The sequence below is a fragment of the Butyricicoccus sp. OF10-2 genome (genome assembly GCF_003481925.1).
Classification (GTDB): domain Bacteria; phylum Bacillota; class Clostridia; order Oscillospirales; family Butyricicoccaceae; genus Agathobaculum; species Agathobaculum butyriciproducens.
The window spans coordinates 1-57,671 of sequence record NZ_QUMC01000018.1 but is presented as its reverse complement, the minus strand read 5'-3'; the positions used below and the strand labels follow the sequence as shown (position 1 = coordinate 57,671).

Here is a 57,671-nt window from a genome sequence, read left to right as displayed (position 1 = left end):
TTCTTTTCTGGACTTTTTGAATAAATTCCATTACACTATATGTAGCATTACGCTAAATTAGAATACGGGTATTAACAGGAGTGTATGAATGAGCAAACTGATTCCCGATTATGTATTTGATTCGATTTACGATATTACGCCGGAGGTGCTGACTGCCCACGGCGTACGCGGCGTGCTGGTCGATCTGGACGGCACAATGGCGTCCCACAAGGCTGCTTTGCCGCCCGATACGCTGCACCTCTTTGTCGATCGGCTGAAGGATGCCGGCATTGCTGTGCTGGTGTTCTCCAACAACCATCCCGAGCGGGTAGGGAAGTTCTGCGAGCCGCTCGGTGTGGGCTATATCAGCCATGCCGGAAAGCCGTTTTCGCGCGGCTTCCGCAAGGCGGCAAACCGGCTTGGCCTGTCCATGCGCGAGATTGCCGTCATCGGCGACCAGATTTTCACCGACGTGTTCGGCGGCAACCGCGCGGGCGCGCTGACCTGCTATGTCGAAACGCTCGACCGTCGGTTCTTCTGGATCAATGTGCGCTATCAGCTTGAGCGCGGTTTTATCGTGCGCGGACGGCGCAGAATGGAGGCGAGAGCACATCATGGCTGAGCCGAAATTCGGTCCTGCGGGCAACTCGGAGTCGTTTGCCGCCGCAGGCTTCAAGAAAAGCGAGGATGCGCCTGCATGGCTCGCACAGATGGGACTGACCGCGTTTGAGTATCAGTGCGGACGCGGCGTACGCTGCGGCGAGGAGACCGCACTCAAAATCGGTGCGGCAGCTGAGCAGCACGGCATTCAGATGAGCATTCATGCGCCGTATTTCATCAATCTCTCGTCCGAGGAGAGTGAGCGCATGGAGAAAAACGTCGGCTATGTGCTGGAGACCGCGCGGCTGGCTGTGCCGCTTGGCGCAACACGCATGGTCGTGCACTGCGGCGGTCAGGGCAAGCTGACCCGTGACCGCGCTATGCGCAACTCGCACGAAAACGTAAAAAATATTCTGCGTGCGCTGGATGAGGCCCACCTGACCGGCTGCACGGTCTGTCTGGAAACCATGGGCAAAAAGAGCGTGCTCGGCACCGCCGAGGAGGTCTGCGAGCTGGTGGCTGCCGATGACCGCCTGCTGCCGTGCATCGACTTCGGTCATCTCAACTGCCGCACGGGCGGCCATATGAACACCCGAGAGGAAGTGAGAGCGCTGTTCGATCTGATGGAAAATACCATCGGTCACGAGCGCACGGCTAAACTGCACGCCCACTTCTCTCATATCGAGTATAACGATAAGGGCGAGGTGCGCCATTTGACGTTCGCGGATACGGTATACGGTCCGGATTTCACGCCGGTCGCGGAGGAAACCGCCGCACGCGGCTACGCACCGACGTTTATCTGCGAATCCGCCGGAACGCAGGCGGAGGACGCACTCGCCATGAAGCAGTGCTTTATGGCTCAGGCAGAAAAGTAAAAAGTAGGACATTTGCCCTACAGAGACGCTTTGTAGAACTATGCAAAGGGGTATAAACGTATGAAAAAGGTATTATTGATCCACGGTCCTAACCTGAACCTGACCGGTCAGCGCGAACCGGGCATTTATGGTTCGGACACGCTGGCATCCATCAACGCGGAGGTTGTACAGAAGTGCGAACGGCTGGGGATGGAATGCGCGGTATTCCAGTCCAACTCCGAGGGTGCGCTGATCGACCGCATTCACGCGGCTCGTGAGGACTGCGATGCGATCATTATGAACGCCGGTGCGTACACGCACTACAGCTACGCCATCCGCGATGCGATTGCGGCTGTGCGCCTGCCCTGCGTGGAGGTACATATGTCCAATGTGCACGCGCGCGAGGAATTCCGCCACAAGTCGGTCATCGGACCGGTGTGTGCGGGCGTCATTGCAGGCTTTGGCAAGCACAGCTATCTGCTCGCCGTAGATGCGGTAAAATCCATCATCGGCTAATATTTAAGAGGCGATTACTATGAAAAGAAACGAACTGCGTGCCATGCTGCTCGAGCAGCCGTATGATGCGCTGGTGCTGACCAGCGAGATCAGCCGCCGCTACGCTACGGGCTTTCACTCGACGGCAGGCGCGGTGTACCTGTCGGCTAAACAGGCGGTATTCTTCACGGATTTCCGTTATGTCGAAGCGGCACACGCGGCCATCAAGGATTTTGAGGTGCGCGAGATCAAGGCGGGGCAGAGTTATTCTGCGCTCATCAATGAGCTGCTCGACGAGGACGGCGCAAAAAAGGTCGCTCTCGAGGACAAAACGCTTACCTATGCGGAGTTCATGTCCTGGGGCACGGCGCTGCACGCGACAGCTGTCCGTCTCGAGGATGGTGTGGAGCAGCTGCGCATGTGCAAGGAAGAGGACGAGGTTGAGAAGATCGTTGCGGCACAGCGAATCGCCGAGCAGGCGCTTGAGGAGGTGCTGAACGACATCAAGGTCGGCGTGACCGAGAAGGAGATCGCGGCACGGCTGACCTACCTCATGCTGCACTACGGTGCGGAGAACATGTCGTTTGACCCGATCGTCGTTTCGGGCGCGAACAGCTCCAAGCCGCATGGCGTACCGGGTGAAAAGACCATCGAAGCGGGCGATTTCGTGACGATGGACTTCGGCTGCATTTACGACGGCTACTGCTCGGATATGACGCGCACGGTCGCGGTCGGTCATGTCACCGACGAGATGCAGACCGTGTACGACACGGTGCTGAACGCACAGCTTGCAGGCATTGCCGCCTGCAAGGCCGGTGTGACCGGTCGGGACGTCGATGCGGCAGGCCGTAAGATTATCGAGGCGGCAGGCTACGGTGATGCCTTCGGTCACGGCTTCGGCCACGGTGTAGGACTGGAGATCCACGAGGCTCCGGTTGCCTCTCCGCGCGGAGAAGCGCCGCTGCCGGCAGGCAGTATCGTCACCGCAGAGCCGGGAATTTATTTGCCGGGCAGGTTCGGCGTGCGTATTGAGGATATGCTGTATGTCATCGAGGACGGCTGCATCGATCTGACCGATGCACCCAAGCAGCTTATCGTTCTGTAAATTGTGAAAAAGGGAGAAAACGCTGTTTTCTCCCTTTTTATATTCCGTGAATGTTGAAAATCGGTTGCCGCATCGCTTGACGGCAGCTTGATGAAAAAGAATCAATTTAACAATTTATCCATAAGCTATACACAAAAAATCCACACAAGTTCGGCACAATGGTTACACCGATAGGAGGAGATGTTCTCATGCGTATTTTGTTAATCAATGCAGAGCAGGACGAGCGCCTGTTCGCCACTTTCAAGCATGAACATATTCTGTATGATCAGCAGCCGGAGAGCGACACGCTTGATATTTCGGAGAATATATATGATGTAATCGTGTACAATGCCACTAAGCTGGATGAGAAGACCATCGACGCGGTGCACTCCCTGCGCGAAAGCGGTGATATGACACCGTTGCTCGTCATGGCAGGTCACACGACCGCGCGGGCGCGTATCCGTATTCTGAATGCGGGTGCGGACAATGTACTCATGCGTCCGTGCCAGAGCGATGAGATTCTGGCGCATGTCAATGCACTGGCACGTCGGCCAAGAATGATGCAGAGTGAAATCCTGACCGCCGGCGATCTGACGCTCGACCGCGGCCGTTGTGTGCTGTCGAGCAATGACGGCGAAGTCCGTCTGTCCGGCAAGGAGCTGCAGCTTGTAGAGATGTTCCTGCGGGAACCGGGACAGGTGCTGCCGCGTGAAATGCTGCACCAGAAGGTCTGGGGAGCAGGCAGGGACGCGACCTACAATAACATCGAGGTTTATTTGACACTTGTGCGCCGCAAGCTGCGTGCGGTCGGCTCGAAGGCCGAGCTGATCTCCGAGCGAGGCATCGGATATTATCTGCAGGAAGCAGAATAAGGGAAGGGGCGTACTTTCATGGTACGTCCTTTTATTTTTCTTTCCTTTTTGAACTTCTGCCGTTCCCTTACTTCCTGATCTGGTGCAGACCAGAGACCGGCGACAGCTCCGAAAAGGGGAACGACTGAGGTCAAAACGTCTTCGGATGGAGGATGGGATGTTTCTGCTGAGATATTTGGTACAGGCATTGAAATGTGGATCCGTAGCCAAGGTACATTTGAAGAATATAGAAAAATTCGACAGGGTTACGAGATCGACAACCGCAAAATCTTCGGTGAGTACGCCGAAGATGTGATTGGTGTCAAAGAACGTGCAGGTGTCAAGCACAACACGATATACGAGAAGTTACATAAAGAAAAAGAGATGATGGAAGCAAAAAATGCTTCAGCCATCTCTTTTTTAGGTTTGTAAAGAAGAAACGATTCATTTGGATAAATTACAGTGTTCAAAATCATCTGCCATACCGGTCATGGTATTGCGGCGTTGCCTTAAATGTATCAGAAAATAAGAAAAACCGGTTATTTCAAACGAAATAACCGGTTGATCTGGTACGCCAGAAGGGATTCGAACCCCCGACCTTTTGGTTCGTAGCCAAACACTCTATCCAGCTGAGCTACTGGCGCATACACGATCTATTTTCTTTTGCTGTCGGCGTTTCGCTTTGTCGCTCTCGCTGACTGCCTTATTATAATATCATGGGTGGGACCTAATGTCAACAATTATTTTCAGATTTTTTGAAAGTTTTTTCGGAAACCTGTTTTCGGCAAACAAAGCCGCCTGTGGGGGAACAGGCGGCTATATACAGCAGAGAAGTTGGAGGTCTGCCATATACCTTATATTGCGTTTTATTCCTGCGGCGGAATGGTATCGAAGCCGACCTGCAGCTCTTCATCGGTGGGAACGTGGTTGCGCATGGTGCCGTTATGATATGCCTCGTATGCTGCCATATCAAAGTAGCCGGTACCGGTCAGACCGAACAGGATGGTCTTAGCTTCGCCGGTCTCCTTGCACTTGAGCGCTTCGTCGATTGCGGCGCGGATGGCGTGGCTGGACTCCGGCGCCGGAAGAATGGTCTCCACCTTGGCAAACTGAACCGCTGCGTCGAATACATCGGTCTGCTTGACCGAAACCGCCTCCATATAACCGTCGTGGTACAGCTTGGAGAGGATCGGGCTCATGCCGTGGTAGCGCAGGCCGCCTGCGTGGTTGGGCGCGGGCATGAAGCCGTTGCCGAGCGTGTACATGCGGGCCAGCGGCGTAACGTGGCCGGTATCGCAGAAATCGTAAACGTACTTGCCGCGCGTGAAGGACGGGCAGGACGCAGGCTCAACCGCAATGATGCGCGGGTCAGCCTTGCCGAGCAGTTTATCCTGCATGAACGGGGAGATCAGGCCGCCGAGGTTGGAGCCGCCGCCGGCACAGCCGATCACGATATCCGGATACTCGTCGAGCATCTCCATAGCCTGCTTGCTCTCCAGACCGATGATGGACTGGTGCAGCAACACCTGATTGAGCACGGAGCCGAGTACATAGCGGTAGCCCTCGTGTGTAGTAGCCACTTCAACGGCCTCAGAAATCGCACAGCCGAGTGAGCCGCCGGTGGTCGGATCGTGTGCCAGAATAGCGCGGCCTGCCTCGGTCGTATTGGACGGAGACGGCGTTACATTTGCGTCAAAGGTTTGCATGATGGCCTTGCGGAACGGCTTCTGCTCGTAGGAGACCTTAACCATGAATACCTTCAAATCCAGTCCGAAATATGCGCATGCCTCGGAGAGTGCAGTACCCCACTGACCGGCACCGGTTTCGGTGGTAAGACCCTTGAGACCCTGCTCCTTGGCATAGTACGCCTGCGCGATCGCGGAATTCAGCTTGTGGCTGCCGGAGGTGTTGTTACCCTCAAACTTGTAGTAAATCTTAGCCGGGGTGTCCAGCGCTTTCTCCAGATTGTACGCGCGGCACAGCGGAGACGGACGGTACAGCTTATACATATCGAGCACCGGCTCGGGAATATCAATGTAGCGGGTGTCGTTGTCCAGCTCCTGGTGCGCCAGCTTTTGGCAGAAGATGGGGTACAGCGCTTCTTCCGGCAGCGGCTGATGCGTGCCCGGATGAATCAGCGGGTCCGGCTTTTCCTTCATGTCCGCCCGCAGGTTGTACCACTGCTTGGGCATCTGGTCTTCGGTCAAATAAAGTCTGTGGGGGATCTTAGCCATGGTGATTGCTCCTTTGCAAATTTCAGATAGAGTGGAGAGATGGTGAATATCTTCATTCACCACTCTCAACTCGGTTTTACAAAATAAAAAACTCCTGTCCCAGATTTCTCTTGGGACAGGAGCGAATACGCTCTTGCGGTACCACCCAGATTGACGCAAACTGCGTCCACTCTGCTCACACATCAAACAATGCGCGCTCCCCTGATAACGGGCGGAGTCCCCGTCGCAGTTACTTGGCCGAAGCCGTTCGCCTTGCCCTGCTGAAGTCCATTCACACGGTCCTTGCCTGCCGCAATCACACCGCCTGCGGCTCTCTTGGAGGTTTGGTCTCCCTGCTACTCGTCTTCGTCATTGGTTTGTGTTGGTTTACTTGGTATGGTCACAGTATATTCGCAAAACAGAGGATTGTCAAGCGTAATTTGCGAAAAACAATATATTATTTCTGATATAAATTATTATCATGAGAATGAAGGCCGCAGTATCGTCTTTTTCTGCACACTGTGCTATAATGGGTAGCAGAATGAAAAAGCAGAAAGGACATGAGTGCAAATGCGGGTGATCGAGGGCGAAAACGAACTGCGGCTGACCTGTTCGCGGAGTGCGAGCGGCGGCATTGCGCTTTTGCGGTGCGAAACGCAGGACGATATTGTGCGTCTGCCGGATGAGATAGACGGTGTGCCTGTTACCGAGGTCGGCGCGTATGTACTCAGCGAGCGGGCCCCCGATCTGACAGGCAAGGACACGTTCGCTGTCCGTATCACCTGCGGCGGCACGGAGCCGAAGCACAATGCGGCGGCTATCCGCACGGTTACGCTCCCAAAGGACGCGAAAAGCGTCGGAAGCTACGCGTTTTACAACTGCCGCAGTCTCGAACGTATCGAACTGACCGGATCGGTGAGCGAGTTCGGCGGTGGTGCGCTGATGAACTGCATGAGCCTGCGCGAAGTCATCCTGCACGCCGCACCGCCCGCGCCGACCTGCCTGCCAGCTGCTCGGCGAGTACGCCGGAGAACTCGATGTGCGGTTTGATGAGCACGCGCGGCTGCTGTTCCCCGAGTACGTCGAGGAACTGGAGGATCTCAGTCCGGCGCATATTTTTCAGCGGCGCATTCACGGTGCAGGATACAGCTACCGCCAGTGCTTTGACGGCGGTGTGCTGAATTTTCGGCAGTATGATGCTGCCCTGAGCGAACTGCTCGAGCGGCACGATTTTTCGGTCGCGGCACGCGTAGCCGTGCGGCGGCTTGCCGTACCGTTTGTGCTCTCGGATGCCGCAAAAGCGGAATATCTCGCGGTTTTACGCACACACGGCGGCAATCTGGCGCAGTCCTGCGCCAAGGCAGGCGAGACCGCTGCCTTGACCTTCCTGCTGTCGCTCGGTGTGCTCTCTGCCGCCGATGTGGATGCCGCGTGCACGTCTGCCCGCGAAGCAGAGCAGACGGCAGCGCTGTCCGTTCTGCTGTCAGCCGCCGGCAAAACGCAGTCCAAGGGACGCGCCAAATCGTTTGAATTATGATATAAATATATAGAAGTTATCAATAAATCCGTAGCGCACCCCGCCCTACGATGCAAGATGAACCTGTGAGGTGATGTTTTCTATGTCGCAGTCCTCCCGCTGGACTTCTATCGGGCGCGAAATCCTGTTTTCCGCCCGCACCGAACTGTACATGAACCTGCCGTTCCTCGATTCCGCGCTGGCGGCGCTGCCTGCGGCAGACGGTTACGATACACCCACGCTCGCTACCGACACGCGCGTGCTGTTTTTCAGCGGTGCCTGGCTGGCGCAGCAGTACGAGCGCTCCCGCGCGAACGTCAACCGCGCCTATCTGCACACGCTGTTCCACTGTCTGCTGCGCCATCCCGGCAAGACACGCGGACGCGATGCCGACTTGTGGGATCTTTCGTGCGATATTGCGGTCGAAAGCATGCTGGATTCACTGGATTACCGCTGCCTGCAGGCGGAAAAGGTGTCAGTTCGGCGGCAGAATATCTACCGCGAACTGCAGGACGAGCTGCCGGTCCTGACGGCTGAGGCGGTCTATCGCCACTTTCGCCGCACGCGGCTGAATTCGTACGACTGTGCCACGCTCACGCGCGTGTTTGCGACAGACGAGCACACGCTGTGGTACAAGGAGGACGACGATCAGCAGGAGCGCCGCTGGCAGCAGCAGGCCGAGCGCACGCAGACCGCGATGGAGACGGTTTTCGCGAACAAGGCGGAAGGCGGTCAGGCTGTGCGGGAGCAGCTTGCCGTTTCCACCCGCAAAACGACTGATTTCCGCGCGTTCCTGCGCCGGTTTGCCGCTCTGCGGGAGGAGGTCTCGGTGGATGCGGATTCGTTCGACTACGGCTACTACGCCTACGGGTTGCGTCATTTCGGAAATATGCCGCTTATCGAGCCGTTAGAAACGCGGGAGGTGCGGAAAATCGAGGATTTCGTCATCGCTATCGATACCTCGATGTCCACCTCCGGTGAACTCGTGCGCGCGTTCCTCAGCCGCACCTATGAGCTTTTGCAGGAGAACACCAGCTTTTTCCGGCATTTCAACCTGCGTATTCTGCAGTGCGACGATCAGCTGCGCTCGGACAAAAAGGTGACAAATGCGCGGGAACTCGCGGAATATATGGAGCATTTTGAACTGATCGGTCAGTCTGCGACCGATTTTCGTCCGGTTTTCGAGCACGTTGACCGCTTAAACGCCGAAGGCGCGTTCCGCCATCTGCGCGGCCTGCTGTACTTCACGGACGGACTCGGCATTTACCCGAAAAAACGTCCGAAGTACGATGCGGCATTCGTCATGCTCGAAGGCGAAGCCTATCCGGATAAGGTGCCGTCATGGGGGATTCGGGCGGTAATCAGCGAGGATGCGTTAGCCGTAGAATGAAAGTAGAATGAAAAAGGACGCTTTACGCGTCCTTTGAGGCTGTCGCGAAACTACAGTTTCGCCGACAAGCAGGAACGGACCGTGGGCCGTTCCAAAGTCGTCCGAAAGTTCCTATACAGAAACTTTCTCCCTCCAGAAGTTTAAAAAGGGTGATACATGCTCCCCTTTTTTGAGCATTTGCAGAGCAAATGCTATTTCATGCGCGCTGCCGCGCGAAATGCTGAAAAATGCTGACTATATGACTTTTCGACAGACTGAGGACGCTTTACGCGTCCTTTTTTGCAGATCGGTTATTTTTCACCCATTCGGCAATCGTCTGCTTGACCTTCTTTATCTGCAGCGGCTTTGCCAGATGGGCATTCATGCCTGCGGCGAGGCACTTCTGTGCATCCTCGTAAAAGGCATTTGCGGTCATGGCGATGATGGGCAGCGTTTTCGCGTCCGGGCGGTTGAGCGAGCGAATGGTCTTCGCAGCGTCAATGCCGTTCATCACAGGCATCATTATATCCATGAGAACCGCGTCGAAGGTGTCCGGCGGATTGTTCTGCACGATTTCCACAGCCTGTTTGCCGTCCGTGACGACGGTTACGGTTGCTCCCTCGTCGGTCAGCAGGATCTGTGCGATTTCGGCGTTGAGGGCATTGTCCTCGACGAGCAGCAGCCTGCAGCCTGCAATGCTGATATCCGGCGCGGCATGTGCGTCCGGTGTCTGCTCGGGAGACGGTGCAATTTCAAACGGCAGGGTGATCACGAAGGTGGAGCCGACGCCAAGCTGACTCGTGACCGCAATCGAGCCGCCCATCCGGTCGACAAGCTCCTTGGTGATGGTCATGCCGAGACCGGTGCCGTGATAATAGCTGCGCGCGTCCTGCTTTTCCTGCGTGAACGGTTCAAAAATATGGTCAACAAAGTCCGGACTCATGCCGATACCCGTATCCGAAATCGTCCAGCGGTAGATGCATTTGCCGTCCTGTTCACCGAGCGAGTCCGTACGGGTGGTGATTTTACCGCCGGGACGGTTGTATTTAATGCAGTTGCTGTAAATATTGAGGAAAATCTGCCGCAGATGCAGCGGACTGCCGTAAATATACGGGTACGGAATGATGCATTTGTCCTTTTCGTACTCCCACTCAATGCCGGCTTCTTCGGCGCGGCCGACGATAATGGTAATGATATCGCGGGTCAGCTCCACCAGACTGATGCGCTCATGCGTGAGGACTGTCGTGCCCTCCTCCAGCTTGCTCATCTGCAGCACATCGTTGATGAGCGACAGCAGGTGATTGGCGGAAATCTGCATTTTTTTGTGATTTTCCAGCAGCAGCGCCTTGTCATCAAAGTGGGTTTCGTCCACCTGCAGCAGACCGATAATGCCGTTGAGCGGTGTGCGGATATCGTGACTCATGCGCGAGAGAAATTCGGTTTTGGTGCGGTTCGCAATGCGCATTTCATCGAGGCGGCCTGCAGACGGGCGTTCTCCTGCTCGTCGCGGGCGTGCATCTGCGAGGTATCCTGCAGCAGGATAATCGCCGTGACCATCGGTGTTTCGGCATTGATTTCCGGATCAAACACGGTGGTCTGTGTCATCAGCACGGTTTTCTGTACCCAGCGGATAGCGCCGTCATCCTCCTGCACGCAGTACTCCACCGTGATGTGTTTTTCACCGGCGGCAAAGCGCTTGAGCAGACGGGCACTGGTATCTGCCGTGCGGTAGCTGCCGAGTGTTGCCGGTGTGACGCGCTTGCGGTACTCGTCGCAGTAGTCGCGGTAGGCGCAGGGAAGCGGGTAGTCGAGGAACAGCGCCCGGTCCGAATCGCTCTTGCCGGCAGGTGAAATGTTGCGCTCGAGGGTGTCGCGCGTGAGGTTTACCGTGTAGATTGTGCCTGCCATATCGAGCAGCGCGTCCACATAGCTGTCGTTCTCAAGGATAGACTGCTTTAGCTGCTCGTAGTACAGCGTCAGCTGCTCCTTCGGGTCGATGGCTTGGTCGGCGTTCAGCCGAATGGTCTCGAATGCGAGGATGAAATGATGCAGCCTGCCGTTTTTGTCCCAGTCAATCGGAAGAACGGTCAAACGGCTGTAGCGGCTTTCCTCGGCCGCGTTGTACTGCAGTTCGAGGGTATCCTCTGCGCTGTGCAGGTCGCGCTGCAGCACGTCAAGCTGCAGCGCAGAACGGACGCGGCTGCGCTCGCTTTTAGCAGCCTGTTCCTCGGCAATCTGCTCAACGGCGCCGGTGTAGCTGCCGTCCGATGCCAGAAAAAAGTTTTCGCACGCGCGGATAGTGCGGTAGGTGTCCAGACGCGCATCGCAGTACAGGCAGTCGGAAAAGCTGCGGTGCAGGCGGTTGACCTGCTTCAACAGCTGAAAATCCAGCCGCTTTTCGGCGGCGGCTTCCTCGCGCTTGACGTGGTTTTTGTTGATGTACATGTTTTTGTCCGCAAAGTCAAACAGATCGCGCATATTGCTGTCCGGGTTGTCCGATGCAAGCGCAAAGCCGACTGCATAGCTGAGCGGCATATCCGGGTGGTGTTGGGACTCCTCCGCGAGCTGTTTACGGACATGGGAGAGCAATTTCTGCAGCGCATCGGCATCCAGTCCGTGCGTTACCGCGAGAAACTCATCGCCGCCTGTGCGGCCAACAAAATGCTCCTCGGGCATGGCCGCACGCAGCGCGACCGCAAACCGTCGGATGTATGCGTCACCGGTCTCATGGCCCATGCTGTTGTTGATGCGGCGCAGATTATTCAGGTCAAAGCTGCACACACCGGTTTCGGGTGCAGGCGGCGTCGGATCGTCGAGCAGCTCCTCGCACCTGTTCTTGTTGGGGAGACCGGTCGCGGCATCCAGATAGACCTTATGCTGCAGAGCGCGGTTCATCGCAGCCGTGCGCAGCGCCTGAAACAGCTGGTAGCCGATCAGCAGCATGAGCACAACGATATCCGCTGTGATGTACTTCTCCAGAGCGGAAAGCGAGGTTGCCTTGCGCTGTGAGTACGCCTCTGCCAGACCGGTCGCGTCGTCGCAGATGCCGAAAAAGGTTTCGCTGATGGGAATGATGTCCGTGTTATTTGAGCCGACTGCGCGCACGCGGCCGATCTCCTGCTTGAGTGCTTGAAAATAGTCATCCAGCTCCTGCATTTTGCTTTGGAAGGCGTCATCGTTCAGCCGCACGAGGCTGAGCTCGTCGCTGCCGAAGCGCAGTCCGTCGATAAACGCGTCAATATCTGCGATCATGCCGTCCTGCGGCTGACCGGAGATTTCCAGCTTGACGATACGCTGGGTCTTGCCGCGCACGAGTCCGGCGTAGTTGATGATACGCGCGGTGCCCTGAATACCGGAAACGAGGTTCATCATCCAGACAATCAATATAGCCAGCACGACTGCCAGCGCGCCAATGGCGGCGTTGACGATGCCGGTGCTTTTCTTTTTGGGGTTGCCAGCCATGTGCAATGACCTCCTTGCAGGCTGTCGAATTTTGTCGAACAAATTAGACGGGTGAGAATATATAAAATCATTATATCGTGAAAAGGGAACAGATGCAATGACAGAAGCGGAGAATCACGCGCTTCACAGAGATATCCACAGACTTGTGGATACATTGCCGATTTTGTGCTATAATGCAGAAAAAGCAATCGGAGGAACAGAGGATGAAGCTGCGTTATATGATTATCGGTGCCGGTGGCGTTGGCGGACCGGTAGGCGCGTATTTGAGCAAATCCGGTGCGGATACCACGCTTATTGCACGCGGAAAGCATCTTGCGGTCCTGCAGGAGCACGGCTTGACGCTTGTATCCGGAGAAAATGAGCGCGAGAGCATTCCAGTCAAGGCAATCGACATGGACGGCTTTCTTGCCGCGAGGGAGCAGGGCGCTCCCGCGCCGGATGTGATTTTCGTGTGTGTCAAGGGATACTCTCTTGCGGATACCGTGCCGTTCATCCGCAAGGCAGCAGGCAGGGACGCGGTAGTTATTCCGGTGCTCAACATCTACGGCACGGGCCGTGCCCTGCAGGCGGAGCTGCCTGAGCTGCTCGTCACGGACGGCTGCATCTACATTTCGGCCAACAGGATTGCGCCGGGCGTCATTCAGAAGCACGGTGCGATCTGCCGTATCGTGTACGGACTGCCGAGCCACAAGACCGATCATCCGGTGCTGCAGCAGGTCGAGACTGACCTCAAAAACGCCGGAATCGACCCGGTTTATTCTCCGTATGTCGAGCGCGACACGCTGCTCAAATTTGCGTATGTGTCGCCGAATGCGGCCTGCGGACAGTATTATCACGCGAAAGCTGCGGAAATGCAGCATCCGGGCGAGGTGCGCGACAGCTTTGTACGCCTGATGAAAGAGGTCGTTGCGCTGGCGGACAAGATGGGTATTCCACTGGAGAACAGGCCGGGGGAGCTGGTCGAGCGCAACCTGCGCATTCTGGACGCACTTGCACCGACTGCGTCTACCTCTATGCAGCGCGATATGGAAGCCGGCAAGCAGTCCGAGGTGGATGGTCTGATTTATCAGGTTGTGCGTCTGGCAGAGCAGTACGGCGTGGACGTGCCGGAGTACCGCAAAATCGCAGAGGCGGTAAAAAAACAGACGGAAAATAAGTGAAAACGGCAAAGACCCGGAATCTTCTGAAGAAAGATTCCGGGTCTTTGCGCTATGGGTGGTGATGCTGTTTCGACTGTCATTGTCAACAATGACAATTTTACTGAACACCGTCCGATGGACGGTGACATTCGCAATCCTTCTTGAGCGCCTGAAGCTGCTGCTCCATGGTCGGCACCTCGCACTTGCCGGTGCGGATGGCCTCGAGCACGACCTCGGGCGACGCAGGAACCTTATTGATGCGCACGCCGATGGCACGCGACACGGCATTGATAATCGCCGGTGTGACGGGCACGGTCGCAACCTCGGAAATGCCCTTGGCACCGAACGGACCCTGCGGTTCCGGGTCCTCGATTAAAATAATCTCGTAATCCGGCGTATCCTCGGCACGCGGCAGACCCAGCTGGCGGTACAGCGTCTTGACCGGATAGCCGTTCCTTGTCGGATAACCCTCGGTCAGTGCGTAGCCCTGTCCCATCGAGCAGGAGCCGTGCATCTGTCCCTCGATGATATGCGGATTGATGGCGCGGCCGACATCGTGTGCCGCGATGATTTTGAGCAGACGAACCTTGCCGGTCTCCTTGTCCACCTCGACGATAGCGGCCTGCGTGGCATACGCATATGCCGGAAAGTTGCGGTATTTTGCACCGCGCTTTTTCGCGCCCTCAAAATCGCCGATGGCGAAGCACGGGTCGGATGCATAATAGTATTCCGCGCGGCGTTCCTCGCCCGGCCGCCACGGACGGCTGTCTAAATCCTGCTTGAGCTTGACGCACGCCTCATATACCGCACGGCCGCCGCACAGCGTCTGACGCTCGGAAACCGACTCGCCGGTCGGGATGGTCAGCTCGGTGTCGCCGTTGGTGATGTAAATATCCGCGATATCCATGCCGAGCGTTTCCGCCGCGATCTGCGTCATGGCTGTACGGAAGCCCTGTCCCATATCCGTGCCGGAAACGATCATATGCAGGCGGCCGTCGCCCTGCAGAATCAGCTTGCACGCGCCGTCATCGGTGAAAATACCCTTGCCGATGCCGACATTCTTAAATCCCGAGGCCATGCCCCATCCAAGCACCTTGCTGCCCTTGGGATACTGGCCTCGTACTCTTTGAGCGCTTTTTTCAGGCTTTTTTCGCATTGATTGATGGTATCCATCATACCCATGCTGTATTTGAGCACCTCACCGCCGACCGAGGTCGCACCCGGATAGACGGCATTGCGCCGGCGCAGTTCAAACGGGTCGATACCCAGCTTTTCCGCCATCATATCCATCGCGGTCTCAATCGAAATCGCCGCCTGATTGATGCCGTAGCCGCGAAACGCGCCGCCCTGCAGATTATTGTTGCGGATCGCCGAGCCTTCCACCTTGACATTGGGAATGATGTACGGGCCGCCGCTCATCAGCGCGCCGGTCATCAGCGTGCCGTAGCTTTCGCACTCGTACGGTCCGCCGTCTGAGAACATCCGGCAGTCCAGATACTGGAACTTGCCGTCCGGCGTAAAGCCGATCTCGTAATCCGTATGGTAGCCGTGGCGTTTGGTGGTGAGGATCAAATCCTCCTTGCGCGTCAGCGTAATCTTGACCGGCTTGCCGCAGGCATGAGCGGCAACAACCGCCGGTGCTTCGAGAAATGAGTCGCATTTTTTACCGAAGCCGCCGCCGAGCGGCGTGACGATAACGCGGATATCCTCCTCCGGCTTGTCCAGAATCTTTGCCAGCATACTGCGGATTTCAAACGGCGCCTGTGTGCAGGCATAGAGGATCGTTTTGCCGTCCTGCACCATGCCGATGGCCGAAACAGGCTCCATGCAGGCGTGCTCCTGCGGCTCAATATCCTTGGAGACGTTGAGCTTGACGATGTCCGTCCGCTGCTTTGCCTGCTCCACATCGCCGCTGACGCGGCCGGTGTGCACGATGAAGCTGTTTTTGCGGTAGCCGTCCGCCATGGTGTAGATACCGGGCAGCTCCTCATAGTCGATTTTAACCAGCTTGGCGGCCGCTCTCGCGTGCGCCGCCGTATCCGCGACAACCAGCGCGAGATGGTCACCGAGAAACCGCACCTCATCCGTGCAAAAGACCGGCTGCTCCGGCGTCCATGTGCCGACCTTATTCATGCCGGGCACGTCAGCCGCCGTCACGATGCGCACCACGCCTTCCGCCTGTTCGGCGGCGGAGTAGTCCACCGCGTTGATCTTTGCGTGCGGCGCCGGCGCCCAGACAAATGCACCGTGCAGCAGGGTATCCGCGCCGATGTCCTCCGCGGTGAGGTCGTCGCAGAATTTCAGTTTGCCGCCGGTCTTGTCCATGCCGTCCACATCCCAGACCGACTTACCGACCGCGGAACCGGTGATTTCGGGCACGACCTGATTTTCACCAACCACAATAACCGTGCTTTCATAGCTACGGAAGCTGTCAATATCCGGCTCTTCCCCGCGCAGCCGCGCCGCTGCCAGCTTGACCGCCTCGATAATCTTGACATAGCCGGTGCAGCGGCAGTAGTTGTTTTTCAGTCCGTCGCAGATTTCCGGCTCGGTCGGAGCCGGATGGTGCAGCAGCAGCGCCTTTGTCGCCATTACCATTCCCGGTGTGCAGAAGCCGCACTGCACGGCGCCGACATCAAGAAACGAGTGCTGAATTACCTGCAGCATGGTGTCGTTCGGTGCGTTTTCGATGGTCTCGACGGCTTTGCCGTCCAATCGGTGCATGAGCGTCACGCACGAGCGTGTCAGCCTGCCGTCCACCAGTACGCTGCACGCGCCGCAGTGACCGGTGCTGCAGGCTTCTTTTGTGCCCTTCATGCACTTTACATTGCGGAGATATTCGAGCAGGGTGCGGTTTTCACCGTCCTGTACTTCAATTTGTGTGCCATTGAGCGTAAATCGTATCATGGGATTTCGCCCTCCTGCCGTTACTTGATTTTTGCTTTGATGCGCATGAAGCGTCTGTGACCGGAGTCAAGCGCCTCGTAAAAGTCCTCGCTGTCCTTCGGGTCATCCTTTGTCAGCTTGGAGACCACATACATCAGCACGAACGCGGTCGCCAGACCAATCGTGCCGTACCACACATAGCCGAGATCCCAGACGAAGAAGGTCAGGCAGATGATGATCGCACCGACCGAAATCGAGGTGATAGCGGCTTTTCGGGTTGCCCACTTGCAATAAATGCCGAATACCAGTGCCGGGAACAGCGATTCGACCAGGGAGTCTGCGAAAATCATCAGATTGTAGACGTATTCCCAGTGCATGAGCGATACGGCGACTGTTACGGTACCGAACAGCAGAATCACCACGCGGATAACCGAGGTCTCGGAGGCCTTGAACCTGCAGTGGCCGATGCCGACGAGCAGATCCTTGTAGATGATAGAGGACATGACCATCAGCAGCGCATTTGCGGTGGACAGACCGACCGCCAGTACGCCGATGAGGAACACGATCATCAAAATCTGCGCGAGCAGACCGTGCGTGCCCGCGATGATGTTGCACATATACGGGATAACCAGTTCGGTCTCCGAGCTGGTCAGATTCGGCATGGCAGCCAGTGCTACCAGACCGATGAGCATTGTGCCGCCCCAGACAATGATCTGCAGGAACGGTGCAAGGAAAGCCATCTGACGCTGGTCCTTCAGACCCGCGCTGTAATAGCCCGAGCGCACAAAGACCTGCGGCAGCAGCAGCGTGTAGCCGAACGCGCACGCAAGCGGATAGCTGACGCGCGACGGATAGGTGCAGATACCGATCGGACCAGGGTAGGAGAACCAGTCCGGCGTCTGAACACGGACGGTCTGGAACGCCTCGATGATCGAGCCGTTGAATACGATCTTGAGCGTTACGAAAATAATTGCCCACAACGCCAGAATGAAGAACCAACCCTGTACAGCATCCGCCAGTGCGGTGGATTTTACACCGCCGAGCATGACGAATACCGTCATGATAATGCCGCAAATGAGCGTAAACGTCTGCGAGGATACCGCGCCGCCGGTGGCCACCTCAGCCGCGCGTCCGCCGGCTACCAGTACCGCCGAGATAAACGGCACGGCGCAGATAATGTAAACAATGTCGATGATAACGGTCAGCGCCTTGGACTTGTAGCGGCAGAAGAAGAAATCCGCCGGGGTGGTGAAGTGCTTCTGCTGGTTGACCAGCCATACCTTGGTCATCGTGAAGTAGCAGATGATCGGGAACATGGAGTAGATGCACATCTCCGAGAAGAAGTAGCCCAGTCCGTAGCGGTAATATGCGCCCGGGCCTGCGAAAAATACCCAGACGCTCATGCAGGAGGCGATATAGGTCATGACCATGACCGGCCACTTGAACCGGCCGCCCTGCAGATCGACCTTGCCAGCGTCACGTTTTTCCTTCCATGTGGTGTAGCGTGCGATAGCGATCAAAAATAGAAAATATGCTGCAAAAACGATCCATACCGTTTTGCCTGAAAGTAAACCCTGTGTTGTCATTTTCTCTGTTATCCTTTATTTGCCCGATTCTTTTTGCGTTTCGGAAGCGGCAGGCGTATTATTCTCAGCCGTTTCGTCCTGTTCCTCATCCTCAATCAGAGGATACTCCTTTTCGGTCAGCTTGCAGCCGATATACACGGACAGCACCGTGCCGACAAAGCTGATCAGACCGTGTATGATGCAGGCGGTCTCGCTGCCGTAGGGGGGAAATCCCGGGAAATTATAGAATACCCAGAAGAACAGCACAGACGCCAGCCAGATTTTCTCTGTTCTGCCGATTTTCATTTTGTGTCACCTTGTTTTCTTGTTTATATGTAATTTCAGGTATGCATTAGTCCTGAGAGCGCCACTCGTCAAGTAGCGCATCCGAATCCACGACAAGTCCCAGATGCAGCGAGATCATGCGCAGCGCAGGCTCTTCGAGGTGCTCGGAGCCGCGGGTCAGGTCGCGCGGCACGACGACGCGGAAATCGCGGTTTGCGGCATCGAAGGCGGTGTTGATGACGCAGCAGTCGGTCATGCAGCCGGTGAGCACCACGCGGCGGATGCCGAGGTTGCGCAGCAGCAGCTCCAGATCGGTCGGATAGAACGCGCTCAGGCGCTTTTTGGTCGTCACCATGTAGTCCTCGTCGTGTACGTCGATGGACATTCTGTTCCAGCGTGTGCCTTCGATGGCGTGCTCTGCGATGTTGGGAATCTCACCGACCGTAACCGGAAACACCATGCGCCACGCAGACGGAAACAGCTTTTCATCTGCGCCGCCCTTACGCAGCGTTGAGCGGACATGGATGATCGGCAGACCGAGCGAGCGTGCTTCGTTCATGAAATGATTGAGCGGTTCGATGATCTCGCGTCCTCGCGGAGACGGACATGGACAGTCCAGATCGGTTGACAGGTGTCCATCGTGCATATCGATCGTAATGACAGCCGTATCGCGGCGATTAAGGAAAACCTGCTGTAATTGCTCCGGAACCTCCTTTTCGATGCTGTCAAAGTATGCTTTCATTTGATTTTTCTCCTTCCCGGCAAAACGCCGCAGCAATCTGTGCGGCGCTGTCAATAGCGGTATTGGAGTTATTATAGCACATGTGTCATGACATGTGCAAATGTTTTGGTCGGGATGGGTGAAAGATTGTGAGGGATGGGGATCGGGGATGGTGGTGCGGCTATCTGTGTCGCTCCCGTGAAGGGAGCGACGCAAGGCGTATCTGCGGACATACTGCTGCATATTAAATTTCAATCCGCGCTCCCCGCGAAGAGAGCGACATCGAGAACACCAAGAAACCCGGTCTGCTCATCAAATTTCAATCCACGCTCCCGCGAAGGGAGCGACGTTGACGCTGTAGCTGCCGTCAAGCTAGTAGAAAAAATTTCAATCCACGCTCCCGCGAAGGGAGCGACAGCAAAAATCACCAAGACTATCCCAAATGATTTTTACAAAATAAACAATTACAATAACAGTTTTGCATAGATTCGTGCAAAACACAATTGCAAATTTGACATTCGATAAAACTATTGTATATAATCTATCGGAAATTACGGTGCGAAGCGCCGACGCTTTTCGGTTTGCTTGCACTTCGCACCGCCTTACACCATAAGCACGCCTTCCGGCTCATAGCCGCGTTTCGCACCAAAATGCTCAATCTTATTTTCATATTTGTTGCCGAGATAGTAAAATCGCAGACTGTCCAGTTCATCATCCATAATGGTGCACAGCTTCTGTTGCAGCATACGGCACTGAGCCGCGTCAATCAGGCATTCAAACACGGAATTCTGCACACGCTGTCCATAATTGACGCACTGCCTGGCAATCTGCCGCAGGCGTTTGCGCCCGGCGGCTGTTTCGGTGTTGACATCGTAAGTAATCACAACCAGCATATTCGACACCTCATTTCCACAAAAACGGTGGATAATCGTCCAGATCGCCGCGCAAATAGCGCGCCAGCAGCAGTGCCTGCGCGTAGGGCACCATACCCCAAGACAGCTTTTCCTCAAGGTACGGGTGACGAATTTCCTCGCGCTTTTTCTCCTGCCAGCCCTGTAAAAAGGTTTTGCGGGCGTTCTCTGAGAGATAAACCGCACCGTTCTCCTGCGCTTCAAAATCCTTCGCGGAAAACCTGCCGAGATTGACAGCCGAAAGCACAAAACGGTCTGCAAAGCACGGCCGCAGTTCTTCCATCAAATCGGCGGCAAGAGACTGCCGGCCCGGACGTCGGTGTGCAGAAAACCGACATAGCTGTCCAGTCCGACGGCTTCCAACGCAGCGGCGCAGTCGTTCGCCAGCAGGGAATAGGCGAACGACAGCAGTGCGTTGCACGGGTCGAGCGGCGGACGGCGCGAGCGTCCGGTGAACGAAAACACGTCTTTGTGGTTGAGAATCAACCGGTCGAATACATCGAAATAGATGGCCGCACCTGCGCCTTCCAGTCCGCGCAGAGAGCCTGAATCAGTCTCTGCCTGCACCTGCGGCAGCAGCGCTTTCAGCTTGGCGGAGGCGGCTTTGAGCGTTTCCGTGTCCACGCGCATGGCATGGTCGCGGCAGGTGCGCTCGATGCTCCAGCGCGCGTTGTAAATCTTGCCGAACACCATCATGCGGGCAATACGGCAGGCTTGTGGTGGGTCATCCGCCGTGCGGTACTGTGTGCGTCGAAGCAGTACATTACCGTTGCTCACGCCGCAGGTTCGTGCCAGGAATCGCCCTCTCGGCGTACAGAATGACAGACTCACATCGCGTTTTGCGCACGCGCCCATGAGCGCCGGAGACGCGCCTGCATAGCTGAAGCTGATAATTCCGGCGAGGGCATGGAGCGGAAATCGAGCCGTTACCTGCTTCTCGCGGTTGACGACAACATTTTCGCCATCGAGTGTCAGATAGGCGTCCTCGGAGGTGACAAACAGCGTGTTAAGCAGCTTTTTCATTCCTCCATCGCTCCTTTCAAGTAGCCGGAGACAGGTTTCGCCTTCATCAGCTCGGGCAAACACAATTCCTTGAGCGAGCAGGCCGAGCAGCCTTTCTGCGGTTTTACCTTAGGCGTGCAGCCGCGCCGCAGATAGTCGTGCATTTCGGCAAGGCTGTCGCGCACACGCTGCCGCAGTTCGTCTGTAAATTCGACAGGCGTCCGTCGGCGCGGTTCACCGTAGAACAGCGCACCGTCGGAAATCTGACAGCATAGCATTTCCTCAAGGCACATCGCCTGAGCGCACAGCTGCAGCTCGTCCGCGTCGTGCGGCTTGGGCTTGCCGCGCTTGTATTCGACCGGAAACGGCATCCACAGTCCGTCTCGTCCCTGCAGGGCAACGCCGTTTTCCGAGCGATGAAATTCCACCACATCGCATTCACCGGACACGCCAAGCACCGTCGAATGGATGCGCATGGCACGAACAATCAGCAGGTCGCCGCGGCTTTCTGTGCCGCCGCCGTGCGCTTTCTCGTGCAGAATCGAGCCGTCCACCGTGCGGTAATTCTCCGCCCACTGGTGCTCCACATGGATGAGCGCCCATTGCCGACGGCAGAATGCGAAATGCTGCAAACCGGAGAGCTGGAGGAAGTCCTCCTCGGCGTAGATTACCCCAGTACCTTGCAGGTCACGCCGGCCGGCAGGTTGGCTTCGTCAACCGTGATGGTGTAGTCCGTGTACGTACGCGGCGCAATCACGTCTTCGTTGTGCTCGGCATGAACCAGATCAAACAGCTTGTGCGAGGGTGCGTTGCCAAGCTCGGAATCATGCTTGAACACAATAAGCTGGCGTACAGCCATCTTGCCGCGAGCAGCCGAATGGTCGTTCTCGAACATGTTGATGATTGCCGTCCACAGCAGTTCAAGGTCAGCCTCCGAGAATCCGGTCGTCTTGCGGGCGAGATTTGCGGAAACATAGCCTTCCGCACGGTACAGACCGTAAGGCACGATGTACTTGCGGCCCATTTCGGTGCCCTTTTTCTCCGCGTCAGCCTCGGTGGTGATGGCAACACGGGTGATCGTGACTTCCTGCGGAACAATAGGATCCACACTGCGGGCAAAGCCAAGCTGCACCGGACCGCGCACCTGTCCGCAGTTGAGTGCACCCTTGACAAAGGTGGTCATAACCGCACCGAATGTGCGAATATCGTAGAAATTCTGGCACATAAAGTCGCGCAGCTTGCTGTCCAGCTGGTCGTCCTTCTTCTTTGCATCCTTGAGCTTGTCCGGCGCTATACCGACATAAGCGCAGGCTTCTGCATCGCTGCGGTTGAGCGGTACACCGTCCTTGACGTAAATGCGGTAGCCGGATTCGCCTTCCTTGGCCATTTCCACATAGTTGCGGATTTTGCGCTTGAGGCATACATCGGTCACCAGACCGTAGCCGGTTTCCGGGTCGATACGCGGCATGTTGCCCGCATCCGGATCGCCGTTCGGATTGCCGTTTTCCACGTCGAAAAAGATTACAAATTCATAGCGGTTTTTGATGGGTTCCATTTACTTGTCCTCCTTTTTAGTGTAACGCTTCTGCGTCTGATGGTAGTAACCGAGGTCAAATGAGCCTTGCTGCGGCAGGTTCAGCCGAGCGGGATACTCTTCGTGCAGAATATCCATGATCTGGCCGATTTGCTTATTAAAATAAATTTGCTGATCGATTCGCAGCTTACGCAGATGTTTCTGACAGAGCTTGTCAAGAATAGGGAAGATAGTCGCGGGGATAGACGAAGCGGAGTTGAAGTATTTATCCTTGATAGTGGTGTTGATGCCCGGATTTGCTGCCTGCTGTACGGCTTCGTATATCGAGAACAGCCGTCCGAGCGTATAGGGAATATTGGTGCTGGATTCATTCAGGCTCACAGTTAAAACCTCCTCGGGACAGTCCTTGTCCTTGTTTTTTAGGTAATATGCCTTGATAATTGCGGCACGCCGCCAGTTTATCTCAGAATCTGCGCGGATACGGAGCATAACACCGTTCAGCAGTGCAGCCGGATAGCGGTCATTGTTCCAGACGGCGCGGGCAGTCGCACCGGACATAACCGGACTCGGCTTTTTGTCGCGGGCACTCTGGTTGACGGTTTCGGCAAGCAGCTGCCACAGCGGCAGGAATCCGGTCGGCGCCTTCGCCGGACGCTTGATTTTCAGACGTTCATAGTGCGCGTTGACGTTCTTCATCAATTCACCAAACGTGTTTTTATAGAAGAATCGCACACTCAGACGCGCGGCATTCGGTGCCAGACCGAGAATGTAGAACGCACGTTCAGGATCAAGATTTAATTCCTGACACGGTTCGCTGTTTGCAAGGTGTTTGAGCGCAGCGGATAAGTCATTATCCGACCAGCTTTGCGTGTTATTGCCCATAAGGCAGCTGAAAAAATCAGTATACTGCGGTTCTGCAGTCTCCGCCCAGCAAACGACGGTGGTGTCACCGATGTACTGCGTATGCTCGCGGTCAGCCAGCAGGTGATTGAGAGCCGTCGTATAAGCAAATGCAGCGTGCTTACCAACAGGTGCGTTGTAGTTCTGCTCGTGACCGTAGGAACAGAAGGCGGGGGCGTTGAACGACACAAGTGCGGCGCCGCTGGACTGCGCATCACGCACACCCTTGATGGCAGGATGAACGGCGGCAATCTCATCCAGTTCGCCGGTGACAAGACATTGCTGTTTGGGTGCATCGGAGTCACCGTCGTAATGTGCCTGCCATGCAGCGCAGATGACCGGATCATCTGCCGGATACTGCCCATTCACATAAAATACCAGATTGGCACCGGCAATGAGTTTGTCGTAATCATCGACAAGAGCAGGGTGCTGTGCAGCTTCGGCAGGCTGCCATGTATCAAAGAAGGAGAGAATTGCGTGTGCGGCAGGAGAGTCCACATTGTCTAACAGCTTGCGGTGCAGCTCGGCGGCGGCGTGAAAGCATTGCAGACTGCGCTCCGGTTTGCCTTTTGCGTCTACGCCAAGCAGATATGCCGAATTATCCCACATAAAGTTGGACGTGACACCGGAAGAACGCTTGACTGCCGCCGGCAGACGAATATCCTCACGCGGACGGAGCACTTTCTTTTTGCCTGCCTCTGCTTCGTGCAGCAGCGGAATAACCTGGGCGAGTTCACCGTTTTCCCGCAGCTGGAGCGCATAACTGATTTTCGGTCTGCCCCAGCCGGGCGCATCAATTTCACCGCGGGCATTGAGGGCATCATAATATTGCGTCAGCGCCTGCAAAATCATTTGACCACCTCCGCACTGTGAATCGGGGGGACCTCTATGACACCGTCTACCAGCTTGGCGCGGAAGAACATCGGTGTGATATTGGCGGGATCGCTGTAATCCATGTCGAGCAGCATCCAGCCGAGATCGTGTTCACCGAGCAGTTCCTCCGGACAAGGCGGAAGTTGTTCACAAAGCTCAAACTTTACCGGAAATTCCCGTGTGCCGAAGTAGGGCATGCTGTAGCACTGTCCGCGGCGCAGACGGCGTTTCATAATGTCCTGAAACTTGCCGGGATTGTCAGTCGGCGCAGCCTTGTCGGTCATTTCAAAGTGCGCTTCAATGACATAGTGGACATCACGCAGTACCATTGCGGCACGCTGCTGAATGCTTTCCGACGCAGCGAGGTACAGCTCACCCTTGGGTTTTGCAATCCACGCCTTGACCGAACGCGCGTTAATGGTGTCCTTTACCTCGTTTCGGCGGATGTTGGTGAAGTGGATCGGCGCACAGACATGAATGCGGTCGATGATCCAGCGAAGACCGGGGTGCCAATAAATACTTTCCAGCAACCCGCGTGCCGCCGAGGGTGTCATGCAGTCATAGCTGACGCGTTCGGTCTTCATTTCGGGTCTGCTGAATAGAGCGTATGGACCGCTTACTTCAACTTGAATTGACATTGGTATATTTCCCTCCTTTACGAAGCATTGCCAAATATTTCCTGGTATCAACAGAGAGTGGAATATGTGACAGGGCTTCGGTGTGATTTGTTGGATAGATAGGGTAGCAAGCTCCCTTATCTACGATTACATTATATCGCTTTACACTGTTGATTACAACAGTAATATTTCCTAATATGAGATAATTAAATTTATGCAAATGAAATAATAAGGCAGGGTAAAGAAACTTGACAAAATAAATCAGAAACTGTTATAGTGTATTTGTCGTCATTAGACGTGGATTGAAATCTAATTTGAGATAATTAAGGAAGCACGGGAGAATGTTACCACATTCTCCCGTTTTCCTTTTTACGCGAAAAATTACCCGAAAAACGCCTGACCGCTGTCTGCCTTGAGCGACAGACCGGTTTTCTCATCATACAGTGACAGATCGCACAGAATAGCACTGCGGTCGTCCAGACCATTGGTTTCATCGGCGGTTTGAAGCGCACCGGCGTCGTACAGTGCCTGAAAATGCGCATCATACACCTGCACGGCGTACTGCCCAAGCTGCCGATACAGTTTTTTAGAGCACGCACCATCGCAAAGCCGCTCGATGAGTTCAGAGCCGTCCTTCCACGGAATATAAACTGTGCGTGTGTCGTTGTCGATCATGCGAAAATTCTCGGCAATTGTGCGGAACGGATACAGAGAGCCGCCGCGTCCACGCTCAAATGCGTCGATCACGCCGATTTTATCAATCGCGGAACCGTTCAGCTTGCGCAGTTCGTGGAAATAGTTTTCCATTGTCTGCGGAGAAGCGGGATCGGCATTGTTATCCAGCGCAATATTTGTCGCGCCGATGGCTTGTCCAAACAGCGGCGGAGCCTTCTCCGTGCGGCGGAAAATAGTAACAATGCTGTTCTCTGCGGCACGCTTGCCCTCGCGGTTGCAGCGTCCGGCGGCCTGCAGAATGGAATCCAGACCTGCCAGTTCGCGGTAAACGGCGGGGAAATCTATGTCAACACCGGCTTCAACAAGAGAAGTCGATACGACACGGCAGGGCAAACTGTCATTTAGTCGGCGTCGGATTTCCTCGAGCACCGTACGGCGGTGTGCCGGAACCATCAATGTGGACAGATGGAAACGGCCTTCCTCCGGCAATTTCGAGAAAATGGACTGCGCCGCTTTGCGGGAATTGACGATGCAGAGGACCTGCTCATGTGCGCACAGTAATTCGGCGAGTGCGTCATCCTCGAGGACACCGACCTGCCGGAATGTCACACGGCGGAATTTGTCAAAATAGAACGGAATCTCCGGGCAAATCTCGGAAACCGCATGCGACGGTGCGAATCGCTGAATCAAATCGCCGAGTACCGGCTGGGTAGCCGTACACAGCACGGCAGTTGCGCCGAACTTCTCTACCAGAGCGCCGATGGCTACAACGCACGGCATCAGGTGGCACAGCGGAAGCATTTGCGCTTCATCGAAAATAATCACGCTGTTCGCCAGATTGTGCAGCTTGCGGCACTGTGAGGAACGGTTAGCGTACATCGACTCGAAAAACTGAACGGCGGTTGTGATAACGAGCGGGCTGTCCCAGTTTTCGGCGGCCAGTGCCTTGGGATCGGGATTGCCGTTTTCCTCATCGTTCTCGAACTGTACACCGGAGTGATGCTCGAGTACGTTCTCATCGCCTAAAATACCGCGGAAAACATCGGCATTCTGCTCGATGATGGAGGTGTACGGTACAACATAAATCACACGTTTCATACCGTGCTCAACGGCATGATGCAGCGCAAATGCGAGAGAACTGGTCGTTTTGCCGCCGCCGGTCGGAACCGTAAGCGTGTAAATGCCCTTGGGATTGGCTGCGGCGGAAACGCACGCCCGCAAGATCTGCTGACGCAGCTTGTTCAGCTCGGAAGTCGGGTTGTCCCATTCATTTAGCCTGGCCTGTAAGCGGGTGAGCAGCGTTTCGAGTGAATCTCCGGTGCCGCGCGGCATATCGCCCTGCATGAACTGCTCGGTGTCCAGATAATCCGCATCCACCAGACAGGAGTACAGCATGCGCGTGCGGAATGACTCGGAAAGCGACGGCTTGGTGACCGGACGCTGCGGCAGGCGTACCGGCGGAATGGGGTAACCCGGGTCGAGCGGCGGAATAGCGGGAGTGCCCCACTTTTTTATTCTGCCGGTGAAGGTGGGCGTGCCTTCCGGGTCATTTGTGCTGCCTAAATCCGGCAAACCGCTGTGATGCCCCATGACACAAGCGGCTAAGAGCAGATTGTTTGACAACATGATGTTTCGTGCACCGGCGGTTGCATGATCGACCTTTGGACCATTATCCAGAAGACGATGTTGAAATGCGGCAGTTGCTTTGCCGTCATCGTGGTGAACACCGGCCTCGTGACCTTCAGCTTGTGCACCGAATGCTTCGGCAAACTGCCCGCAGAGCGTGCCGACACCGCGCTCGTGATCGGAGAGAAGCTGATATTCTGTACGTTCAACGCCGTTTTCATTGATCGGACGGGTGTGTGCATAGAATTTTTTATCCATAGCGATCACCTTCTATTGAATTGTTATATACAGTATATAACAGTTAAAGTCCGATAAAAAGTACAACACCCAATATGCCTGCTAAGAAGACCGCCTTGAATTACAGCAAACTGCTGAAAATATCAGTCAAATCCTATAGATTTCGTTGGCTTTATTTGTGCAAAACTGGCAAAACCTCCAGAAAATGAAATTCCTGCAATTCCGAGGTTGACACTGGGGATTGGCTGTGCTATTCTATAACCAACAAATCCAGTAGGGGATCGGAAAGGAGCGAGCAAAATGTTCATCGTAAACGCACGAATGTCGGGTCGAATGTGTATGAACATGCTGTATTATGCTCAGATGCTGCCTGACCGACAGAATACGAAATTACTTTGAATCGTCTTGCCTGACGCTGCGCGTTCTTGCGGATTCATTGTATTTTCTGAAGCGGGGAGCTGCGAGCTTCCCGCTTTTTTTGCGCATTTAAGAGGAATAAGGAGGAATTTTCTTGATAAAATTGTCACATATCTCGAAGGAGTTTGTGAGCGGCAAGCGAACCGTTCATGCGGTGCAGGATGTTTCGCTGACGATTGACAAGGGCGAAATTTTCGGTATGATCGGCTTTTCCGGTGCGGGTAAATCGACGTTGGTGCGCTGCATCAATCTGCTCGAGCGGCCGACCTCCGGCAAGGTGATCGTAGATGGTCAGGATATGCTGTCGCTCTCGGCAAAGGAGCTGCGGCAGGCCCGCAAGAAGATTGGCATGATCTTTCAGCACTTCAACCTGATGCCCTCGCGCACCGTAGCCGGCAACGTAGCGTATCCGCTGCGCGGCAGCGGCCTTTCCAAACAGCAGATCGAGGAAAAAGTACAGCGGTTGCTTGATCTGGTCGCATCGGCGATAAGGCGGAGGCGTATCCCAAGCAGCTGTCCGGCGGTCAGAAACAGCGTGTAGCAATCGCTCGCGCACTGGCAAACGACCCGAATGTGCTGCTCTGCGATGAGGCTACCTCGGCACTCGATCCGCAGACCACCAAGGCGATTCTGCAGCTGCTCAAGCACCTGAACGAAACCCTCGGCATCACAGTCGTTATCATCACTCACGAAATGGCGGTCGTCAAGGAGATCTGCCACCGCGTAGCCGTTATGGAGCACGGCAAGGTGGTCGAGTCCGGCGAGGTGTTCAACATTTTCGCCAACCCGAGAGAGGACATCACCAAGAACTTCATCCACACGACCTCCAATCTCCGCAAGATCGAAGACCTCATCGCGGAGGATTCGCCGGTCGTCAAGCTCAATCCGGGCGAGCTTATCGTGCGCCTGAGCTACATTCAGCGCAATGTATCCGAGCCGCTCATCTCGACGGTATCGCGCAAATTCGACATTGTGCTCAACATCATCTTTTCCGATATCGCCATCGTGCAGAATGCACCGATCGGCGGCACGGTAGCCATTATCAGCGGCAGCCGCGATCAAATCACACAGGCAATCGCTTATCTCAGTGAGAAAAACGTAGGAGTGGAGGTCATCAAGGATGCAAGAGTTTCTGAATAACATCATTCCGAACGTGATGGCAAAGCTGCCGGACTTCTATGCAGCCATCGGCGACACGCTGCTCATGGTGGTCTGGTCGGGTGCGATCTCGTTCGTGCTCGGTCTGACACTGGGCGTGCTGATCACGGTCACCAAGCCGGGCGGCATTCTGGAAAACAAAATCGTCTATCAGATTCTGGACAAGCTGGTCAGCCTGTTCCGTTCCATCCCGTTCATCATCCTGCTGACGTGGGTAATGCCGGTCTCCCGTGCAATTATGGGTACGGCAATCTATGTTCGGGGTGCAATCGTTCCGCTGGTATTCGGTGCGGTGCCGTTCTTCACCCGTCAGGTGGAAAGCGCACTCGCAGAGCTTGATCCGGGTCTGATCGAAGCGGCGCTCTCGATGGGCTCCACACCGCTGGAGATTATTTTCCGCGTTTACCTGAAGGAAAGCGTTGCCGCCATCGCGCGCGGCACAACCATCACGGCGATCAGCCTGCTGAACCTGACCGCAATGGCCGGTGTCGTCGGTGCCGGCGGTCTGGGCGACTTCGCCATCCGTTACGGCCACGACCGCAACATGCTGGACGTTACCAACGTCACTGTTCTGGTCCTCGTCATCATTGTTTGCATTATGGAGTTCGTTGGCGGCAAGGTCGTCAAGAAGAACACGCATTAAGGAGTGTCTGACATGAGTATTTCCAATCGTAAAGTTGTTATCGTCGGTGCAGGACATGTCGGCTCCCATGTCGCTACGCACTGATTTCGCAGAGTCTGGCAGACGAGATCGTCTACATTGACTCCGATCACGCCAAGGCAGTCGCACAGGCGTTCGACCTGACCGATGCGACCAATTACCTTCCGGTTCGCACCAAGGTCACTGCGGGTGACTACAGTGACGCGAAGGACGCGCAGATCATGATCATTGCGGCAGGCCCGCTGCCGACCGGCAATCAGACCCGCATGGACACCCTGGGACAGACCATCGCCATTTTGAAGGATGTAACAAAATCTATCAGGGAATCCGGATTTGACGGCATTATCATCAGTATCTCGAACCCGGCAGACGTTATCGCGCATTATATTCAGCACACGCTGAACTGGGCGCCGGAGCGCATCTTCTCCACCAGCACTACGCTGGACTCCGCAAGACTGCGCCGCGCGATTGCGCAGGAGATCGGCATTGACCAGAAATCCATCACCGCTTACGCGCTCGGCGAGCACGGCGAAAGCCAGATGGTCGCATGGTCGGCGGTCACCATCGCGGGCAAGCCGCTTTCCCAGTGGCGCGAGGAGTATCCGGACACCTTCGGCAAACTCGACCTGGATGCGCTTGCTGACGCAGGCCGTGAAGGCGGCTGGACCATCCTGCGCGGCAAGCAGTGCACCGAGTTCGGCATCGGCGCTTCTGCCGCAGAGGTCGTTCGCGCCATCTTCTACAACGAGAACCGCGTTCTTTCGGTTTCTGTTCTGTTGGACGGCAAATACGGTCAGCACGATGTGTACGCCAGCGTGCCCGCTATCGTGGGGCGCGACGGCATCGCAGAGATCATTGAGCTGCACCTCACCCCGGAGGAGCAGGAGAAGTTCAACGCATCCTGCAAGACCATGAGCGAGAATTATCAGCTGGCGCTCACTCTCTAACATCAGTTAATTAAAAAGTTCACATCATAAACGGAGGTAATCCTAATGAAGCTCAAAAGAATCATCGCACTGTCCCTGTCCGCAGCAACCCTCGCCCTGTCCCTGACCGCTTGCGGCGGCTCGAGCAGCGCAGCTTCCGATAATGCACAGGCATCCGACAGCAATTCCGGCGATGCCGTAACCGTAAAGCTCGGCGTAGTCGGCAGCATCTACGAGGATCTGTGGACCCCGGCCAAGGAAAAGCTGGCTGACGAGGGCATCGACCTTGAGTTCGTACAGTTCTCGGACTACGTTACCCCGAACAACGCACTCGCTAACGGCGAGATCGATCTGAACGCTTTCCAGCACCGTATTTACCTGCAGAGCGAGATCGACAACTACGGCTACGAGATCGAGAATATCGGCAACACCTTTATCATCCCGCTGAACCTGTACTCCGACAAGGTTAAGTCGGTTGATGAGCTTAAGGACGGCGACACCGTAGCCATTCCGGACGATGTAACCAACGGCGGCCGCGCACTCAAGGTTCTGGAAGCAGCGGGCCTGATCAAGCTGAAGGACAGCGCAGAGTTCAACCCGACCATCGACGACATCGAGACCTACAACACCAAGATCACCATCGAGGAGCTGAAGGCTAACGTAATCCCGTCCACGCTGGCTGACGTTACCGCAGCTGTCGTAAACGGCAACTACGCACTGGATTTCGGCCTTAAGACTGAGGACGCCATCTACAAGGATGACCAGCTGGACATCGAGGAGTACTGGAACCTGATCGCAGCGCGTTCCGCTGACCTCGAGGATGCGGACAAGCTGGAGACCTACAAGAAGGTCGTAGCAGCGTTCCAGTCCGATGAGACCGAGAAGGTATTCAACGACCAGTTCGGCGGCTACTTCATCAAGGCAGGCTGGGATCAGGATCTGCTGGCAGACAAGTAATTCATAATCGTTCCCAATGCCGCCGGAAAGCACCGGCGGCATTTTCGGCAGGAGGAAACAGCAATGGAAGTAAGCAAACAGGCTTTGCAGAACATCATTTCGGATGAAGACCGTCTGCTTTTCGCAGAAAATATTCCGGCGGAATACCTGAGCGATGCGCTCGGCCGCCGCACAGGCACGGCAGACGCGCTTGTGTTCGCGCGCTCGACCGAGGAGGTCAGCGGCGTGCTCCGGTACGCCAACGAAAACGCCATCCCGGTCACGCCGCGCGGCGCGGGAACCAATCTGGTGGGCTCGACAATTCCGCTGTTCGGTGGTATCATTCTGGATGTATCCCGCATGAACCGCGTGCTCGAGCTGGACCGCGACACGATGACGGTCACCGTCGAGCCGGGCATGCTGCTCAAAGATCTGCAGGCCTATGTTGAGGAGCACGGTCTGTTTTACCCGCCCGACCCGGGCGAAAAGGCCTCGAGCATCGGCGGCAACATCAGCACCAACGCGGGCGGTATGCGTGCGGTCAAGTACGGCGTAACACGCGACTATGTGCGCGGGCTGGAGGTTGTCCTTGCGGACGGTACGGTGCTGAAAGTCGGCGGTAAGCAGGTGAAGGACGCGAGCGGACTGTCGCTCAAGCACCTGCTCATCGGCTCGGAGGGCACGCTGGCGGTTATCACCAAGTGCCTGCTGCGCCTTCTTCCCAAGCCGGAGACCACGGTGAGCGTGCTCGTTCCGTTTGCTGACCTCGGCACGGGCATCCGCAGCGTGCTGACCATCCTGCAGGCGAATGCCAACCCGACCGCAGTCGAGTTCATGGAGCGCAAGGTCGTAGCCCTCGGTGAGAGCTTTTCCGGCGTGCAATATCCGCGTCCGGATGCCGGTTCGTACATTCTGCTGACGTTTGACGGTCACGAGAGCGAGGTCAACGCGAATATCGAGCGCGTGCGCCGCCTTGCGCTTGACAACGGTGCCATCGACTATATCGTGCTCCGCAGTGCCGAGCAGGCGGCGGACATCTGGAAGGTGCGCGGTGCGCTCGTCATGGCGGTCGAGGCCGTGTCCGAGCAGGAGCCGGTGGACATCGTGGTGCCAATCAGCCACACGGCGGATTTCGTTCGCTACATCAACGAGCTGGAAGCATCCTCAGGCGTGCGTATGATCGCGTTCGGCCATGCGGGTGACGGCAACGTGCATCTGTGCGTGGTGCGTGACGGCCGCGACCAGCAGACATGGGAGCGCGAGCTGCACGAAAACATGGAGCAGGCCTACGCCAAGGCGTATTCCTACGGTGGCGTAGCATCGGGTGAGCACGGCATCGGCATTTCCAAGCGGCCGTATTTCCTGCGGGAAACTGCGGAGGAGAATCTTGCCGTGATGAACACGATCAAGAACGCTCTCGACCCGAAACATACACTGAACGACCAGAAATCTTACATTGTGGGAGGAAAATAACCATGCAGAGCTTATCTGAGCGCACCGCCGGCTTTACCGATTCGGTCATCCGCCGTATGACGCGCGTTTCCATGCAGTATGATGCGGTAAACCTGTCGCAGGGTTTCCCGGACTTTGAGCCGCCGAAGGAGCTGCTCGACCGTCTGGCGCAGGTGGCCTACGAGGATTACCACCAGTATTCCATTACCTGGGGTTCGCAGAACTTCCGTGAGGCGCTGGCCGCCAAGCAGACCTATTTCATGGGCCGAAGAATCGACCCGAACACCGAAATTGTCACGACCTGCGGCAGCACCGAGGCGATGATGGCTGCGATGATGACAGTCACCAATCCGGGCGATAAAGTCATCATTTTCTCCCCGTTTTACGAGAACTACGGCGCGGACACCATCCTGTCCGGCGCAGAGCCTATCTATGTGCCGCTCGTGCCGCCGGATTTCCACTTTGATGCGAACGTGCTTGAGGACGCGTTCCGTCAGCACCCGAGGCCATCATCCTGTGCAACCCGTCCAATCCGTGCGGCAAGGTGTTCACCCGCGAGGAGCTGGAGATTATCGCGTCTCTCGCGGAGAAGTACGATACCTACGTTATCACCGACGAGGTGTATGAGCACATCGTATTCGCGCCGAACAAGCACACCTATTTTGCCACCCTGCCGGGCATGTGGGAGCGCACGCTGTCGTGCTCGTCGCTCTCCAAGACGTACTCGGTTACCGGCTGGCGACTGGGTTATATCATTGCCCCGCCGGAGATTATCGACCGTGCAAAAAAAGTACATGACTTCCTGACTGTCGGCGCAGCAGCACCGCTGCAGGAGGCCGTTGTTACCGGTCTGAAGTTCGGTCAGGACTACTACGACGACCTGCAGGCCAAGTACACGCACAAAAAGGATCTGTTCCTAAAGGGTCTGGACGATCTCAAAATCGCCCATACCGACCCGCAGGGCGCGTACTATGTTCTGCTTGATATTGCCGAGTTCGGCTACGAGAGCGATCTTGCGTTCTGCGAGGATCTGGCGCATTATGTCGGCGTAGGCGCGGTTCCCGGATCGAGCTTTTTCCGTGAGCCGGTCAACAACCTGATTCGCCTGCATTTTGCCAAGAAGGACGAGACGCTGCTCGATGCACTCAACCGTCTGGAAGGTCTGCGTGATAAGATCAAACCGAAACACCGATAAACAGGAGGAAAAGCCGTCATGGATGTAAAGAAAGCCGCAGCGGAAACGAAGGACTACATCGTATCCATCCGTCGGGAATTTCACCGGCACCCGGAGCTGAGCCTGCAGGAATTCCGCACGGCACAGCGCATTGAGGAGGAACTGGACAAGTTCGGCATTCCGCACACGCGCGTAGGCGTAACCGGCGTGCTCGGCACGCTGAAGGGCGCAAAGGACAACGGAAAAGTGCTGGTTCTGCGTGCGGATATCGACGCGCTGCCCATTGAGGAGACGCATGAGTGTGCATACCGTTCGGAGAATGCAGGCGTCATGCACGCCTGCGGTCATGATGCGCACGCGGCCTGCCTTCTGGGTGCCGCGAAAATCCTGTCGGAGAACAGAGACGCGTTCCGCGGAAAGGTTCGTCTTGTGTTTCAGCCGGGTGAGGAAATTGGAAAAGGCGCAAAGCCGTTTGTCGCAGCCGGTGTGCTGGATGGTGCCGAGCGCGTGTTCGGTCTGCACACCGCGTATGATTTGGAGGCAGGCACGGTAGGACTCAAACCGGGCATCAACAACGCCGCAGTCGATCATTTCCGCATTCGCGTGCACGGTAAGTCCACGCATGTTTCCACGCCGCATATGGGCGTGGATGCGCTGTATATCGCCAGCCAGATTGTTGTGGCAGTGCAGGGACTGGTTACGCGCCGCACTTCACCGACCGAGCCGGTCATCATCGGTATCGGCAAGCTGAACGCGGGCACGACCTACAACGCCGTGGCAGCATTTGCTGAAATGGAGGGCACAACGCGCACCATTTCGCAGGAGAGCCGCGACCGCGTCCGTTCACAGGTCAGTGAGACCGCGCAGAACATTGCGGCGCTGTACGGCGGCACGGCGGAAATCGAGTGGACGGACTTTGCCGCTGCGCTCGTCAATGACCCGCAGGTGTGCGAGGAAGCTGCTCAGGTCGTGGACGAGCTGCTCGGAGAAGGACACGTTGTCACCGACCGTGAGCTGTCGCTCAGCGGCGACAATTTTGCCGAGTTTGAGCTGTATAAGCCGGGCGCGTATGCGTATCTCGCACCGGCAATCAGGATTTTCCGCACACGATGATCACCAACCATAACGGCGGCTTCGATGTGGACGAGAATGCACTTGTGACCGGTGCCGGTCTGTATGTCGGGTATACAGTCGCGCGGCTTGGATAAAGCAAAACGCTCAGCTATCAAACGATAGCTGAGCGTTTTGCTTTTGAAATTACAGTTTTGAACTTACATCCCGCACTCAAGTCCGTTATACCGTGTTACTACAAACGGATAGCTGAGTGTCTCCGGCTGGATGCCAAGCTGCCGCAGACCGGCGCACAAATCCTCGACAACCTGCATATCGTGATCACGCTGCGCAACGGACAGTTTCATTTTATCTCCATACGACGAGATCAGCAGCGCAAACGGCTGCACGGCGCACGGCAGGATTGCGCCGTAATCGAGTACATACGGACGGCAGCTTTCCGGCAGGGCGAACCGGCCGACGTTGGTAATGAGGAAACTGTCCTCGAGCACAAAATCAGTCGTGACCTTCTGTGCCGCCTGCATTTTCTCTGCGAGCGGCATATCTGCCTCATGCAGCGATTCACAGCGGTCTGCGGCGGCTTTTGCACGATAGAGCAGCTGTTCGCGCTGCATCTGATCCTTCAAAAACGCCTTCGTGCGCCGGAACACCTCGTCATTCGGCAGATCGCGGTATTCCGGAAAATACGGCAGATCGATGAAGCAAATAAAATACCGCGTGGTAAGCGTCGGCAGCAGCGGACGCAGATCGACCGGAATCTCCGCGATAACCGGCTTGTCCGTTCCGCCGAACTTATCATCAAACGCTTTCATCATCAGCGGAGCCAGTACAGACAGCGGACTGACGCCGATGGACTTTGCGTAATCGTGCAGCTGCGAAAACGGGAATGTCACCTCGGTGACGACCTCGGAGCCGTCAGCGCCCCACTGTACCTCGGGGGCATGAACAGCCTCCGGCTTTTTCCAGATGCCATCCGGCGAAAATTCACGGTCTGCCAGCTGCTCGTAGCCGTTTGCGCTCTCCTCGGGAGACCAGCGGGTATCCATGCCGCGCACAGAGCCGTCATTCTCAACCGGGAAACCGCAGTTTTTCAGGTACTGGAACAGTACACAGCGGATAAACTCCTCGAATCCGCGTCCATCCGAGATAGAGTGCTGATACTCCATATAGATGGTCTTGTCGTGGTAGCCGACGAGAAATAAGTATCCGTTCGTATCCTTGGAGCCGATGGTGTAGCGGGTGGATACGCCGTCGAACGGCAGCACTACGGCGGGCTGCACGTTTCGGCGATAGCGGAACGCAGTTTCGGTCGGCTCGGCGGTCAGCATCATGTGCGGAAAGCGCAGCAGTGCCTGCTCAACGGCTTCGCGCAGCTTGTCCGGGCGCACTTTATCGCGCATGCGGATGGTGTGGCGCGGCACACAGGCGACGGTTTCATGGGTGTTATACAGGAAGATTTTTGCATAGCTGTCCGTGCGGAGCAGCGGGTCATTCATGGTCATTATAGCATTCTCCTCAAAGCATAATCCGGCGCATCTTATATGGTAATTTCAGTATATCACCCTGCAACGACGTTGTAAATCAAAATGAGTCGAATTTGCACAGTATTATGCAAATATAGAATATGATGTACGATATAATGAGCCGCGAGCCTGAAAATACTTGCGATTCGGTTGGCAGAGTATATCACGCCGGAGAAGCTGACATATGAGCATGGAATTTCTGCCGCGGCTGTTCGATTCGTTCTCGCGTGAGCGTATTCCGTGTGAGAAGCAATAAACAAGCGACACCATTTGGCAGTTGGTGTCGCTTGTGTGCGTCTTCAGGCGCTGTCGGTATTGTCTGCCCTTACAGGGCGGTTGTTCATACCACATCCGTTGTGCGGTATGGATCGGATGGGATTACTGGTCGGTGTAGCGGCTGAGGATAACCGCTACCTGAGCACGGGTTGCGGTGCCGTTCGGCACGAGCGTGGTCGGGGTAACGCCGGTTACCAGACCGTTGCCGTTCGCCCAGCTCATTGCTTCAGCAGCCCACGACTCGACAGAAGCCGCGTCTGCGTAGCCATCGAGTGCTGCGCTGCCCTGCGGCGTATGACCGCGATAGGTATCGTAGCGGTACAGGATGGCCGCCAGCTGCTGACGGGTGATCAGCGTATCCGGCTGGAATCTGCCGTCCGTGAAGCCGTTGACGATGCCGTTTTCGGAGGCCCATGCGATGGCTTCCGCGTACCACTTGCCGTCCGCCACATCGGTGAACTGTGCGGTGGAAGCGGCCTTGCTGCCGCTCATGCGGTAGAGTACCTGAACCAGCATTGCGCGGGTCATGCCGTCATCCGGACCGAACTTAGTCGCGGTCAGGCCCTTGAACCAGCCGTTCTCGAGTGCGGTGTTGACCTCGTTGTAGAACCACTTGCGCAGGTTGACATCGGAGAAGTCGCTGCTGTACTCGTGAGTGATAACGAAGGTGGAGAAGTGGGTGGTCTTAAAGGTAGCCTTTCCGGTCGCTGCATCATAAATGACAGGCAGCTTTTCAAACGAGCCGTCCTCAGCAAGATAGTATGCAACCAGATGATCGGCGTTCTCGCCGCTCTTGAGGCTGTATGCCACAGAAATCGCAGCCGTGCCGTTCAGCGCGTGAACACGGGTTGCAGTGCCGTTTTTCGGCTGTACCTGCGCGGAAATGTTCAGGATGGTGCTGTTCTTCGGCAGGTATTTGCGCTGTGCGTCAGTCAGGGAGGACTTGTCAGCGGAAGCGAGCGAAATACTTGCCATACCGTCAGCCTGTGCGGCGCTGCCGAGTGCGGTCAGCGTCTCACGGTCGAGTGCAACCGTGCCGTTCGGCAGGGTAAGCACTGCACCGTTCTTTGCACCGGCGAGAGCAGCTACCACATCGCCGGTGAGCGATACCGCGCGTACGGTGGAGTCTGCGGACAGATCAAGCGTCAGCGAATCCTTGCCGGAAACCGCAGTCAGCTTGGAGCTGTCGGCAGAAACCGCTGCGGTGCCGTTCTTTACCGAAACCGTTGCGGGAATCTTGGTGCCGTCCGGTGCAGTGATGGAGGACGAGCCGTTGTCGGACGGAGCAGGTGCAGCACCGCCGCCGCCCGCTCCACCGCCGCCGCCTGCACCGCCGCCGCTGCTCGGCTTGGCGGCAAAGGCTGCGGTGACAGTAACGTCATTTGCCGGCATGGTGAAGGTGTAGGTCAGGGTGGACGCGGAAACCGTCTTGTCGAGTGCGGTCTCCGGTGCCAGCGTCAGGGTTTTCAACTGATAGCCGCCTGCGGGTGTTGCAGTGAGCGTTACCGTGTCGCCGGCCTTGGCGCGTGCCGCAGAAGCGGAAACGCTGCCGTTTTCGGCCTTATTGGCCGTGATTGCGTAGGTCTTGTGGAACAGATTGTCGGTGTTGACCGCCAGAGCTTCTGTTACGTTGCGGATAACCGCTTCAAAGCTGCTGTCCTTCTCGGTGACGGAAACAACGGCATTCGGAGCCGCCTTCTCGAGTTCAGACTTAATTTCTTCGGCGGTGCCGACACAGTTTGTGCTCGGCGTGAGCGTCAGCTTGACCGTGCCGTTCTTGCGAACCTGAGCGGATGTGCTGTTGACTGCACCGGTGTCGGTTGGCTGAATCGGTGTGGTGTAGGTGAAGTTGCCGGTGCCGTTCGTGCCGGTGATTGCTGCGTTGTACTGCTCAAGGTCGGTGAAGTGAACGCGGATGGTCTGGTTGGCATCGAGTGTGTGAATATAAATTGGATCGACAAGATTTACACCATCAACCTGTACAGCAGCATCGTTTTCTGCTGCGGTAATGTCACCCTGGGTAACCGTCCACTTTTCGACCATCTTTTGGGTGTTTGGTGCTGCAGTGAAGGTGATTTCACTGCTGTTCGGCTGCTTGGTCTGAGAGTCAATCGCGGTGTCGTCAATCTTGGCGGTCAGATGGCCGTTCTCACCAACGGTGCCGAAAGTAAGCTGATAGCTTGCCGTAACCTTAAAGTATACGGTTGCAGTAATATTCTTGTCCGCACGGATTTTGCCTTCCGGATTGGTTTTGGAGTTTCCGGCAGTCTTTTTGCCGTTTACTTCCCACTGTTCAACCTGATAGCCAGTCTTCGGCGCTGCATGGAAGGTGATTTCCTCATCCTTATAAATGGTTACGCCTTCTGCAGGCATAGCTTGGTCTCAACTTCCTTGCCGTAGATATCATACAGCGTGTATTTTACGGTGCCGTTGCCGGCCGCAGCGGTAGCCTTGGCGGTGTAGGAATCGCTCTGGGCAAATTCAGCGCTGATGGACAGATCGCCGGCCAGTTCGCTGATGGTGTAGGTGCCGTTGGGCTTTGCCGTAGCGTCAGTACCGTTTACAACCCAATTCTTGAAATGCCAGCCGCGGTCTGCGCGTGCCTGCAGCTCAACCTTGCTGCCGCCGGGAATCTTGGACAGATCGTCCACAGCTTTGCCGTCTACGGTTGCAATGATCGTGCCATGCTCCATTTCCGGTGTTGTAATCGCAAATGCGGCACGGTCGGTCTTGAGCGAAACCTTGGTATTCTCAGTGATGGGGAAGGTATAGCTGCCGTCAGCGTTGAGCTTCCTGCTTCAACAGCCTTGCCGTTCACCTGATAGGTCTCGCCCGTGGCGGCAGCATAGCCTGCCTTGGGCGCTACCGTAATCTTTGTATCGCCGGTAACGCTTTCGCCGCTCTTGAGAGGCTTGGTGAGCGTCTTGGAGGTATCGTTCGGATCAACCGTCTGATAGCTTGCGGTCAGTTCACCTTCCAGCGTCAGCGTGTAGCTGTCGCGCTCAAATACGGCAGCCAGATCAATATCCTGCACGCCAACCTCAACAGAGAGCGTGTTGGAGCCGTTATCGTGCGGGGTGCCGGACGGATAACTGTTTGCACCGCGTTTCGTGAGAATCCACTGCTTGAAGTGCCAGCCGGTGTTCGGCGTTGCGGTGAAGTTGAACTTTGCACCGCTGGCAATGTAAGCCGGGAAGTTCTTGAGGCTTTCGGAGCCATCTTCATCCGTGCATTTGAGTGTACCGCCCTGCTTATTCTGAACGGAAGCATTCAGTTTGGTATTGGTGGTCTTGAAGTAAACCAAAACAGATGCCGGTTTTGCAAGGGTCTTGATGGTAACCGAGCTCTTCTCCTTGCTGTCCTCGATTTCCTTGCCGTCATAGGTCCAGTAATCGACAGCATAACCTGCATCCGGCACAGCCGTCAGAGTAACATCGGTGTTGGCAGTGAAGCTGGAGATTGTACTGCCGTCATCCGCCTTGCCGGCGTTCAGACCTGCAGTAATGATCGACGCAGAACCGACAGAGTGCTTGTTTGCGCCTTCACCGAAGTCCTCAGCCTTGAGGGTCAGGATGTAAGTCAGGCCGTTTACCGTGTAAACACCGGGGATAAAGGTGAATTCATAGTTGTTGTACAACGTTTTGCTGGTTTTAGCGGTCGTGCACGGAGAAACCGTGTAGTTGCTGGGCGCAATGTTCGGCGCGAGCGGTACCGTATTGCCTGCGGTGTTGACTGCGGTATAGTCAAGGTGCAGAGCATCAATCTCATCAGCAGTCATGTTTTTCGTGTCTGCCGCGAGAGAAAGCTGTTTCGAGTCGGTAGGATTAACCTTATCCTGTGCAACGCCGTCCTTCGGAGTAACAACACGCAGCGTAACGGCACGCTGAACAACGGTAAACTTAGTTTCCGCAACCGGCTTGGTTTCGCCGTTTACATAAGCATACAGCGTATAAGTGCCGACATTCAGCGGATTGGTCAAATCCTGCTGTGTTTTCGAACCGGAAACTGCATACTTGAAGGTCGCGTTATTGACCTTCTGCAGACCATGCGTATCTTTACTCATGCGGGAGAGCGACGGCGTTACCGTATCGCCGTAGGTGAAGCGGGTGACGCTGTTGTTATTATTGCCGTTGGTGAGCGTCAGCTGATAGCCGGTCGCGTTCTCGCCAACGAGAACCATCTGGCCTTCCGCGTTGCTCATATCCTTGAATACATAGCTGCCCGGATAATACGGGGTAACCGTGTAAGCACCGTCTGCGGGCACGACAACGTCCTTGGTGGCCACGCCATTGGCGCCAATCTCTGCGGCAACCGTGGTAGAGAAGTCCGTGCCGCGAATCAGGAAGCTGAGCGTGCCGGTCGGGATGGTGGAGGTAGCAGACGCGGAACTCATTTTAGCATTGATGTGCAGCGTGCGGTCAAACTGAGCAGTGTTGTCTTTTTGTACATTCTCTGCCGTAACATTCAGCTCACACTTGGGCGTGCGCTTGCTGTACTGTGTGGTAATCTCAGGCGAGTAAGCGGAAATGCTGTACTCGGTCTTGGAGGTGTTATCGTAGTAAAGCACATTCAGACGGCAGCGGTAAGTTCCCTTGTCGGCAGAACCGGCGTTTTCGATGCTTAGCGTATCGGAAACGCTGCCGGCAATCTCGGTCCAGGAACCATTGTTCAGCTTCTGCCACTGATAGCTTACGCTGTTGTACTTGCCGCCGTCCGGATTTTTATTGTCTCCGTTATACTTAACCGTTGCGGTTGCCAGAGAATCCGGATAGATCGGCAGAACCGTCTGCTTCTCCTTGCCGTCAATCGTTACCGAAATATCGGGATAGCCTGCTGTGGTCTTGGTGCGGCAGGTCAGCGGTTCGCTGTAAATGCTGTTGCGCTGCTGCTCAGCCTTGTTGTTGTTGCGGGTCTGAATCTGATACTCATACTCGGTATAGGGAGACAGGTTCTTATCCGTGTAGCTGAAGGTGTAGGTGCCGTCATCGTGACGCTCACCATCGGTGAACGGCACAAATGCGAGTTCCTTGCGTCCGGAGCCGTCCGGGAAGTTGTAGTAGCGGTACAGCTGGAAACCGGAAACGATCTTGTCGTACGTCCACGTCAGGGTGACGGAATCATTGGTGGTTGCCGCAACATCCTGCTCAAAATCGTCCGGCAGCGGAGACGGAGCCTGCGGCTCGGTTACCGCGTAGGTAACAACCGGGAACGCCTGATTGCCGCTGCGGTAGTTGTAGCAGAAAATACGCCAGTTCATGCCGTAGCCGTATGGTTTTGCTTCGATCGGCATGTTCTGCAGCGAACCGGAGAACGAGCCGCCTGCGGTGTTGACCGATACCTTGCCGGCAGAGTGTTCCGAACCTGCCACAACGCCTGCGGTTACGCCGCCTGCGCCTGCACCGGCTTTGGTTTCGATAGAGGTGGTGTTGGTGTAGTTTTTGCTGTCCGAGGTGGAGAAGCTGATTTCCTGCGTGATGCCGGAGCCGCCGCCTGCCGCGGTGAAGTCAACCTTAGCCGGCTTGCCTTCATAAGCCTTGGAACCTGCATATTCCTTGGTCGGATAGCTGGACGGATCACCGATCGTATGCGTCAGCACGCTGCCCGAAATGGATGGCAGAACGCTGTAATCTTCGGCAATGTTTTCGTAGTCGGACAGGTCGATCAGACCGATCGAGGCTTCGTGCGGGATGGAAACGGTGGAGGTTACTTCCGTGTATTTGCCTGTTCCATCCGGGATGTAGGAGGTGTACTCGTAAATCTCCATCGGGATGGAATAGAACGCCACTCTGTCCTCGCCGGAGGTTGTCTCGTAGGTGATGGACTGCTCGAGCGAGGAGGTGTGCTCGGTCTCGTAGGTGAAACCGGAGGTAAAGGCGGCTTCCGCCTCAACGCTGCCGATCTTAACGCCGAATACCGAGAATTCCTGCTCAAAGGAGACGTATGCGCCGACCGAGATGGTAGAGGAGGAGCTGGTGCCGTTCTCGGTGCCCTTCATGCTCGAGTAGGTGGTGGAGGACTCGGCATAGTTGCCGGACAGGTCATCACGGTCGAGCAGATCGGAGAAGTACGGAGGCGAAGCCAGTACCGCCAGAACCTGCGGGTCGGAGTAGGTGTAATAGTGCTTGCCGGTGTAGGTCATGTAGCTGGTATCGTCGTCTGTGTTGGCGAGACAGAGCGTGTACGAGCTGTTGACATCGGTTTTTACCGGCTGAGAGCCGTCAAACAGGTTGACGGTCGAAAGGGTGGTTGTACCGGGAGTACGCTTGTTGTATGTGGAGTTTGTTTCCTTGTTTACAGTATCGTATGTACCGGTGAACGCCCAGTAGGAGGAGCGAATCTTGAACAGCTTGTGCAGCCAGTTTTTGTAGTAGTAGCGGAGCTCGTAATGCGGAACCTTACCGTCTACCGTGTACTTATCAGACTGCTTGTTCTCATCCTTGGACATAGTCTGCGTCAGGGTGAACAGCGTACCCGAACCTGCGGTGTTGTTGTTTGCATCCACCGCGGTGGTCACAGAGCCTGCGGATGCATCGTACTCAACGTAGTCCTCGCCTGGCATAGCAGACGTATTGTTGTCAAGCGCTTGCTTGATATTCAGACCGTTCTCATCGCAGGAGACAACAAGGCTATCAAAGTACAGCAGATCACTGGTTTTGCCGTTATCGGCTTTTTCACCTGCGGTCGGACGGGAGATGATAGCTGTATTGGCCGGACACAGCGGCAGAGAACGGAAGGTATCGTTGTGCTTTGCCATTGCACCGTAGATGTACTCGCCTTTATCGTTCTTTGCAAACAGATCAAAATTCTTAGAGACAGACGGCTTGAAGGTGACGCCGTTCCATGCGTACAAGCCTACATAGCGCGTGTTCTGCTTATTTGCCTTGAGGTCGGCATCCGACTGAGCCGCCAGAATCAGCGTTTTGCCGCCGCCGGTCATATCGCCGAAGGCGAAGGATGCGCGGACCAGATTGCTGCCCTCATAGGTCAGCGGGAATTCCTGCGAGCTCTGCAGCATGTGCGCGCTCGTGGAGCCGAACATTACAACGGCACGCGAGCCTGCGTTCTGCTGCGGACCGTAGTAGTAACCCCAGGTGCAGGCGAGATCGTCTACGCCGTCCTGGTTGACGTCACCGCTGACGAGAGAGATCATGTTGGAAACGACACTGCCCTCACGGAAGAAGTACGTCCACGCCTGTCTCCAGTTAGAGGGATGGGAGTAATCTTCAGTCTGCAGGTCGTAAATCTCAATGCGGGAATTGCCGACCTCCGGCACATAGACCGCAACCTCGTCCTTACCGTCGTTGTCCCAGTCGCCGGTAGCTACCTGCAGGTAGTTTTTCAGCTGATACGGGTTTTCTGCGAAGTTTTCGACCTTTTTGGCGGTCGTGCTGCCTTCATCGCTGGTGTCGGTCAGATTCGGGTTGCCGATTTCCTTGCTGGTGTCCAGCAGCGTGATCGGCTTGCCGTACTTGCCGGATTCAGCATCGCCGAATCGCAGGTACAGACCGCCTTTTGCGCTCAGGTCACCGGCGTAAACCATGACCGTCTGCGAGGACTTGGCGTCACTGCTCGAGGTGAAATGGCCTGCGGCCACGTCTGCCATGGCGTAATCGGTACCATCCTGCAAATCGGTAGTAGCATTGGTCATGCCGGTCAGATAGCCCTTGGTGGCATAGCCGCCATTGTCCTTGCTGCCCACCGGGAACTGTGCGTATGTGCCGGTAGAGGTGGTTTTACCCTTGGAGATTTCCTTGGAATTGGTTTTAGCCGTCAAAAACTGCTGAGCCTTGGTAGATGTGTTATCATCATTGCCGTACAGCGTGCTCTGCAGCTTGTTATCCTTATCGTTGGATGCGGAAGTGCTCTTTGCACAGCTTTCTGCGTCGCCTTGGTTCCCATACTGATGGTATCCGACGGCAGAACATCACTTGTCAGACCAACGGTATACAGCTCGTACACCGGCGTAACCTTGATGGTATTGCGCCCGTATGGGTTGCTGGGGTCGTTGGCATTAAAGCCGTCGGGCGCTTTGCTCGAATCAATACCGAGCGCCGCAAGCGCGTCCGAGCTGCCGGTATCCGCCGCCGCTGCGCGGATATCAAGCGGGCCGCCTATGCCGGCGATAAGAGCCAGTGCCAGAGCAAGGCTTATGCCGCGTTTGAATTTCATGGTATATTCCTCCTTTTCCAATTCTGCGGTGCGGTGGAACGAGCCGCGCCTGCAGAAAAGAGACTGAAAATTGCCTGCGTTTATCATAGCAGCTTTGCAGCCTGCTGTGCGGTCGGGCACACGAAATGTCCGATTTTCGACACGAAATACACCGATAGGAAAAATAGAGTGAACTACGCGTAAATTCTGCAAAAAATGACACACAATCCACAGAAGTTATCAACAGGCTGTGGATAAAATGCGGTAAAAACACCCGTCGTCAGGTGACAAAACCGGGGTGAAAGGCGCCTGCGCTGCTTTTCCGCTTGTGCGCTGCGGCGGCTGCCATAGCCTGGCACCCTTGCATTCCGCTGAAACGGGTTGCGCCTGTATTTTACCGCGTTTGCAGTATCAAGGAAGGGGAAAAGATGACGAATGATTTTGGACAGGGGGGTTAAAGCAGCTCGCGCAGCCTGTCCGCAATGAGCCTGCCGAGCACGGCGTGCTCCTCTGCGGTCAGATGAATCTGGTCCGAGCACTTTGCCGCCGTGACAGCCGAGCTGTCCAAGAAGGCGCAGCCGTACTTTTCCGTCAGTGCGCGGAACCGTGCGGGCAGAGCACGGATGAGTGCGGCACTGCTTTCGTTTGCGCGTATGCTGCTCGAGCAGGCAGACATCATGCAGAAGCACTTCGGCGTGGGCAATAAGCGCGTGCCAAAGTTCTGCGTGTCATGTCAGTACTATTCGTTCGCGGTAAACGCATTCGTCGAGGTTGTCAAGGAGTGCGACGCGGACCGGTACGGTTTTATCCTGCGGGAAACACAGACCGGAAGTGTATCACGCTCGATGAACTGAAACCTTATCCGTATCTGATTTTTGAGCAGGGAGACCGCAATTCCTTTTATTTTTCCGAGGAACTGCTCAGCATGCTCGATATGCCGAAAACCATTCAGGTCCGCGACCGCGCAACACTGTTCAGTCTGGTGATCGGACTGAACGGCTTTACGGTCAGCTCGGGCATTATCGACCGCAAGCTGAACAGTCCGAGCATTATCGCGCGGCCGCTCAAGATGGAAGGCAGCATGCGCATCGGTCTCATCCGCAAGAAAAACGTGGTATTTAGCCGCTATGCGACCTCCTATGTGAAGGCACTGAAAAAGCAACTGTCTATAGATTGAAGCTGTGAAGGGTTGCGAATAAGACGTATTTTTCAAGAGATAAATTCCGTGGCAGGCTGTTGTCAGACAGAAAAAGCACCATTATGTTACCCAAAGAGATAGATACCCCTGAGCAACCGGAAAACCCCATCTCGACATATTCTGCCGCGATGATTCAGGTGTGTCGGTGGAGCACCGGAACGATTTGCGGTCGGTCGATATGCACGCAAAAGCCGCTAAACGGTATACGTTCAGCGGCAGCTTTTTTATCGGTTTCTTCTCCACGTTTCGGGTGCAAACAGCAGAAGCATGGGGAACAGCTCCAGACGACCGGCGAGCATATCGAAAGTCAGCACGATTTTACTCAGCGGGTGCAGCGCACTGAAGTTGGCTGCCGGACCGACCTGATTGAGTCCCGGACCGACGTTATTGATGCAGGTAACAACCGAGGTAAAGCTGGTTACCATATCCTCACAGTGCAGGCTGACAATGAGGATGGAAGTGACAATAACGATCAGATATGCCACAAGAAAGGCGTTGACCGAGCGCATGACCTCATGCTGGACGCGCTGTCCGTCCATTTTATGCACGCGCACCAGACGCGGATGAATCAGCGACATCATTTCCTTCTTTACGCCCTTGAACAGCAGCAGGATGCGCGAGCATTTCATGCCGCCGCCGGTAGAACCGGCACACGCGCCGATGAACATCAGCAGCACGATCAGCAGCTTGCTGAATGCGGGCCACTGGTTAAAGTCCACGGTTGAAAAACCGGTGGTCGTGATGATAGACGCAACCTGAAACAGGGAATGGTGGAAGCTCTCGCGCAGCGAACTGAAGCAGCCGCGCACATTGAAGGCAATCAGTGTGGTAAATACGGCAATCACGCCGAGATACACGCGAATCTCCTCGATTTTGAACAACTGCTTGAATTTACGGGTCAAAAGCAGAAAATACGCGTTGAAGTTGATGCCGAAAAGGATCATAAAGACCGAGATGACATTCTGCAGGTAGGCGCTGTCGTAGTGCGCGATGGAATCATTCCAGTTGCCGAAGCCGCCGGTGCCTGCCGTGCCGAGTGAAACGCAGATGGCATCGAACATCGGCATGCCGCCGAGCAGCAGCAGAATAATCTGCAGAACGGTCAGTCCAAAGTAAATCGCGTACAGGATAAGCGCGGTATCGCGCATGTGCGGCGATATTTTGGAGACCGAGGGTCCCGGGCTTTCCGCGCGCATTAGATAAATGGTATGACCGCCTGCCAGCGGCAGGACGATCAGCATGAACACCAGAATGCCCATGCCGCCGACCCAGTGCATCAGGCAGCGCCATAGCATAGAGGCATGCGAAAGCGCTTCCACATCGCCGAGAATGGTAGCGCCGGTGGTGGTGAAGCCGGATGCGGCCTCGAAAATCGCATCTACTGCGAACGGAATCTCGCGGCTGAGTACGAACGGCAGGGCGCCGGTCACGGCCAGCACCAGCCAGCACAGCGCGACTGCCACAAAGCCTTCGCGTGCGTAGAACTTGGTGTTTTTTGGCTTATATTCACACAGAATGCCTGCACCGACCATACAAATCAGTGCAGTGGCGATATAGGCAGGCAGCTCGGGTTCACGGTAAATGACCGCGGTAAACGCGGGCAGCAGCAGGAACAGGGACTCAATGCCCATCAGCCAGCCGATCAGATAGCGGACGATTGCGAAATTCATCTTTCGCTCCCTCTGGTTGTCGACAGGAAGATATCCTGAAGGTCGTTCATGCCCTCGAAGGTGGAAACGACGATAACCGTATCGCCTTCATGCAGCACATCGTGGCCGCGCGGAATGATACGCTTGCCCTTGCGGTTGATGCAGCACAGCAGAACATCCGGACGAATCGGCATATCCTGCAGGGGAACGCCGGTGAGGTGGTGCGCCGCGACACGAAATTCAAGCGCTTCTGCGCCGCCCAGCTGATGCAGGGTCTCCACGTTGGAGCCCATTGAGTTCTGCATGGCGCGGGTGTACTGGCTGATCAGCTCGGCGGTGGTCTGCCTGGGGCGAATCACCTTGCCGATCGGCATGCTGGCGATGACTTCTTCAAAGTTCACACGGTTGACCTTGGTAAACAGCTTGGCACGGGAATGACGGCCGGCGTGCAGCGCGAGCAGAATGTTCTCCTCGTCCATGCCGGTGAGCGCCGCAAACGCCTCGCAGGTTGCCAGACCCTCCTCATCGAGCAGGTCGCGGTCGGTGCCGTCGCCGTAGATGATGGTCGCGTTCGGGAGCATTTCGGAAAGCGCCTCGCAGCGTTCCAGTTTGTTTTCGATAATCTTGACTGCAATGCCGGAATCCAGCAGGATTTTCGCAAGAAAGTACGAGATTTTGCCGCCGCCGACCAGCATCGCGGAGGAAATGCGCTTGACCGGCAGACCGACCTTCTCGAAAAATTCGTTCTGCTCATGCGGCGGAATGATGACGGTGATGTTATCGTTCTCGTGCAGGATGAAGTCGCCCTTCGGGATATAGGTCTGACCGTCGCGGCGGACCATGCACAGCAGCACGTCCGTGCGGAGCAGCGGGTTGACCTCGCAGACCGCCATGCCGTCCAGGCGGGACTCGTGCGGAATTTTGAGGTCGAGCAGCTCGATGCGTCCGCGGGCAAACGTGCTGACGCTGATGGCCGACGGGAAGCGGATCAGACGCGAAACAACACGCGCGGTGGACAGCTCGGGGTTGATGACCATCGAAATACCCAGCTCATCGCGGATAAAGCCGAGGTCGGATACATATTCCGGATCGCGCACACGCGCAATGGCGTGGCAGCCGGATGCTTTGCGAGCGATCAGGCAGGAAAGCAGATTGATTTCGTCATGGGTGGTAACGGCGATGAGCAGGTCGGTATCCTGCACGCCGGCTTCACACAGAATGTGATAGCTGGTGCCGCTGCCCTTTACTGTAGCAAGGTCGTGTGTGTTGGAAAGCTCATCCAGACGGCGTTCGGACAGGTCAATCAGTGTCAGGTCGTGTCCGGCTGCGCTGAGCTGTCCCGCCAACTCCGAGCCGACTTTGCCGCAGCCTACAATAATGATGCGCATAGCGCACCTCCGATCTATTTCTCTATAGCTGTGCCCTGTTGACACAGTCTTGATACGCATATAGCGATTATAGCCGTTTGACCGATAAAAAGCAATATCCAGACAGGAATTTTGCAGGAGTTTAGCGGAAAACCGACAGATAGGGAGAAATGGTCGGTGTATAGCTGATGATAGTATGTCTGAAAAAAGGAAAACCACCCGAATGGGTGGTTTTCACTGCGGATTAAAGTTCCGCGACAGGTCACTTAAACTGTGTATAAGTGGTATCGCTTGCGTAGCCGTCGCTGTCGGTCTGGTGCATGGAGACCAGATTGCCGTTATCATCAAAGGTACGGGTATCGGTTGAGAGGGTGCCGCCTTCGATAGTCGAGCGGGTGGTCTGCGTTTTGCCGTCCACCGAGTACACGGTGAGCACCTCGAACACGATGCCGCTCTCGTCTACGGTGACCGACTGGATGAGCCGCCCCTGACTGTCATAACGGTTGTCGGTGGAGGAGGTGATATTGTCCTCACCCTCGTAGGTGCGGGAGGACAGCACATCACCGTTGGTGTTCATGCCCATGCGGACGACCATCAGTTCATTGCCGTCTGCGTCGTAAACCGTGTTGACGGCAGAGGACTGACCGTTGTCAACCTCGGTGTAAACCGTCTCGGAGGAGACCGAAAGTTCGCCGTCCTCGTAGTTTTCCGTGCGCAGAACGCGGTTTTTGTCGTCATAGCTGCGGCGGTACTCCGAGGTGGAATTGTTGGTCTTGTCGGTGGTGATGGCATCCGTGCAGTTGCCGTTTTCGTCGTAGGTGTAGTCCGTATAGGTGAAATTGAGCGGTTCTTCTTCGCCTTCCACGGTCTGCATGGTGTAGGAGCGGAAGGTGCTGCCGTCCTTGTCATGGCAGTTGACCGTGTAGCTGCGGCTGCCTTCTTCCGTGCGCAGCTCCAGCTCGTAGGAGGCCGCACGCGGCAGAACGGAAGCCAGCTGTGTCGGCACCTGCTCCATCACGGCAATGCGGCATGCAGGCGTGCGGTCATACGCGATGGTGGCGCCGAGCACGATGACCGTGCTTACAATACAGGAAATAATGCGTTTGATCATATTTTTGTTCCCCTAAAATAATTAAGGTGATTCCGGAAAAATGCAGCCGAACCGGAATTCGGCTGCATTCAGCGTTGCTGGATTTTTACTGCAGATGGCTTACTTTACGATTTCCTTCGCTGCAGCGGTCAGAGCCTCGACCTTTGCTGCGGCCTCGGCCTTGTTCTCGCCCTTGGCCATGATGTAAACCTTGACCTTCGGCTCGGTGCCGGACGGACGGATGATAAAGGTTGTGCCGCCCTCGAGCTCGTAGTACATCACGTTCTGACCCTTAAGCTCCATCGGCTCGGACTTGCCGTCTGCCATGCAGGTACGGGTGCCCGGCATATAGTCGCGGGTGTAATCGACCTTGTGGGTGCCGATCTGGGTCAGCGGCTTGTCGCGCAGCTCCTGCATGAGCTCCTTCATGCGCTGCAGGCCGGAAACGCCCGGCATAACGATCGAAATGGTCTGCTCGCAGTAATAGCCGTACTTCTCGTACATCTCCTCCATCGCATCATACAGGGTCTTGCCCTGGGTACGGTAGTAAGCCGCCATCTCGGCAATCAGCATGGAAGCGGTAACGGCATCCTTGTCGCGGGCATAATCGCCGCACAGGTAGCCGTAGGATTCCTCAAACGCGAAAATGTACTCGTGCGAGCCGTCCTGCTCGAACTGCTTGATCTTCTCGGCAAGGAACTTGAAGCCGGTGAAGGTATCAAAGCACGCAACGCCGTTCTTTTCAGCCGCCGCGCGTGCCATCTCGGTGGTAACGATGGATTTGAGCACCGCCGGATGGGCAGGCATGGTGTTCGTCAGCTTCTTTGCGGTGATGATGTAATCGGTGAGCAGCACACCGACCTGATTGCCGGACAGGGTGACATACTCGCCGGACTTGTCCTTGAGGACGATGCCGGTGCGGTCGGAGTCCGGGTCGGTGCCGATGATCAGATCAACATCGTTCTGCTTTGCCAGCTCGATGGCGAGCGTAAAGCCTTCCTTGTACTCCGGATTCGGGTTCTTAACGGTCGGGAAGTCGCCGTCGATCTTCATCTGCTCCGGCTCACAGATAATGTGCTTGTAGCCCAGGCGGCGCAGGATCTCGGGAACCAGACGGTAGCCGGCACCGTGGAACGGCGTGTACACCAGCTTGAACTCATCGGCAACCTGCTTTACGCAGTCCGGATTTACCGCAACCTTAATGACTTCGCCAAGGTAAGCCTCGTCGGTCTCCTTAGACAGAATACGGATCAGACCGTTTTTGACGGACTCATCGTAGTCTGCAGTTTTTACACCGGTGAAGATATCGGTCTCTGCCATTTCGTTGGCAACTACGTCTGCCTCGGCCGGAGGAAGCTGTGCGCCGTCCTCCCAGTAAACCTTGTAGCCGTTGTACTCCTTCGGGTTGTGGGAAGCCGTGATGTTGATGCCTGCGATGCAGCCGTAGTGACGGACAGCGAAGGACAGCTCCGGGGTCGGACGCAGCTCATCGAACAGCAGCGACTGGATGCCGTTTGCGGCCATGATGCACGCAGACTGCTTGGCGAACTCGGCAGAGAAATGGCGGGAGTCGTATGCAATGGCAACACCGCGGTCCATTGCGGCCTGACCATTCGATACGATCAGGTTTGCCAGACCCTGTGCAGCCTGACCGACGGTAAAGCGGTTCATGCGGTTGAGGCCGACGCCCAGTACACCGCGCAGACCGGCTGTGCCGAACGACAGCGGCGCAAAGAAACGGCTTTCGATCTCTTCCTGATTATCTGCAACAGCAGCCAGCTCGGCATGCTCGTCCGCAGAGAGGGCAGAGCAGTCCAGCCAACGCTTGTATTCCGACATATAATCCATTGGTATCACCTCATCGTGTTAGTTGGCGCATCGCCGCTTTCAGCCGACGGATTGCCACTATCTAAATTATACAATATCCGGCTGTCAATGCAAGGGGTTTTGCGCGAATTTGTGAAAAGATTCCATGAAGCAGAGTAATGATATACAAAACGGCAGAGCAGAAATTGTACGTTCTGTGAGGATACCGGAAAATTTTGCGAAAATGCGGAACCAAAACCGGCAGCAGGCCGTCTATTTAGTCAAAAGCCCTGTCTCGAGATAAAAATAACAGTACACAAATAAACAAAAGAATGGTAGAATAAAGGTAAATTATAATAAGAGGTGATAGCTTTGAAAAAAGTCCTTTCCGCCGTACTGACAGCGGCGCTGCTGGTCAGTACCGTGCCGGCTGCCTTTGCGGCTTCGGATATTGATGGCCACTGGGCAAAGTCCTACATTACCGAGCTGCATGAAAACGGCATTATCAATCCGTCTGCCAGCACGGGCAACTACGGCCCGGATGACAAGGTAACGCGCTGGGAGTTCATGCGATACATCAACCGCGCGTTCGGTTTTACCGAAAAGGCGGATATCAGCTTCTCGGATGTCAATTCGAGCGATATTTCTACGAAACCGTGCAGATTGCGGTCAAGCAGGGCTATATCAACGGTGTCGGCAACAACCGTATGGCGCCGGAGGGCACGTTGACCCGAGAGCAGGCGGCAACCATCCTCGGCCGACTGCACAAGTACACGCCGACGGCTAACCTGTCTGCGCTGGATATGTTCTCTGATCGGGCCAAGCTGAGCGATTACAGCAAATCCTACGTTGCGGAAGCGGTCAAGCAGGGTTATATCAACGGCTACACGAACGGTACCTTTAAGCCGCAGGGCACGCTCAGCCGAGGCGAAATCGCCAAAATGCTGTACGGATATATGGGCACCTCGCTGAATAAGAACGGCAATGTGTACTCGCAGGCTACGCTCAAGAGCGATACCAAAAACGTTACGATTTCCGTACCGTGCACGCTGGCCGATGCGGATATCAAGGGCAATCTGTACATCACCGAGGGCGTTCTGGCGGGCAATGTAACGCTTGAGGATGTCACCGTTGCGGGTGATATCATCGTCAGTGGCGGCAATGTAACGCTGGACGGTGTTTCCGCACTTGAGATGGTCGTCTCCAATCCGACCGGACTGACCCCGCAGGTCATTGCGACCGGCAACACCAACATCGGCACCACCGAGGTAAAAACCTCTGCAACGCTGACCGAGAGCAATCTGGCAGCGACTGCAGGCGGCTTCTCCGATCTTAAAATGAACGGCAGCAGCGTCAGCCTGACGCTAGATGCAGCTGTCTGGGACGTTGCCAATGAGCAGACCGGCACCATCCTGACGACCGGCAGCACCTCCATCAGCACGCTTACCGCAAACGGCAGAACCACCGTCACCGGCGGCGGCTCGGTCCAGAAGGCGGTGCTCAACGCCAACGGCTGTGAGCTGACCATGCAGCCGACCAGCGTTGAGCTGGCGAGCGGCGTTACCGCAAAGATTGCCGGCAAGGACGTTGCGGCGTCCACCAGCGTTTCGGTTTCTCCGTCCACGCTGTCTATCGACGTGAATAACAAGGACGCGATCGCGTTCTCCTACGAGTTCACCTTCAACGCGGACAAGAACGATCTGACCCGTGTTTCGGTCAACGGCACCAATCTCAAGCAGGGCACGGATTACAACCTGCTGAGCGATAAGAACGGCATCCGCGTGTACAAAACCTATCTGTCCACGCTCAAGGCGGGCACCTACACCGCAGAGCTGACCTTTGAGGACGGCTCCAAGGCAGCCATCGGTCTGGCGGTCAGCAACTCGGCGCAGAGCGCAGTCAGCCCGAGCCAGATTACCTTTGACAAGTACGAGCAGTCCGCAAACTATGCCGATCAGACCGTAAACGTTGTTCTTCCGGCGGGCACGCGTCTGGATTCCGTCAAAATCGGCAGTACGGTGCTCGAGCGCGGCACGGATTACACCTATAATGCAACGAACGGCACGATTCGTCTGCTCAAGGAGACGCTTGCCAAGAAGAGCAAGGGCACTTATACGGTTACATTCGTACCCAATCAGGGTTCGTCCTTTACCTGCTCGCTGAGCGTGGTAGATACCGCGCCGGTGAACGAAGTACAGCCGTCCACGATCGATTTTGACGCGAACACCTCGTCCGGCGGATACGCCGATCTGGTGGTAACGCTTAATATGGTAGACGGTGCAAAGCTCAAGAATATCCGCTCGAACGGCAAGACGCTCGAGGAGAACTGGCAGTACAAGATCGAGGGCAGCAAGGTCACGATCAACAAGTCTGCGGTTGCGGAATTCGGCAAGAGCGGTGCATCCTATGCGGATTTCGTTTTTGTGATGAGCAAGGGTCAAAGCCCGACGCTGCGTGTCAACTACGTTACCACTTACGCGCTGACGGCTTCCGTGGTAGATGATCTCGGTCTGCCGATTTCGGGTGCGTCCGTCACCTTCACGCCTTCGGACGCGGAGAGCGGTACGGCAGCGCAGACGCTGACCACCGGCTCGGACGGCACGGCAACCGTTTATGTCAAGCGCGGCTCGTACGTTGTAACGGCAACGCATTCGCGCTTTACCGCGGCGGTTACGCAGACGGTCAAAATCTCTGCAGGCCGCACGGTCAAGCTGACCGGTGAGATTCTCGAGAATGTACAGCTGGTTGTCACCAACGCGTACGGCGCACCGTTGTCCGGTGCGGTTGTCACGGTTGGCGGCAAGAGCATCACCACCGGCACGGACGGCACGGCGTCGTTCAGCCTCAAGCGCGGCAGCTATGTGGCGCAGGTGGCGTGCACCGGCTACTCCGCACAGAGCGTACAGCTTTCCGTAACCGATTCGATTCGTGAGCGCGTACAGCTCAAGTAATTTCTCAAAAATGCAAGCCGCCCGGTTTTCCGGGCGGCTTTTTTGTGCGCTTTTACAGGCGGATGAGGAATAGGGCGCAAGGGCGTCAGAACGGCGCACAGCGGCTTGCAGTTGGGGCGCGATAGGGAATAAGGGCGGCCTGCGGCACGGCGCAGAGCGGCGGCAGACCGCTGGTGGGTGAGGGGATAAGAAAACCCCCGAGGAGATTTTCCTCGGGGGGTTCCTTTACGTAAAATCGAATCGCGGGATTCGGAAATTACTTGGTGATGTTGCCGTCAACGTCAACGAAGATTGCAACAACATTCTTGGTGCTGTTGTTATCCTCGAATACGATGTAAGCATTCTTGGTGCCCTTAACGCCATCATACTCGATTGCGCCGTTGTTATCAGCAGCCTTATCATCCTCAGCACTTACGTAGATGATCTTAACATCATCGTCAACCGCCTTGGTGATCAGCTTAGCCTTGTCGCCGATATCATTGGTCTTATCCCAGTAAGATACGATCTGACCCTTTTCATCGTACTCGTCGATAGCAGCCATGGTGCTCGGCTTGTGGTAGTCAGTATTCTCGTTCTTCAGGTAGATAGTGATATCAGATGCAGAGTATACCTTATCAGAAGCCTCATCGAAGCTTACCAGATAGCCTTCCTTCAGAGTGGTGTCGCTGTCACCCTCGATCAGAACGGTCTTCTGGGTGTTAGTATCAACATCAACAGTGTAGGAGGTGTAGGTGGTGTCGCCATCCTTAACAGTGCCGTTTTCCTTAGATACGATACCGTAAACAGTGTCTGCGGTAGAACCGGACGGCTTGGTGGTCAGTTCAACATAAGCTGCAACAACCTTGTTGTCGTCCAGAATGGAAGCAACAGATGCACCAGACTTAGCCTTGATATCGTTCAGGTTGCGGATGGTGTATGCGTAGAAATCACCCGGCTTACCATAAGCATTGGTCTTATTTACGAATACAACAGCATCAGAAGCAGCAACCTTGTTGTTGAAGGACTTAGTGTCCTTAACATATACGGTGGTGTCCTTATTCAGAGCCATAGAACCCTGAACCTCGGTGATCTTGATCTTGTTATCGGAAACATTCGAATACTTGATCAGAACACCGGTCTTAACATCGGAAGTCTTCAGCTTGGTAGTACCCTGAGAAGTGGAGTCCTTATGAACAACGAACTTGCCTTCGGAACCGTCAGCCTTCAGAATCTTAACTTCCAGCGGATCGAAGCCAGAGTCAATAGTCTGAGAGCCATTGGTGTCCTCTACGATTGCATAGTTCTTGGTGCCCTCAGAGGTCTGCTTAGCAGCGTAAACAATACCGCCGATGGTGTACAGGGTGTAGGTCTCGCCAATCTGATCCTTGAAAGTATTCTCGAAATCAGAATCAACGTCAGTGCCTTCCAGCATAGCAATGTCGTAAGAAGTGCCGTCAATGCTTACCTTGGAGGTGCCCTTGAAGCTGGTCAGCTTGCCTTCAACGGTAGCTGCCTTAACGACAGTGCTCTTAGCTGCAGAGTTGGTAGCCTTGGTGTTGTACAGAGTGGTAACAACAACGATATCGTCCTTCTTAACGCCGTCGTAAATGTCGTTATCCTCAAACTTGATGGTACCAACGCCGTTGTTGATGGAAACCTTCTCGCTGTTTACAGCAGTAACGCGAGCCAGCTTGGACTCAACAACGTAAGCCTTTACGATATCACCGTCATCGTTGCAGATGAACTTAACAGTGTCAGCGGAAGTAGCCTTCAGCTTGGAGATCATGTCATCAGCAACCTGATCAGCGGTCATAGCTGCAGCAGCAGTATCCTTCTTAGCGCCGTAGTTGTAGTTGATGTACTCGTCGTCCTTAGCAATCTTTGCTACATCGTAGTTCTTATCGCCGAAACGAACGGTACCAGCGTCCTTCTGGGACTGCAGGTCATCCTTGGTGATGTTGTAAACCTTGGTCTCGCCGGTTACATAACGCCGTAGATGGTGTCCTTCTTGTCCGGCTTGTTAGCGGTGCCGCCAGTAGCATCCTTGTACAGTACGGAAACTTCCTCGCCGATGTAGGAGAGGTCCAGCTTGCTGAACTTGAAGTCAGCGTTAGCCTTTGCAACGTCCTTGCCGTCCGGAGTGCCGTATACACGGATCAGACCGGTGTCCAGACCGCAAACGTCCTCGTTGCCTTCAAAGGTACCAACCCACTTCTTCATGCTCATGTACTTCTCGCCAACGGTCTCCAGCTTGTCAGTGCCAAGCAGGTTCATGTTGGTGTACTCGCCGTCACGCAGGGTAACAGTGTGAGCAAAAATGGTGTTGTAGATCAGCTGTGCAGCGTACTGACGCGGGCAAGCAGAAGTGAAGGAAGTGTTAACGTCCTCCAGCAGGCCGTTCTCGTCAGCCAGTGCGTTGGTCTTGGATGCCCAACCGGTGCCTACCAGACCAGCCTTCTGAGCGTTGTAACCCAGGGTTACGAGCAGCATCTTAG

45 protein-coding genes, 1 tRNA gene and 3 pseudogenes are annotated in these 57,671 nt (G+C 55.6%); 21 read left to right on the top strand and 28 right to left on the bottom strand.

Going from position 1 to position 57,671, the window contains the following annotated elements:
• The first annotated feature begins 88 nt into the window (after positions 1 to 88).
• The 6 genes from DXB00_RS10325 (at position 89) to DXB00_RS10300 (ending at position 4,295) form a co-directional block, all read left to right on the top strand.
• Positions 89 to 601, top strand: coding sequence for a YqeG family HAD IIIA-type phosphatase (locus tag DXB00_RS10325; RefSeq protein WP_119214866.1), 513 nt, complete (start codon positions 89 to 91; stop codon positions 599 to 601).
• Positions 594 to 1,454: a TIM barrel protein gene (locus DXB00_RS10320; protein WP_118286170.1), complete on the top strand. Its 861-nt coding sequence runs from the start codon at positions 594 to 596 to the stop codon at positions 1,452 to 1,454. The genes DXB00_RS10325 and DXB00_RS10320 overlap by 8 nt, the downstream gene beginning before the upstream one ends.
• A 60-nt stretch (positions 1,455 to 1,514) precedes the next feature.
• Positions 1,515 to 1,949: a type II 3-dehydroquinate dehydratase gene (aroQ, locus tag DXB00_RS10315; protein ID WP_119214865.1), complete on the top strand. Its 435-nt coding sequence runs from the start codon at positions 1,515 to 1,517 to the stop codon at positions 1,947 to 1,949.
• A gap of 19 nt (positions 1,950 to 1,968) precedes the next feature.
• The gene (locus DXB00_RS10310; RefSeq protein WP_119214864.1) at positions 1,969 to 3,033 is read left to right on the top strand and encodes an aminopeptidase P family protein; all 1,065 of its coding nucleotides are present in this window, start codon (positions 1,969 to 1,971) and stop codon (positions 3,031 to 3,033) included.
• A gap of 188 nt (positions 3,034 to 3,221) precedes the next feature.
• Positions 3,222 to 3,884, top strand: coding sequence for a response regulator transcription factor (locus DXB00_RS10305; RefSeq protein ID WP_158578371.1), 663 nt, complete (start codon positions 3,222 to 3,224; stop codon positions 3,882 to 3,884).
• Between the two features lie 192 nt (positions 3,885 to 4,076).
• Positions 4,077 to 4,295: a hypothetical protein gene (locus DXB00_RS10300; protein WP_118730136.1), complete on the top strand. Its 219-nt coding sequence runs from the start codon at positions 4,077 to 4,079 to the stop codon at positions 4,293 to 4,295.
• 135 nt (positions 4,296 to 4,430) lie between these two features.
• Here the strand turns inward: DXB00_RS10300 and DXB00_RS10295 are convergent.
• Together DXB00_RS10295 and DXB00_RS10290 are read right to left on the bottom strand one after the other, a co-directional pair.
• A tRNA-Arg gene (locus DXB00_RS10295) sits at positions 4,431 to 4,507 on the bottom strand.
• A gap of 222 nt (positions 4,508 to 4,729) precedes the next feature.
• Positions 4,730 to 6,097 (bottom strand): TrpB-like pyridoxal phosphate-dependent enzyme, encoded by a 1,368-nt coding sequence (locus DXB00_RS10290; protein WP_119214863.1) that lies wholly within the window; start codon positions 6,095 to 6,097, stop codon positions 4,730 to 4,732.
• 549 nt (positions 6,098 to 6,646) lie between these two features.
• Between DXB00_RS10290 and DXB00_RS10285 the strand changes: the two genes are divergently transcribed.
• The 3 genes from DXB00_RS10285 to DXB00_RS10275 all read left to right on the top strand — a co-directional run bounded on the left by DXB00_RS10285 (position 6,647) and on the right by DXB00_RS10275 (position 8,982).
• Positions 6,647 to 7,126, top strand: coding sequence for a leucine-rich repeat protein (locus DXB00_RS10285; protein ID WP_119214862.1), 480 nt, complete (start codon positions 6,647 to 6,649; stop codon positions 7,124 to 7,126).
• Positions 7,116 to 7,613: a hypothetical protein gene (locus DXB00_RS10280; RefSeq protein WP_119214861.1), complete on the top strand. Its 498-nt coding sequence runs from the start codon at positions 7,116 to 7,118 to the stop codon at positions 7,611 to 7,613. Before DXB00_RS10285 ends, DXB00_RS10280 begins: the two co-directional genes overlap by 11 nt.
• A gap of 82 nt (positions 7,614 to 7,695) precedes the next feature.
• Complete coding sequence (locus DXB00_RS10275; RefSeq protein ID WP_118730138.1) at positions 7,696 to 8,982, top strand: vWA domain-containing protein; 1,287 nt, start codon at positions 7,696 to 7,698, stop codon at positions 8,980 to 8,982.
• 265 nt (positions 8,983 to 9,247) lie between these two features.
• On the opposite strand, the gene DXB00_RS17280 is transcribed toward DXB00_RS10275, so the two are convergent.
• A complete protein-coding gene (locus tag DXB00_RS17280) occupies positions 9,248 to 10,426 on the bottom strand; it encodes an ATP-binding protein (protein WP_243107203.1) in 1,179 nt (392 codons plus the stop codon).
• Positions 10,381 to 12,423 (bottom strand): diguanylate cyclase domain-containing protein, encoded by a 2,043-nt coding sequence (locus DXB00_RS17275; RefSeq protein ID WP_243107202.1) that lies wholly within the window; start codon positions 12,421 to 12,423, stop codon positions 10,381 to 10,383. Before DXB00_RS17275 ends, DXB00_RS17280 begins: the two co-directional genes overlap by 46 nt.
• Before the next feature lie 203 nt (positions 12,424 to 12,626).
• Between DXB00_RS17275 and DXB00_RS10265 the strand changes: the two genes are divergently transcribed.
• Positions 12,627 to 13,583 carry a ketopantoate reductase family protein gene (locus DXB00_RS10265; protein ID WP_118730140.1) on the top strand — a complete coding sequence of 319 codons (957 nt, stop codon included), beginning with the start codon at positions 12,627 to 12,629 and terminating at the stop codon, positions 13,581 to 13,583.
• Positions 13,584 to 13,680: 97 nt separating this feature from the next.
• Here DXB00_RS10265 and DXB00_RS17740 read toward each other — a convergent pair whose 3' ends face one another.
• The 12 genes and pseudogenes from DXB00_RS17740 to cas3 form a co-directional block, all read right to left on the bottom strand.
• Positions 13,681 to 14,640: a xanthine dehydrogenase family protein molybdopterin-binding subunit gene (locus DXB00_RS17740; protein WP_305143100.1), complete on the bottom strand. Its 960-nt coding sequence runs from the start codon at positions 14,638 to 14,640 to the stop codon at positions 13,681 to 13,683.
• Entirely contained in the window at positions 14,571 to 16,469 is a 1,899-nt protein-coding gene (locus tag DXB00_RS10255; RefSeq protein WP_119214859.1) for a molybdopterin cofactor-binding domain-containing protein, read from the bottom strand. Before DXB00_RS10255 ends, DXB00_RS17740 begins: the two co-directional genes overlap by 70 nt.
• Positions 16,470 to 16,489: 20 nt before the next feature.
• Positions 16,490 to 17,968 (bottom strand): sodium:solute symporter family protein, encoded by a 1,479-nt coding sequence (locus DXB00_RS10250; RefSeq protein WP_158581299.1) that lies wholly within the window; start codon positions 17,966 to 17,968, stop codon positions 16,490 to 16,492.
• Between the two features lie 81 nt (positions 17,969 to 18,049).
• Complete coding sequence (locus DXB00_RS10245; RefSeq protein WP_119214858.1) at positions 18,050 to 18,319, bottom strand: hypothetical protein; 270 nt, start codon at positions 18,317 to 18,319, stop codon at positions 18,050 to 18,052.
• Positions 18,320 to 18,365: 46 nt separating this feature from the next.
• Positions 18,366 to 19,040 carry a cysteine hydrolase family protein gene (locus tag DXB00_RS10240; protein ID WP_119214857.1) on the bottom strand — a complete coding sequence of 225 codons (675 nt, stop codon included), beginning with the start codon at positions 19,038 to 19,040 and terminating at the stop codon, positions 18,366 to 18,368.
• A 581-nt stretch (positions 19,041 to 19,621) separates the two neighbouring features.
• Positions 19,622 to 19,912, bottom strand: a complete 291-nt coding sequence (gene cas2 / locus DXB00_RS10235) for a CRISPR-associated endonuclease Cas2 (RefSeq protein WP_117751873.1) — start codon at positions 19,910 to 19,912, stop codon at positions 19,622 to 19,624.
• 10 nt (positions 19,913 to 19,922) lie between these two features.
• Positions 19,923 to 20,953 (bottom strand): annotated as a pseudogene (gene cas1c / locus DXB00_RS10230) (type I-C CRISPR-associated endonuclease Cas1c).
• Positions 20,950 to 21,564: a CRISPR-associated protein Cas4 gene (cas4, locus tag DXB00_RS10225; RefSeq protein ID WP_243107201.1), complete on the bottom strand. Its 615-nt coding sequence runs from the start codon at positions 21,562 to 21,564 to the stop codon at positions 20,950 to 20,952. Before cas4 ends, cas1c begins: the two are co-directional and overlap by 4 nt.
• Before the next feature lie 35 nt (positions 21,565 to 21,599).
• Positions 21,600 to 22,487 (bottom strand): type I-C CRISPR-associated protein Cas7/Csd2, encoded by an 888-nt coding sequence (gene cas7c / locus DXB00_RS10220; protein WP_119214855.1) that lies wholly within the window; start codon positions 22,485 to 22,487, stop codon positions 21,600 to 21,602.
• Positions 22,488 to 24,218: a type I-C CRISPR-associated protein Cas8c/Csd1 gene (gene cas8c / locus DXB00_RS10215; protein ID WP_118730148.1), complete on the bottom strand. Its 1,731-nt coding sequence runs from the start codon at positions 24,216 to 24,218 to the stop codon at positions 22,488 to 22,490.
• The gene (cas5c, locus tag DXB00_RS10210; protein ID WP_118730149.1) at positions 24,215 to 24,877 is read right to left on the bottom strand and encodes a type I-C CRISPR-associated protein Cas5c; all 663 of its coding nucleotides are present in this window, start codon (positions 24,875 to 24,877) and stop codon (positions 24,215 to 24,217) included. The genes cas8c and cas5c overlap by 4 nt, the downstream gene beginning before the upstream one ends.
• A 360-nt stretch (positions 24,878 to 25,237) precedes the next feature.
• The gene (gene cas3 / locus DXB00_RS10205) at positions 25,238 to 27,415 is read right to left on the bottom strand and encodes a CRISPR-associated helicase Cas3' (protein ID WP_118730150.1); all 2,178 of its coding nucleotides are present in this window, start codon (positions 27,413 to 27,415) and stop codon (positions 25,238 to 25,240) included.
• A 490-nt stretch (positions 27,416 to 27,905) separates the two neighbouring features.
• Here cas3 and DXB00_RS10200 point away from each other — a divergent pair.
• From DXB00_RS10200 to DXB00_RS10170, 7 genes and pseudogenes are all read left to right on the top strand, one after another.
• Positions 27,906 to 28,951 (top strand): annotated as a pseudogene (locus DXB00_RS10200) (methionine ABC transporter ATP-binding protein).
• Positions 28,932 to 29,612 carry a methionine ABC transporter permease gene (locus DXB00_RS10195; RefSeq protein ID WP_118285836.1) on the top strand — a complete coding sequence of 227 codons (681 nt, stop codon included), beginning with the start codon at positions 28,932 to 28,934 and terminating at the stop codon, positions 29,610 to 29,612. Before DXB00_RS10200 ends, DXB00_RS10195 begins: the two are co-directional and overlap by 20 nt.
• Positions 29,613 to 29,692: 80 nt before the next feature.
• Complete coding sequence (locus DXB00_RS10190) at positions 29,693 to 30,577, top strand: L-lactate dehydrogenase (protein WP_330427928.1); 885 nt, start codon at positions 29,693 to 29,695, stop codon at positions 30,575 to 30,577.
• Positions 30,578 to 30,622: 45 nt separating this feature from the next.
• On the top strand, positions 30,623 to 31,513 hold the full coding sequence (locus tag DXB00_RS10185; protein ID WP_116705218.1) for a MetQ/NlpA family ABC transporter substrate-binding protein: 891 nt from the start codon (positions 30,623 to 30,625) through the stop codon (positions 31,511 to 31,513).
• Between the two features lie 63 nt (positions 31,514 to 31,576).
• A complete protein-coding gene (locus tag DXB00_RS10180) occupies positions 31,577 to 32,965 on the top strand; it encodes an FAD-binding oxidoreductase (protein WP_118730153.1) in 1,389 nt (462 codons plus the stop codon).
• 2 nt (positions 32,966 to 32,967) lie between these two features.
• Positions 32,968 to 34,139, top strand: a pseudogene (locus tag DXB00_RS10175) (pyridoxal phosphate-dependent aminotransferase).
• 18 nt (positions 34,140 to 34,157) lie between these two features.
• Positions 34,158 to 35,231, top strand: coding sequence for a M20 metallopeptidase family protein (locus DXB00_RS10170; RefSeq protein WP_243107200.1), 1,074 nt, complete (start codon positions 34,158 to 34,160; stop codon positions 35,229 to 35,231).
• A gap of 158 nt (positions 35,232 to 35,389) precedes the next feature.
• Here the strand turns inward: DXB00_RS10170 and DXB00_RS10165 are convergent, their stop codons facing one another.
• From DXB00_RS10165 to DXB00_RS16695, 6 genes are all read right to left on the bottom strand, one after another.
• The gene (locus DXB00_RS10165; protein ID WP_110435567.1) at positions 35,390 to 36,691 is read right to left on the bottom strand and encodes a hypothetical protein; all 1,302 of its coding nucleotides are present in this window, start codon (positions 36,689 to 36,691) and stop codon (positions 35,390 to 35,392) included.
• Positions 36,692 to 37,090: 399 nt separating this feature from the next.
• Complete coding sequence (locus DXB00_RS10160; protein ID WP_119214854.1) at positions 37,091 to 39,361, bottom strand: S-layer homology domain-containing protein; 2,271 nt, start codon at positions 39,359 to 39,361, stop codon at positions 37,091 to 37,093.
• Entirely contained in the window at positions 39,343 to 39,681 is a 339-nt protein-coding gene (locus DXB00_RS10155) for an InlB B-repeat-containing protein (protein WP_119214853.1), read from the bottom strand. The genes DXB00_RS10160 and DXB00_RS10155 overlap by 19 nt, the downstream gene beginning before the upstream one ends.
• Entirely contained in the window at positions 39,651 to 44,762 is a 5,112-nt protein-coding gene (locus DXB00_RS10150; RefSeq protein ID WP_119214852.1) for an InlB B-repeat-containing protein, read from the bottom strand. Before DXB00_RS10150 ends, DXB00_RS10155 begins: the two co-directional genes overlap by 31 nt.
• Positions 44,759 to 45,157: a hypothetical protein gene (locus DXB00_RS10145; RefSeq protein WP_147359207.1), complete on the bottom strand. Its 399-nt coding sequence runs from the start codon at positions 45,155 to 45,157 to the stop codon at positions 44,759 to 44,761. The genes DXB00_RS10150 and DXB00_RS10145 overlap by 4 nt, the downstream gene beginning before the upstream one ends.
• Before the next feature lie 433 nt (positions 45,158 to 45,590).
• Positions 45,591 to 45,815 (bottom strand): hypothetical protein, encoded by a 225-nt coding sequence (locus DXB00_RS16695; protein WP_194461873.1) that lies wholly within the window; start codon positions 45,813 to 45,815, stop codon positions 45,591 to 45,593.
• Here DXB00_RS16695 and DXB00_RS16690 point away from each other — a divergent pair.
• Complete coding sequence (locus tag DXB00_RS16690) at positions 45,814 to 45,990, top strand: hypothetical protein (protein WP_194461874.1); 177 nt, start codon at positions 45,814 to 45,816, stop codon at positions 45,988 to 45,990. The genes DXB00_RS16695 and DXB00_RS16690 overlap by 2 nt on opposite strands.
• Positions 45,991 to 46,061: 71 nt before the next feature.
• Positions 46,062 to 46,313 (top strand): hypothetical protein, encoded by a 252-nt coding sequence (locus DXB00_RS16685; RefSeq protein WP_194461875.1) that lies wholly within the window; start codon positions 46,062 to 46,064, stop codon positions 46,311 to 46,313.
• 245 nt (positions 46,314 to 46,558) lie between these two features.
• Here the strand turns inward: DXB00_RS16685 and DXB00_RS10135 are convergent, their stop codons facing one another.
• From DXB00_RS10135 to DXB00_RS10120, 4 genes are all read right to left on the bottom strand, one after another.
• A complete protein-coding gene (locus tag DXB00_RS10135) occupies positions 46,559 to 48,004 on the bottom strand; it encodes a TrkH family potassium uptake protein (protein WP_118730156.1) in 1,446 nt (481 codons plus the stop codon).
• On the bottom strand, positions 48,001 to 49,371 hold the full coding sequence (trkA, locus tag DXB00_RS10130; protein ID WP_118730157.1) for a Trk system potassium transporter TrkA: 1,371 nt from the start codon (positions 49,369 to 49,371) through the stop codon (positions 48,001 to 48,003). The genes DXB00_RS10135 and trkA overlap by 4 nt, the downstream gene beginning before the upstream one ends.
• Positions 49,372 to 49,612: 241 nt before the next feature.
• Positions 49,613 to 50,461: a hypothetical protein gene (locus tag DXB00_RS10125; protein WP_118730158.1), complete on the bottom strand. Its 849-nt coding sequence runs from the start codon at positions 50,459 to 50,461 to the stop codon at positions 49,613 to 49,615.
• Between the two features lie 99 nt (positions 50,462 to 50,560).
• A complete protein-coding gene (locus tag DXB00_RS10120; protein ID WP_118730159.1) occupies positions 50,561 to 52,288 on the bottom strand; it encodes a phospho-sugar mutase in 1,728 nt (575 codons plus the stop codon).
• A gap of 330 nt (positions 52,289 to 52,618) precedes the next feature.
• Here DXB00_RS10120 and DXB00_RS10115 point away from each other — a divergent pair, with 330 nt between their 5' ends.
• The gene (locus DXB00_RS10115) at positions 52,619 to 52,975 is read left to right on the top strand and encodes an S-layer homology domain-containing protein (RefSeq protein ID WP_158581298.1); all 357 of its coding nucleotides are present in this window, start codon (positions 52,619 to 52,621) and stop codon (positions 52,973 to 52,975) included.
• Entirely contained in the window at positions 52,903 to 55,197 is a 2,295-nt protein-coding gene (locus DXB00_RS10110) for a X2-like carbohydrate binding domain-containing protein (RefSeq protein WP_119214849.1), read from the top strand. The genes DXB00_RS10115 and DXB00_RS10110 overlap by 73 nt, the downstream gene beginning before the upstream one ends.
• Positions 55,198 to 55,453: 256 nt before the next feature.
• On the opposite strand, the gene DXB00_RS10105 is transcribed toward DXB00_RS10110, so the two are convergent.
• Together DXB00_RS10105 and DXB00_RS16390 are read right to left on the bottom strand one after the other, a co-directional pair.
• A complete protein-coding gene (locus tag DXB00_RS10105) occupies positions 55,454 to 56,989 on the bottom strand; it encodes a hypothetical protein (RefSeq protein ID WP_119214848.1) in 1,536 nt (511 codons plus the stop codon).
• 167 nt (positions 56,990 to 57,156) lie between these two features.
• Positions 57,157 to 57,671 (bottom strand): hypothetical protein (locus DXB00_RS16390; protein ID WP_442861372.1); only part of this gene is annotated, 515 nt, incomplete at its 5' end.

Bases quoted from the DNA above. Each gene is read 5' to 3' on its own strand.
- DXB00_RS10310 (WP_119214864.1), top strand. From the start codon at position 1,969: ATGAAAAGAAACGAACTGCGTGCCATGCTGCTCGAGCAGCCGTATGAT.
- DXB00_RS16685 (WP_194461875.1), top strand. From the start codon at position 46,062: ATGCTCGATATGCCGAAAACCATTCAGGTCCGCGACCGCGCAACACTG.
- DXB00_RS10305 (WP_158578371.1), top strand. From the start codon at position 3,222: ATGCGTATTTTGTTAATCAATGCAGAGCAGGACGAGCGCCTGTTCGCC.
- DXB00_RS10245 (WP_119214858.1), bottom strand. From the start codon at position 18,319: ATGAAAATCGGCAGAACAGAGAAAATCTGGCTGGCGTCTGTGCTGTTC.
- DXB00_RS10240 (WP_119214857.1), bottom strand. From the start codon at position 19,040: ATGAAAGCATACTTTGACAGCATCGAAAAGGAGGTTCCGGAGCAATTA.
- DXB00_RS10300 (WP_118730136.1), top strand. From the start codon at position 4,077: ATGTGGATCCGTAGCCAAGGTACATTTGAAGAATATAGAAAAATTCGA.
- DXB00_RS10275 (WP_118730138.1), top strand. From the start codon at position 7,696: ATGTCGCAGTCCTCCCGCTGGACTTCTATCGGGCGCGAAATCCTGTTT.
- DXB00_RS10135 (WP_118730156.1), bottom strand. From the start codon at position 48,004: ATGAATTTCGCAATCGTCCGCTATCTGATCGGCTGGCTGATGGGCATT.
- DXB00_RS10145 (WP_147359207.1), bottom strand. From the start codon at position 45,157: ATGAAATTCAAACGCGGCATAAGCCTTGCTCTGGCACTGGCTCTTATC.
- cas5c (WP_118730149.1), bottom strand. From the start codon at position 24,877: ATGTCAATTCAAGTTGAAGTAAGCGGTCCATACGCTCTATTCAGCAGA.
- DXB00_RS10265 (WP_118730140.1), top strand. From the start codon at position 12,627: ATGAAGCTGCGTTATATGATTATCGGTGCCGGTGGCGTTGGCGGACCG.
- DXB00_RS10155 (WP_119214853.1), bottom strand. From the start codon at position 39,681: ATGGAGCATGGCACGATCATTGCAACCGTAGACGGCAAAGCTGTGGAC.
- DXB00_RS17275 (WP_243107202.1), bottom strand. From the start codon at position 12,423: ATGGCTGGCAACCCCAAAAAGAAAAGCACCGGCATCGTCAACGCCGCC.
- DXB00_RS16695 (WP_194461873.1), bottom strand. From the start codon at position 45,815: ATGATGTCTGCCTGCTCGAGCAGCATACGCGCAAACGAAAGCAGTGCC.
- DXB00_RS10325 (WP_119214866.1), top strand. From the start codon at position 89: ATGAGCAAACTGATTCCCGATTATGTATTTGATTCGATTTACGATATT.
- cas2 (WP_117751873.1), bottom strand. From the start codon at position 19,912: ATGCTGGTTGTGATTACTTACGATGTCAACACCGAAACAGCCGCCGGG.
- DXB00_RS10160 (WP_119214854.1), bottom strand. From the start codon at position 39,361: ATGCCTGCAGAAGGCGTAACCATTTATAAGGATGAGGAAATCACCTTC.
- DXB00_RS10180 (WP_118730153.1), top strand. From the start codon at position 31,577: ATGGAAGTAAGCAAACAGGCTTTGCAGAACATCATTTCGGATGAAGAC.
- DXB00_RS10255 (WP_119214859.1), bottom strand. From the start codon at position 16,469: ATGATACGATTTACGCTCAATGGCACACAAATTGAAGTACAGGACGGT.
- DXB00_RS17740 (WP_305143100.1), bottom strand. From the start codon at position 14,640: ATGGCCTCGGGATTTAAGAATGTCGGCATCGGCAAGGGTATTTTCACC.
- DXB00_RS10185 (WP_116705218.1), top strand. From the start codon at position 30,623: ATGAAGCTCAAAAGAATCATCGCACTGTCCCTGTCCGCAGCAACCCTC.
- DXB00_RS17280 (WP_243107203.1), bottom strand. From the start codon at position 10,426: ATGCGCATTGCGAACCGCACCAAAACCGAATTTCTCTCGCGCATGAGT.
- DXB00_RS10285 (WP_119214862.1), top strand. From the start codon at position 6,647: ATGCGGGTGATCGAGGGCGAAAACGAACTGCGGCTGACCTGTTCGCGG.
- trkA (WP_118730157.1), bottom strand. From the start codon at position 49,371: ATGCGCATCATTATTGTAGGCTGCGGCAAAGTCGGCTCGGAGTTGGCG.
- DXB00_RS10165 (WP_110435567.1), bottom strand. From the start codon at position 36,691: ATGACCATGAATGACCCGCTGCTCCGCACGGACAGCTATGCAAAAATC.
- DXB00_RS10195 (WP_118285836.1), top strand. From the start codon at position 28,932: ATGCAAGAGTTTCTGAATAACATCATTCCGAACGTGATGGCAAAGCTG.
- DXB00_RS10320 (WP_118286170.1), top strand. From the start codon at position 594: ATGGCTGAGCCGAAATTCGGTCCTGCGGGCAACTCGGAGTCGTTTGCC.
- aroQ (WP_119214865.1), top strand. From the start codon at position 1,515: ATGAAAAAGGTATTATTGATCCACGGTCCTAACCTGAACCTGACCGGT.
- DXB00_RS10120 (WP_118730159.1), bottom strand. From the start codon at position 52,288: ATGGATTATATGTCGGAATACAAGCGTTGGCTGGACTGCTCTGCCCTC.
- cas8c (WP_118730148.1), bottom strand. From the start codon at position 24,218: ATGATTTTGCAGGCGCTGACGCAATATTATGATGCCCTCAATGCCCGC.
- DXB00_RS16690 (WP_194461874.1), top strand. From the start codon at position 45,814: ATGCAGAAGCACTTCGGCGTGGGCAATAAGCGCGTGCCAAAGTTCTGC.
- cas3 (WP_118730150.1), bottom strand. From the start codon at position 27,415: ATGGATAAAAAATTCTATGCACACACCCGTCCGATCAATGAAAACGGC.
- DXB00_RS10290 (WP_119214863.1), bottom strand. From the start codon at position 6,097: ATGGCTAAGATCCCCCACAGACTTTATTTGACCGAAGACCAGATGCCC.
- DXB00_RS10125 (WP_118730158.1), bottom strand. From the start codon at position 50,461: ATGATCAAACGCATTATTTCCTGTATTGTAAGCACGGTCATCGTGCTC.
- DXB00_RS10170 (WP_243107200.1), top strand. From the start codon at position 34,158: ATGGATGTAAAGAAAGCCGCAGCGGAAACGAAGGACTACATCGTATCC.
- DXB00_RS10105 (WP_119214848.1), bottom strand. From the start codon at position 56,989: ATGACCGCTGATCAGGTTGCTGATGACATGATCTCCAAGCTGAAGGCT.
- cas7c (WP_119214855.1), bottom strand. From the start codon at position 22,487: ATGGAACCCATCAAAAACCGCTATGAATTTGTAATCTTTTTCGACGTG.